This window comes from Methylomonas subterranea, from assembly GCF_024505185.1.
GTDB classification, from domain to species: Bacteria; Pseudomonadota; Gammaproteobacteria; order Methylococcales; family Methylomonadaceae; genus Methylomonas; species Methylomonas subterranea.
Window position 1 is genome coordinate 57,672 of the sequence record NZ_JANIBJ010000003.1, and the last position, 57,671, is coordinate 115,342.

At 56.3% G+C, this 57,671-nt stretch carries 45 protein-coding genes (2 of these 45 cut by a window edge); 11 read left to right on the forward strand and 34 right to left on the reverse strand.

Going from position 1 to position 57,671, the window contains the following annotated elements:
* On the reverse strand, positions 1 to 393 hold the start of the coding sequence (locus tag NP590_RS02330; protein ID WP_256600569.1) for an ATP-binding protein. 1,200 nt of this gene lie to the left of the window's left edge; 393 of the gene's 1,593 nt are visible here — the first part of the coding sequence; the start codon lies at positions 391 to 393; its stop codon lies off the left edge, out of view.
* A gap of 82 nt (positions 394 to 475) precedes the next feature.
* Positions 476 to 1,291, reverse strand: a complete 816-nt coding sequence (locus NP590_RS02335) for a PhnD/SsuA/transferrin family substrate-binding protein (protein WP_256600570.1) — start codon at positions 1,289 to 1,291, stop codon at positions 476 to 478.
* A 348-nt stretch (positions 1,292 to 1,639) separates the two neighbouring features.
* Here NP590_RS02335 and NP590_RS02340 point away from each other — a divergent pair, with 348 nt between their 5' ends.
* The gene (locus NP590_RS02340; RefSeq protein ID WP_256600571.1) at positions 1,640 to 2,332 is read left to right on the forward strand and encodes an SPOR domain-containing protein; all 693 of its coding nucleotides are present in this window, start codon (positions 1,640 to 1,642) and stop codon (positions 2,330 to 2,332) included.
* A 5-nt stretch (positions 2,333 to 2,337) separates the two neighbouring features.
* On the opposite strand, the gene dnaE is transcribed toward NP590_RS02340, so the two are convergent.
* The 20 genes from dnaE to NP590_RS02440 form a co-directional block, all read right to left on the reverse strand.
* Positions 2,338 to 5,832 carry a DNA polymerase III subunit alpha gene (gene dnaE / locus NP590_RS02345; protein WP_256600572.1) on the reverse strand — a complete coding sequence of 1,165 codons (3,495 nt, stop codon included), beginning with the start codon at positions 5,830 to 5,832 and terminating at the stop codon, positions 2,338 to 2,340.
* Positions 5,829 to 6,428, reverse strand: a complete 600-nt coding sequence (gene rnhB / locus NP590_RS02350) for a ribonuclease HII (protein ID WP_256600573.1) — start codon at positions 6,426 to 6,428, stop codon at positions 5,829 to 5,831. The genes dnaE and rnhB overlap by 4 nt, the downstream gene beginning before the upstream one ends.
* Entirely contained in the window at positions 6,403 to 7,173 is a 771-nt protein-coding gene (gene lpxA / locus NP590_RS02355; protein WP_256600574.1) for an acyl-ACP--UDP-N-acetylglucosamine O-acyltransferase, read from the reverse strand. Before lpxA ends, rnhB begins: the two co-directional genes overlap by 26 nt.
* A 1-nt stretch (position 7,174) precedes the next feature.
* Positions 7,175 to 7,618, reverse strand: coding sequence for a 3-hydroxyacyl-ACP dehydratase FabZ (gene fabZ, locus NP590_RS02360; RefSeq protein WP_256600575.1), 444 nt, complete (start codon positions 7,616 to 7,618; stop codon positions 7,175 to 7,177).
* Between the two features lie 142 nt (positions 7,619 to 7,760).
* The gene (locus NP590_RS02365; protein WP_256600576.1) at positions 7,761 to 8,261 is read right to left on the reverse strand and encodes an OmpH/Skp family outer membrane protein; all 501 of its coding nucleotides are present in this window, start codon (positions 8,259 to 8,261) and stop codon (positions 7,761 to 7,763) included.
* 89 nt (positions 8,262 to 8,350) lie between these two features.
* Positions 8,351 to 10,645, reverse strand: a complete 2,295-nt coding sequence (gene bamA / locus NP590_RS02370) for an outer membrane protein assembly factor BamA (protein WP_256600577.1) — start codon at positions 10,643 to 10,645, stop codon at positions 8,351 to 8,353.
* Positions 10,646 to 10,849: 204 nt separating this feature from the next.
* Positions 10,850 to 12,145 (reverse strand): NAD(P)/FAD-dependent oxidoreductase, encoded by a 1,296-nt coding sequence (locus NP590_RS02375; protein WP_256600578.1) that lies wholly within the window; start codon positions 12,143 to 12,145, stop codon positions 10,850 to 10,852.
* 3 nt (positions 12,146 to 12,148) lie between these two features.
* A complete protein-coding gene (locus tag NP590_RS02380; RefSeq protein ID WP_256600579.1) occupies positions 12,149 to 12,433 on the reverse strand; it encodes a c-type cytochrome in 285 nt (94 codons plus the stop codon).
* Positions 12,434 to 12,438: 5 nt separating this feature from the next.
* The gene (rlmB, locus tag NP590_RS02385; RefSeq protein ID WP_256600580.1) at positions 12,439 to 13,182 is read right to left on the reverse strand and encodes a 23S rRNA (guanosine(2251)-2'-O)-methyltransferase RlmB; all 744 of its coding nucleotides are present in this window, start codon (positions 13,180 to 13,182) and stop codon (positions 12,439 to 12,441) included.
* Positions 13,179 to 15,482 carry a ribonuclease R gene (gene rnr / locus NP590_RS02390; RefSeq protein ID WP_256600581.1) on the reverse strand — a complete coding sequence of 768 codons (2,304 nt, stop codon included), beginning with the start codon at positions 15,480 to 15,482 and terminating at the stop codon, positions 13,179 to 13,181. The genes rlmB and rnr overlap by 4 nt, the downstream gene beginning before the upstream one ends.
* A 67-nt stretch (positions 15,483 to 15,549) precedes the next feature.
* Positions 15,550 to 17,139 (reverse strand): cyclic-di-GMP receptor FimW-related protein, encoded by a 1,590-nt coding sequence (locus tag NP590_RS02395; RefSeq protein WP_256600582.1) that lies wholly within the window; start codon positions 17,137 to 17,139, stop codon positions 15,550 to 15,552.
* A 270-nt stretch (positions 17,140 to 17,409) separates the two neighbouring features.
* A complete protein-coding gene (locus NP590_RS02400) occupies positions 17,410 to 17,862 on the reverse strand; it encodes a hypothetical protein (protein ID WP_256600583.1) in 453 nt (150 codons plus the stop codon).
* A gap of 86 nt (positions 17,863 to 17,948) precedes the next feature.
* A complete protein-coding gene (locus NP590_RS02405) occupies positions 17,949 to 20,879 on the reverse strand; it encodes a DUF748 domain-containing protein (RefSeq protein ID WP_256600584.1) in 2,931 nt (976 codons plus the stop codon).
* A gap of 13 nt (positions 20,880 to 20,892) precedes the next feature.
* A complete protein-coding gene (locus NP590_RS02410; protein ID WP_256600585.1) occupies positions 20,893 to 22,671 on the reverse strand; it encodes a hypothetical protein in 1,779 nt (592 codons plus the stop codon).
* Positions 22,672 to 22,794: 123 nt separating this feature from the next.
* Complete coding sequence (locus tag NP590_RS02415) at positions 22,795 to 23,193, reverse strand: RNA-binding S4 domain-containing protein (protein ID WP_256600586.1); 399 nt, start codon at positions 23,191 to 23,193, stop codon at positions 22,795 to 22,797.
* Positions 23,186 to 23,545, reverse strand: a complete 360-nt coding sequence (locus tag NP590_RS02420) for a rhodanese-like domain-containing protein (RefSeq protein WP_256600587.1) — start codon at positions 23,543 to 23,545, stop codon at positions 23,186 to 23,188. The genes NP590_RS02415 and NP590_RS02420 overlap by 8 nt, the downstream gene beginning before the upstream one ends.
* Positions 23,546 to 23,583: 38 nt before the next feature.
* Positions 23,584 to 24,540, reverse strand: a complete 957-nt coding sequence (gene ispH, locus NP590_RS02425; RefSeq protein ID WP_256600588.1) for a 4-hydroxy-3-methylbut-2-enyl diphosphate reductase — start codon at positions 24,538 to 24,540, stop codon at positions 23,584 to 23,586.
* A 38-nt stretch (positions 24,541 to 24,578) separates the two neighbouring features.
* The gene (gene rraA, locus NP590_RS02430; protein ID WP_256600589.1) at positions 24,579 to 25,064 is read right to left on the reverse strand and encodes a ribonuclease E activity regulator RraA; all 486 of its coding nucleotides are present in this window, start codon (positions 25,062 to 25,064) and stop codon (positions 24,579 to 24,581) included.
* Between the two features lie 18 nt (positions 25,065 to 25,082).
* Positions 25,083 to 26,438 (reverse strand): prephenate-dependent tRNA uridine(34) hydroxylase TrhP, encoded by a 1,356-nt coding sequence (gene trhP / locus NP590_RS02435; protein WP_256600590.1) that lies wholly within the window; start codon positions 26,436 to 26,438, stop codon positions 25,083 to 25,085.
* A 351-nt stretch (positions 26,439 to 26,789) separates the two neighbouring features.
* A complete protein-coding gene (locus tag NP590_RS02440; protein WP_256600592.1) occupies positions 26,790 to 27,284 on the reverse strand; it encodes a hypothetical protein in 495 nt (164 codons plus the stop codon).
* 307 nt (positions 27,285 to 27,591) lie between these two features.
* Between NP590_RS02440 and NP590_RS02445 the strand changes: the two genes are divergently transcribed.
* Complete coding sequence (locus tag NP590_RS02445; RefSeq protein WP_256600593.1) at positions 27,592 to 28,071, forward strand: DoxX family protein; 480 nt, start codon at positions 27,592 to 27,594, stop codon at positions 28,069 to 28,071.
* Positions 28,072 to 28,207: 136 nt separating this feature from the next.
* On the opposite strand, the gene NP590_RS02450 is transcribed toward NP590_RS02445, so the two are convergent.
* The 10 genes from NP590_RS02450 to NP590_RS02495 all read right to left on the reverse strand — a co-directional run bounded on the left by NP590_RS02450 (position 28,208) and on the right by NP590_RS02495 (position 44,191).
* Positions 28,208 to 28,699 carry a VOC family protein gene (locus NP590_RS02450; RefSeq protein WP_256600594.1) on the reverse strand — a complete coding sequence of 164 codons (492 nt, stop codon included), beginning with the start codon at positions 28,697 to 28,699 and terminating at the stop codon, positions 28,208 to 28,210.
* Positions 28,700 to 28,957: 258 nt separating this feature from the next.
* Positions 28,958 to 29,656, reverse strand: coding sequence for a response regulator (locus NP590_RS02455; RefSeq protein ID WP_256600595.1), 699 nt, complete (start codon positions 29,654 to 29,656; stop codon positions 28,958 to 28,960).
* A 24-nt stretch (positions 29,657 to 29,680) separates the two neighbouring features.
* The gene (locus NP590_RS02460; RefSeq protein ID WP_256600596.1) at positions 29,681 to 32,419 is read right to left on the reverse strand and encodes a DUF4118 domain-containing protein; all 2,739 of its coding nucleotides are present in this window, start codon (positions 32,417 to 32,419) and stop codon (positions 29,681 to 29,683) included.
* A gap of 32 nt (positions 32,420 to 32,451) precedes the next feature.
* Complete coding sequence (gene kdpC, locus NP590_RS02465) at positions 32,452 to 33,027, reverse strand: potassium-transporting ATPase subunit KdpC (protein ID WP_256600598.1); 576 nt, start codon at positions 33,025 to 33,027, stop codon at positions 32,452 to 32,454.
* 9 nt (positions 33,028 to 33,036) lie between these two features.
* On the reverse strand, positions 33,037 to 35,106 hold the full coding sequence (kdpB, locus tag NP590_RS02470) for a potassium-transporting ATPase subunit KdpB (protein ID WP_371927224.1): 2,070 nt from the start codon (positions 35,104 to 35,106) through the stop codon (positions 33,037 to 33,039).
* A gap of 155 nt (positions 35,107 to 35,261) precedes the next feature.
* On the reverse strand, positions 35,262 to 37,073 hold the full coding sequence (kdpA, locus tag NP590_RS02475; protein WP_256600600.1) for a potassium-transporting ATPase subunit KdpA: 1,812 nt from the start codon (positions 37,071 to 37,073) through the stop codon (positions 35,262 to 35,264).
* On the reverse strand, positions 37,073 to 37,162 hold the full coding sequence (kdpF, locus tag NP590_RS02480) for a K(+)-transporting ATPase subunit F (RefSeq protein WP_256600601.1): 90 nt from the start codon (positions 37,160 to 37,162) through the stop codon (positions 37,073 to 37,075). Before kdpF ends, kdpA begins: the two co-directional genes overlap by 1 nt.
* Positions 37,163 to 37,430: 268 nt before the next feature.
* Positions 37,431 to 39,305 carry a putative bifunctional diguanylate cyclase/phosphodiesterase gene (locus NP590_RS02485; RefSeq protein WP_256600602.1) on the reverse strand — a complete coding sequence of 625 codons (1,875 nt, stop codon included), beginning with the start codon at positions 39,303 to 39,305 and terminating at the stop codon, positions 37,431 to 37,433.
* Positions 39,302 to 40,456 carry an FIST signal transduction protein gene (locus NP590_RS02490; RefSeq protein ID WP_256600603.1) on the reverse strand — a complete coding sequence of 385 codons (1,155 nt, stop codon included), beginning with the start codon at positions 40,454 to 40,456 and terminating at the stop codon, positions 39,302 to 39,304. Before NP590_RS02490 ends, NP590_RS02485 begins: the two co-directional genes overlap by 4 nt.
* A 144-nt stretch (positions 40,457 to 40,600) precedes the next feature.
* Positions 40,601 to 44,191, reverse strand: a complete 3,591-nt coding sequence (locus tag NP590_RS02495) for a hydantoinase B/oxoprolinase family protein (RefSeq protein WP_256600604.1) — start codon at positions 44,189 to 44,191, stop codon at positions 40,601 to 40,603.
* A gap of 566 nt (positions 44,192 to 44,757) precedes the next feature.
* On the opposite strand from NP590_RS02495, the gene NP590_RS02500 reads away from it, so the two are divergent.
* From NP590_RS02500 to NP590_RS02520, 5 genes are all read left to right on the forward strand, one after another.
* Entirely contained in the window at positions 44,758 to 46,734 is a 1,977-nt protein-coding gene (locus NP590_RS02500) for a C13 family peptidase (RefSeq protein ID WP_256600605.1), read from the forward strand.
* Positions 46,735 to 46,830: 96 nt separating this feature from the next.
* Positions 46,831 to 47,184, forward strand: coding sequence for a hypothetical protein (locus tag NP590_RS02505; RefSeq protein WP_256600606.1), 354 nt, complete (start codon positions 46,831 to 46,833; stop codon positions 47,182 to 47,184).
* A 57-nt stretch (positions 47,185 to 47,241) separates the two neighbouring features.
* Complete coding sequence (locus NP590_RS02510) at positions 47,242 to 48,234, forward strand: DUF3592 domain-containing protein (RefSeq protein WP_256600607.1); 993 nt, start codon at positions 47,242 to 47,244, stop codon at positions 48,232 to 48,234.
* Between the two features lie 477 nt (positions 48,235 to 48,711).
* Positions 48,712 to 49,464 (forward strand): hypothetical protein, encoded by a 753-nt coding sequence (locus NP590_RS02515; protein ID WP_256600608.1) that lies wholly within the window; start codon positions 48,712 to 48,714, stop codon positions 49,462 to 49,464.
* Between the two features lie 280 nt (positions 49,465 to 49,744).
* Positions 49,745 to 50,704 carry a hypothetical protein gene (locus NP590_RS02520; protein WP_256600609.1) on the forward strand — a complete coding sequence of 320 codons (960 nt, stop codon included), beginning with the start codon at positions 49,745 to 49,747 and terminating at the stop codon, positions 50,702 to 50,704.
* A gap of 48 nt (positions 50,705 to 50,752) precedes the next feature.
* Here NP590_RS02520 and NP590_RS02525 read toward each other — a convergent pair whose 3' ends face one another.
* Both NP590_RS02525 and gspE read right to left on the reverse strand, forming a co-directional pair.
* On the reverse strand, positions 50,753 to 52,312 hold the full coding sequence (locus NP590_RS02525; protein WP_256600610.1) for a DUF3592 domain-containing protein: 1,560 nt from the start codon (positions 52,310 to 52,312) through the stop codon (positions 50,753 to 50,755).
* A gap of 15 nt (positions 52,313 to 52,327) precedes the next feature.
* Positions 52,328 to 54,034: a type II secretion system ATPase GspE gene (gene gspE / locus NP590_RS02530; protein ID WP_256600612.1), complete on the reverse strand. Its 1,707-nt coding sequence runs from the start codon at positions 54,032 to 54,034 to the stop codon at positions 52,328 to 52,330.
* 296 nt (positions 54,035 to 54,330) lie between these two features.
* Here gspE and NP590_RS02535 point away from each other — a divergent pair, with 296 nt between their 5' ends.
* The 4 genes from NP590_RS02535 to NP590_RS02550 form a co-directional block, all read left to right on the forward strand.
* A complete protein-coding gene (locus NP590_RS02535) occupies positions 54,331 to 55,224 on the forward strand; it encodes a DUF2167 domain-containing protein (protein WP_256600613.1) in 894 nt (297 codons plus the stop codon).
* Positions 55,225 to 55,417: 193 nt separating this feature from the next.
* Positions 55,418 to 56,056 carry a hypothetical protein gene (locus NP590_RS02540; protein ID WP_256600614.1) on the forward strand — a complete coding sequence of 213 codons (639 nt, stop codon included), beginning with the start codon at positions 55,418 to 55,420 and terminating at the stop codon, positions 56,054 to 56,056.
* Between the two features lie 282 nt (positions 56,057 to 56,338).
* Positions 56,339 to 57,157: a class I SAM-dependent methyltransferase gene (locus NP590_RS02545; protein ID WP_256600615.1), complete on the forward strand. Its 819-nt coding sequence runs from the start codon at positions 56,339 to 56,341 to the stop codon at positions 57,155 to 57,157.
* Between the two features lie 365 nt (positions 57,158 to 57,522).
* Positions 57,523 to 57,671, forward strand: the start of a protein-coding gene (locus tag NP590_RS02550) for a M35 family metalloendopeptidase (RefSeq protein ID WP_256600617.1). Its footprint extends 868 nt past the window's final position; only the first 149 of its 1,017 coding nucleotides appear in the window; the start codon lies at positions 57,523 to 57,525; its stop codon lies off the right edge, out of view.

The following is a 57,671-nucleotide window of genomic DNA, read 5'->3' on the forward strand; positions in this document are numbered from 1 at the left end:
CCTATCCGTTATAACAAAGGAAATTTTTTCGCCTTGCAATGCGGCCGTATTACTATCCAATTCAGCCAGCAGATGCCAGTTTTTCTGGTTGACGAATATTTTATCGCCCTGTTTTGGCGAGACAATCAGATAATAAATACCGGCGTTATTTTTTAAAACCTCGACATTATGCTCCACGATAAAGCCATAATCCTTGCTGATGATGGCGTCGGACGTGGCCTGCACGATGGATTTGGATACCGTTTCCGCCTGCGCATACATAATCTGCCGCAATGCGGTTTTCTGCATGGGAATAACCATAAAGGCAAAGAACAAGGTAATGGCCAATACCAAAAAGGCAAAAACCCAAAAAACACGTAGAAATATGGTGCGCTTCGGTTTAATGACAGTCATATGCCAGGCCGGATATAGTACAAGAACTCATTTCGCCACTTTTAACAACCGAAACCAAGCGCCGTATCGGGATATTCGCATCTTATTTGATTGCATGCATCAATAAGCGGGCATGCTCCCTATCCAGACTATCCACTAAATCCAATTCCTCGACCTTAAGAAAATCCAGTTCCGGAGTTTTGTAAATATCCAGTATTTGCTTGCCCCTGGGGCTTTTATAAAAAGACAGCGCAATTCGCCTGATTTCATCCGCCAGCGGGTAAGATTTATTGATATAACTGTAGTTTTTACTTCTAACTTCGAAACTGTCCAATATTTTTATTTTATTTTTAACATCGGGATTTAATTCCGTCATGACCTGATACGAATTAAAGTACACCAAGCCGACGTCGGCTTTGTCAAAATACAAATCCAATACGATGCGAGTCGCCTTGGCCTGTTGCTGTATCGATGGGTTCAATTTTTTATAGCTTTTATTAAAGCTTCTTAAAAAGAGCGTATCCAAATAAATATCGGATAGTTCATCGCCCTCCAGCATGGCGATACGCTTGCCGCGCAGATCCTCGATAGCGTTTATATTTTTATCCGACCGGACGACAAGCAGCAGATTATCCGGTTGCCTGCCTTCCAGCATCCCGGAAAAACCATCCGTTATTTCATCCCGTTTAAAGTATCTGGAAATCAATAAGGGCGGCGCGACTATTATATCCAACTTGCCTTTATCGTAATCGTCGCGCATTTCCCGCATGCTTTCATACAGGAAAGCGCCGGTGCTGGAAATATAAAGCCCGGCCTTCTCCGCTTCCACGGCCAGAGCATCCTTTACCCAGAAATTCAGCGAAATTTCAATATCGCTGATACTGGCCTGCTCGGTAATGGATTTAATATAAAATCCCATGTTTACCCGACTATTATTATCCGCAACCACATCCGCTTGCGCGAAACCAAGCTGACACATAAATAATATGCCGCATGCCAGCAAGGAATGTTTTTTGGTAAAATTCATGGCCTTCCTAAGTCTAAAACCCGCACGCATTTAGCAATATATCGATAAAATCATTAACCTTTGAAAGAAAATCCTCAACACACAGACACCGAAAAAATATAGCTACTCCGGACACTCACTAGCGTTTGTTTAAGTTTACTCTTAACCCGCTTACGGGCTATAGTCGAAACTCCAGCCACATAAACGGCCCGCCGCGTGCTGGGCCGACCGCGTAAAAGCCCGAACCCATGGGAGGCGATTATGAATATCCATCTAAGCGACCGGCAGCGGTTTTTATTCGCCGGACTGGGCGGCATTATGCCGACCCTGCTGAATTTGATCGTGATCGATCTGGAAACCTTGCTGTTAAACGTTACCGCTCTGTCGCTATTGTCTTACCTGATCCGGGTGTTGGCCCTGTTTGCCATCGGCGGCGTGGTCGGCTGGTTGAATCGTAGCGAATGCGACCCGGTCAAGCTGTTCCAGCTAGGCATTGCCGCGCCGGCCATGATTACCGCCGCCATGAACGGCGGCCGGGTCGCGCTGCCGGACGCACCGGCCGCCGCAAGCCCTCGGGTTTCCTGGCACATAATATCCCCAGCTTATGCACAGACCGACCCGGCCGACAGCACGCTGAAGCGCTTCACGATGCCGGCGGAAACCTCCGCTCAACAAATTTACCGTGGCTTGTTCGGCGCGCTGCCCAAGAATGTCTGGTTCGTGATTGTCGGTTCGCATCTAAGCCGGGAGGACGCCGAAAAACAAGCCAAGCGGCTGCGGGACAATTACCGCAATTTCACCGCCGAAGTCTACGAACCCTACGGCGATAACCCCTATTACGCGGTAGTCATCGGTGCCCAGTTGACACTGGCGGAAGCGAGAAGACTGCAACAACAAGCCATTGCCGCCGGTTTCCCCAAGGACAGCTATTTATGGACTTTTCCGCAGCGCTGAGCCGGTCAATTCCGGTATTTCACCGTGACCGCCTCTAGCGACAGCAGCCTGCGTAAACGAATCAATAACTCGTCGCCGGGCCTAACCCGCCAGTCGTCTCCCAGTTGCAGCGAGGCCCTGGCGCTGTCGGCGGCATATTCTATGGCGACGGGGCAATCGCCGCCGCGAAACGGCAGCAGGATTTGCTTGAGCCGGTCGACAAACGCGGAGGGTTCCGGAAATTGCGCCGCATCCCAGTTCAACACGATGCCGCGGGCGAACATTTCCCTGGCCTCCTCCATGCTGTAGAGTTTTTCCGCCGTCATGCGCAGGCTGTTGCTGAAATCGTCCATGGCCAAGGAACCTTCCGCCACCAACACGCTGTCCTTGCACAGCAAATCCCGGTATTTGTCGAAAATACCGCTGAAGGCGGCGACTTCCAGCCGGCCGGTACGGTCGTCCAGCGTGGCGAAGCCCATCATCTTGCCTTGCTTGGTTTGCCGGGTGCGGATATCCACAACCAAGCCGGCCACCCTGGCTTCCATTTTGCCCTTGATGCGTCCGGCATCGGCTTCCAGACTGCCCAAGGTGCCGTGGGTGAATTGCTTTAATTCCGGCAGGTACTCGGCAATCGGATGACCGGTCAGAAACAAACCCAAGGTTTGCTTTTCGGCTTCCAACTTCTCCTTTTCCGTCCAGGCTTCCACCGCGGTCGCGTAGGCGTCCGCCTCGTTGTCGCTTTCCTCCACCTCGACACCCAGACCGAACAGGTCGTTCTGGCCGGCCAGCGCCATCCTGCCGTGCTGTTCGGCCACTCGCAGAGCGGTGGTCAATTCGGCCAAGTGCGCGGCGCGGTTGGGATCGATGGCATCCAGCGCCCCTGCCCTGATCAACGCCTCCAGCACCCGCCGGTTGACCTTGCGCAAATCGACCCGTTTGCACAGGTCGTAAAGGCCGGCATAGGGCCCGTTGGCGTTGCGCTCCCTGAGCAAGTCCTCGATGGCATTTTCGCCGACGCCCTTGATGGCGCCGATACCGTAGACGATCCACCCCTTATCGTTGACGGTAAAATGGTAGTTGGAAACATTGATGTCCGGCGGGCAAATAACCAGCTTCATTTCCCGGCATTCGTCGATCAACACCACCACCTTGTCGGTGTTGTCCATGTCCGACGACATTACCGCCGCCATGAAGGCGGCCGGATAATGGGCTTTCAACCAGGCGGTCTGATACGCCACCAAGGCGTAGGCGGCCGAATGCGATTTGTTGAAACCGTAGCCGGCGAATTTTTCCATCAAGTCGAACACGTAGGTGGCAATGCCGGCATCTATGCCGTTCGCCACCGAACCCGCCATGAACTTTTCCCTTTCCTTGGCCATTTCCTCCGGTTTTTTCTTACCCATGGCCCGCCGCAGCATGTCGGCGCCGCCCAGCGTGTAATTTGCCAGTTCGCGGGCGATCTGCATCACCTGTTCCTGATACAGGATAACCCCGTTGGTAGGTTTGAGAATGGGTTCCAGCAAGGGATGGGCGTATTCAGCCTTGGCGCCGTGCTTGACGTTGATGTAATCGTCCACCATGCCCGACTCCAGCGGGCCGGGCCTAAACAGCGCCACCAGCGCGATGATGTCGTCGAAGCAGTCGGGTTTGAGTTTTTTGATCAGCGCCTTCATACCGCTGGACTCGAGCTGGAACACCGCCGTGGTCTGGGCGTTTTTCAACAACTCGTAACTGGCCGGGTCGTCGCGCGGAATCTGGCTGATGTCGACTGGCGGCTCACCCCGTTGCGTACGCTGGCGGTTGATGGTCTGCAAGGCCCAGTCGATGATGGTTAGCGTGCGCAGACCCAAAAAGTCGAACTTGACCAAGCCGACCGCTTCGACGTCGTCCTTATCGAACTGGGTCACCAGATTGCCACCGCCCTGCTCGCAATACAGCGGCGCAAAGTCGGTCAGTTTGGTCGGCGAAATCACCACCCCGCCGGCGTGCTTGCCGGCGTTACGGGAAATGCCTTCCAGCGAACGCGCCATGTCGATCAGGGCTTTGACTTCCTCTTCACTGTCGTACAAGGCCTTGAGTTCGGCGCTTTCCTTCAGAGCCTTTTCCAGGGTCATGCCGATCTCGAACGGAATCAGCTTGGCCAGTCTGTCAACGAAGCCGTAGGCATGCCCCATTACCCGGCCGACGTCGCGTATTACCGCCTTGGCGGCCATCGAACCGTAAGTGATGATTTGCGAGACGTGGTCGCGGCCGTAATGGCGAGCCACGTAATCGATCACCTCGTCGCGACGCTCCATGCAAAAGTCGATATCGAAGTCGGGCATGGACACCCGTTCCGGATTCAAAAAGCGCTCGAACAGCAAATCGAATTCGATAGGGTCCAGGTCGGTAATCTTCAGCGCATACGCCACCAGCGAACCGGCTCCGGATCCCCGCCCCGGCCCGACCGGAATATCGTTATTCTTGGCCCATTGGATGAAGTCGGCCACGATCATGAAATAGCCAGGAAAACCCATCTGCACGATCACGTCCAGTTCGATTTCCAAGCGTTCGTCGTAGACCTTGCGGTTTTCCTCGAAACTGCCCTTGCCTACCGGCGCGTGTTGCGCCAGACGTTGTTCCAGGCCTTGGCGGGAGGCATGGCGGAAATGATCGTCCAGCGTCATGCCTGCCGGCACCGGAAAATCCGGCAGATAGTTTTCGCCCAGGGTCAGTTCGACGTTACAGCGCTGGGCGATGACAACCGTGTTTTCCAGGGCTTCCGGAATGTCGGCAAACAACTCCGCCATTTCCTCGGCCGTGCGCAAATATTGTTGGTTGGTGTAATTTTTCGGCCGGCGGCTATCGTCCAACACCCGGCCCTGATGGATGCATACCCGCACTTCGTGGGCATCGAAATCGGCCTTGCCGATAAAGCGCACATCGTTGGTCGCCACCACCGGCAGTTCCAACGCCGTGGCCAAATCGACCGCCAACCGGATATAGCGCTCCTCGTCCGCCTTGCCCACTCGTTGCAGTTCCAGATAAAAGCAGTCGGGAAACAAATCCCGCCAATATTCGGCGCAACGCTTGGCCAGCTGGGCATTTTCCGCCAATAAGGCTTGACCGATATCGCCTTCCATGGCGCCGGACAACACGATCAGCCCCTGACGATTGTGTTCCAGCCAATCCTTTTGCAGCATCGGTATGCCTTGATGCTGGCCTTGTTGGTAGCCTTGGGATATCAACTCGGTCAAGGCCACGTAGCCGGGCTTGTTGCGGGCCAGCAGCGTCAGCCGATGCGGAGCGGCCGGCTCGTCGTCGTTGTAAATCCATACATCGGCGCCGGCGATCGGCTTAATGCCGGCGCCTTGCGCGGCCTTATAGAACTTGACCAACGAAAACAGGTTGCTTTGCTCTGTTATCGCCGCAGCCGGGATGGCGTAATCCGCCAGTTTCTTGACCAGGGGCTTGATTCTGACGATACCGTCGACCAGCGAAAATTCGCTATGTATCCTGAGATGTACAAAACCGGGGGTCATATCGAACCGAGCAATATTTTTCGAACCGGCGCAAAACTGCGTCGGTGCTGGGGCGTAACCCCGTGTTGTTGCAAGGCCGCTAAATGCTGCTGGGTCGGATAGCCTTTATGCACGGCGAAATGATAACCCGGGTAAAGCCTGTCCAGCGTCAGCATTTCTTCATCTCTCGCCACCTTGGCCAGGATGGATGCGGCTGAAATCTCGGCGACCAGCAAATCGCCCTGTACGATGGCTTGCGCAGGACAAGGCAGAATTGGCAGACGGTTGCCGTCGACTTTGGCAAACGTGGGAGCCGGCTCCAGCATGGAAAATGCGCGTTGCATGGCGACCAGAGTGGCTTGAAGGATATTGATGGTGTCGATTTCGCTGACCTCCGCCCGTCCCACAGCCCAGCAAACGGCGGAGGTTTTGATTTTTTCGGCCAAGTCGCGGCGTTTGTTTTCGCTGAGTTTTTTGGAATCCGTCAGGCCCGCAATGGGTTTATCCGGATGCAGAATCACGGCGGCGGCGATGACGGGCCCGACTATGCAGCCGCGACCCACCTCATCAAGACCGGCAATCAGAATGGAATTATCTAAGGATGCCGCGAGTGACATTGCGCAGAAAACTGACCATATTGGAAAGCTCGTTGCTTTCGCCGGCCATGCCTTCCATTTCTTCGATGGCGTCTTCCAGACGCAGATTGTTTTTATACAAAATTTTATAGGCCTGACGGATTTGCCGGATCACTTCGGGCGATTTGCCGTTGCGCTCCATGCCTACCGAATTGATGCCGTGCGGACGGGTCGGCCGGCCGCCCACCATCACAAAGGGTGGAATGTCCTGGGTAATGGCGCTGCCCATGGCGGAAAAGCTGTATTCGCCGATTTGGGTAAACTGGTGCACCAGGGTAAAACCGCCCAGAATGGCATGGTCGCCCACATGCACGTGGCCGGCTATCGAAGCGCCGTTGGCCATGATGACGTGGTCGCCGATCACGCAATCGTGAGCGACGTGGGTGTAAGCCATGAACAGGTTATCGTCGCCGACCTTGGTCAAACCCTGGTCCTGCAATGTTCCGCGGTGCATGGTGCAGAATTCGCGGATCACGTTGCGGTCGCCGACTTCCAGGCGCGTGACTTCATCGGCGTATTTTTTATCCTGCGGGTCTTCGCCGATAGAGGCGAATTGATAAATCTGGTTGTCCTTGCCGATCGAGGTCGGTCCCTTGATGACCACATGCGGGCCGATTTCGGTGCCGGCATCGATTTGCACATCCGGGCCGATGATGGAAAAAGGCCCAACCGTGACGTCTTCGGCCAGTTCGGCTTTTGGGTTGATGACCGCGCGCGAATCGATCATATTAAGCAGCCGATGCGGCGCACATGATTTGCGCGCTGGCGGCCAGTTCGCCTTCGACCTCCGCCCGGCATTCGAACGACCAGATGTTGCGCCGATGTTTCAGATAGCGGATATCCAGCAGCAATTGATCGCCCGGTACCACCTTGCGCTTGAAGCGGGCATTGTCGATACCGGCCAGATAATAAATGGTGCCTTCGGCAATCGATTCGTCGGATTGCGAGGTCAGCAACGCGGTGGCTTGCGCCAGCGCCTCCATGATCAATACACCGGGGAATATCGGCAAGTTCGGAAAATGGCCTTGAAAAAACGGCTCGTTGAACGTGACGTTTTTGACCCCCAACAAGCGCTCCATCGGCACACATTCGATCACTTTATCGACCAAGAGAAACGGGTAACGATGCGGGAGTAAGGCCTGGATTTGTTGGATATCGAGTTTGGAGGTCATTTAGGCTGGCGGGAATTGGAACTATATTTAAGACTATTCGGTTAGCTTGGGTTGGCGCGAGAAGCTAACCCAAGCCATGAAATCGATCCGTATCGGCGGATATTCGCCGAATAATTAGCTTGATTGTAGCGTAGCGTGCCGATTATTGGGACAAGGTTTCCAGTTTTTGCTGCACGCGGGCCGTAACGTCGATTTCGTCGTTGGCGTAAATCACGCCGTCGGTCAACAATAAATCGAAGGATTCTTCCTTGGCCAAGGCTCTAACCGCTTCGACGATGCGCTTTTGCAGATTGCCCAGTTCCTCGTTTCTGCGCATGTTGAAGTCTTCGCTGAATTCCTGTTGCGCGCGCATGGCGTCGCGTTTTTTATCGACGATGTCTTTTTCCAGTCTGCGACGCTCTTCTTCCCCCATGACCGCGGCATCGCGGGTCAAACGGTCTTCCAGGGTTTTGATTTCCTTTTGTTGCGACACCAGGGCGGTATCGCGGGGTTTGAATTCTGTTTCCAACCGGGATTTGGCCTTGGCGGCTTGCGGCGCTTTTTCTAATACTTTTGCAACGTTGACGAAACCGATTTTGAGTTCCGCTTGGCTCGCGCCGGCAACCAACATCAGCATTAAAAATAACGAAATTCTATTTTTCATGAGTACAACCATCTCCGGGTCAGATTTTTTGAGGGATTTTAAAGCAAAATGCTGTGCCAGATTATAAGGCATAAACGGGACGGCCCAAACTAAAATCCTGAGCCGAAGGTAAACTGAAAATTTTGCACATTGTCGGTATCGCTGGCATTGAAGGGCTGGGCGACGCTGACCGCAATGGCGCCGAACGGCGACAACCATTCGCCGGACAAACCGGCCGAATAACGCATATTACTGATCTCGAAGCCCTTGCTGACGGTACCCGCATCCATGAAAGTGCCGATGCGAACCGACTTGACGTCGCTCAGGAAGGGCACGGGGAAAAACAGTTCCGCCTTGCCCAATATTTTACTGGAACCGCCGAACGGCCGCGGAGTCTGGCCGCTTAAGGGTCGAGGCGTATCCCTGGGGCCCAGGGTGTTGTCCCTGAAACCGCGCACCGACTGCGCGCCGCCGCCGAAATAGTTTTCGAAGAAAGGCAAATCGTTGGTGTTGCCATAGCCATCGCCGTAAGCCACTTCACCCAATATCCGAAAGGTAAAGTCGCTGGACAAGGGAAAATAGTGCTGTTGTTTATAACCGATTTTGTAATATTCCAGATCGCTGCCGGGCACCGTGGCCAAGGCGGAAAAGCGTTGCTGACCGCCGCTGGTGGCAAATACGGCCCTATTCATGGTGTCGTGGGTCCAGCCCAGTCCGGTGGACAAGGTCAAAAAGCTGTCGCCGTAGTCCCTGATAAAATCGACGACTTCCTGCGGCGAAAATTGGGTATCGGCAATTTCGGTTTGCTTGAGGTCGACATCAAAACCCAGGTTATCGAATTCGTTGAGCGGAATGCCGAAATTGAAACCGGCGTTGGCCACGTTAGTGTTGTAGCGGGAGATATTGGCCTGATAACCCTTGCGCGCCGAGTAACCCACATCCCAACCCATGCTGACCCCGTCCAGGGTAAAATACGGGTCGCGGTAGCCCAGGTTGTAACGCGTCATGATGCTGCTGTTATTGAAGGCGAAATTGACCCGTTTGCCGGTACCGAAAATATTGTCCTGCGATACGTTGGCATTAAAGATCACGCCCTGCACCTGTGAGTAACCGATACCGGCCTGCAGGTTGCCGGAAGCCTTTTCCTTGATCGAATAATTGACATCGATTTGGTCGGCGGCACCCACCACCGGCGGAGTTTCCACCCCGACTTCCTCGAAATAACCCAGACGGTCCAGCCGGGTTTTGGAGCGTTCGATCTTGCTGCTGGCCGCCCAACTGGATTCCATTTGCCGCATTTCCCGCCGCAGCACTTCATCGCGGGTCTTGGTGTTGCCTTTAAAATTGACCCGCCGCACGTACACCCGCTTGCCGGGATCGACGAAAAACGTCATCACCACGGATTTATTCGACTCGTTGATTTCCGGCACCATGTTGACGTTGGCAAAGGTGTAACCTTCGTCGCCCAGCCGGTCTGAAATGGCCTTGGAGGTTTCGGTGGCGTTTTTGCGGGAAAAAGTTTCGCCCGGCCCGACTTTCACCAATTTGACCAGTTCCTCCGGTTCAACCACCAGTTCGCCGGAAAGTTTGACTTTTTCCAGCGTGTAAACATCGCCTTCCTTGACGTTGATGGTGATATAAATTTCCTTCTTATCGGCGGTAATATCCACCTGGGTGGATTCGATGGAAAAATTGATATAGCCCCGGTCCAGGTAATAGGAGCGCAGTTTCTCCAGATCGGCCGACAGCTTCTGTTTGGAGTATTGATCGTCCTTGGAATAAAAAGACAGGAAATTGGTGGTGCTGAGTTCGAAATCCTTTTTCAGGGCATCGTTGGTAAAAGCCCGGCTGCCGACGATATTGATTTGCTTGATTTTGGCGACCTTGCCTTCGGCAATGTCGATATGGATACCTACCCGGTTGCGGGTCAGTTCGGTGACTTCGGTTTTGATTTTCAGCCCGTATTTGCCATGGCTGAAATACTGCCGCCGCAACTCCTGTTCCACCTTGTCGAGGATTTGCTTGTTATAGACCTTGCCTTCCGCCAAACCGATCTTTTTCAAGGCCTCCGCCAAATCTTCCTTTTTGATGTCTTTGTTGCCCTCGATGACGATCTTGGCTACCGAGGGTCGTTCCACCACATTGACAATCAGGGTGTCGCCTTCCCGTTCCAGGATGATGTCCTTGAAAAATCCGGTGTTGAATAAGGCCCTGATAGCCGAGCCCTGCTTTTCCTCGGAGAAGGTTTCACCGACGGCAACCGGCAAATAGTTAAACACCGTTCCCGCCGAAATCCTTTGCAGTCCCCTGACCTTGATATCCTCAACTACAAAACTGCCGGCATGCGCGGCTTCGCCGGCCAACAGGCCCAGCAAAAGTATTTGAAATAGTGGATTTTTCTTCACTCAATCAACCGGGAAAAATGAACAGCCGAGATTGTAACATGGGCTTTCCGGATTCCAGCCCCCTGAATCCGCAAATGATCGTGAAATTTGCATGAAAATTGCTTTTCTTTTTTAGTTTCAAATGTAAACGGACATTATCAAAAACATCGAAAAAGAAAATCCTCCAAGCCATTGAAAGTAAATATTAATCCCGCCGGCAAAACCTCAGCCGAAGCTATCCTTGAGCAGATTACGATACACGGAGCGCGCATACCCCGCCTCAAGTTCCGCGGAACCCGATATCGCCGGACTGCTCAGTCCGCCCGCTCCCGCTACCGCTACCAGGCTTTGCGCGGCATCCAGCGCGTAGACCCCGGCGACGGATATGCCGTGCTCCGGGGTAATCAGGCTATAACACACATTCAACCAACTTGGCGTCGGCACCTCCACTTCCCGTAACAAGCCAATTACAGCCATGGCGCAGGCCTTGGCTTCCGAATTTGCCGCAAATGCCGATTTGGGCATGGGCGAGAAATGCGCCGCGTCGCCGATCACATGGATAAACTCGTCAAACAGCGACCGGCTGGTCTTAGGCTCTACCGGACACCAGCCGCCGGCATCGGTCAAACCGGCCGCCACGGCCAATGTCGCCGCGGTTTGGGCGGGAATAATATTGATGACGTCGCCGCTGAAGCGATCGCCAAAATCGCTGATGACCGTGCGACCTTGCGCATCCAGTTGGGTAATCGGGTTATCGGCCAGGGAATGCCATTCGATCAGGCCGTCGGCCTCGCCATAGCGGTAATGCCGCCGCCAACCGGCCTCGAACAAGGCCTGTTTGGAAAAGCCGCGCTTGGGATCGAGAATGATGATTTTGCCGCGCGGATTGTGCCTGCTCAGCCAGCAGGCCATCATGCTGGCCCGTTCGTAGGGGCCGGGAGGACAGCGGTAAGGATCGGGCGGCGCCACAATCAAGACCACCCCACCCCGGCGCATGGCATGCAACTGCCTCGCCAACAGAACGGTTTGCGGCCCGGCTTGCCAGGCATGCGGAAACAGTTCCGCCACCTCCGGCGTATAACCGGCTATCGAATCCCAATTAAATGCAATGCCGGGAGACAGGATCAAGCGGTCATAAGCCAGCATCCGGCCGCTGGTCAGGCGCAACTGGCGCCGCTCGCGCTCGATGGACTCGACGCTGTCGGTGACCAGATCGATACCGTAATACTCGGTCAAGGTCCGGTAATCGACACTCAGCCGCAGCAAATCGGTCAAGCCGGCAAACAGCCAGTTACTGCCGGGACAGGTGATGTAGCGGGCCTTGGGCTCCACCAGGGTGATATTCAGCCCGGCATCCAGGCTTCCGAGGGTTTTGGCGGCCGTGGCGCCGCCGAATCCGCCTCCCACCACCACGACCCGCCCGCCGGTTTTTTTGCGCGGCAAGCCGGCGCAAGCAGCCAAGCTGCCCGCGCCGCCGACGGCCAAAGCCTGTAAAAAACGCCTTCTGGACAGCTCGCACATGTTTCAGCGTTGCGCCAGATAATCGGCCACGGCCCGCAACTCTTCATCGCTAAAGCCCTTGGCTATCCGGCTCATCAAGGTCGCCGGCTTTCGAAGATATTTGAAATCAAGCAGGTCTTGCCGTATTTGCGAGGCGGACAAGCCGGCCAAGGCGGGAACGTCAGCGGCCGGAGCAGACGCTTCCCGGTGACAACTCAAGCAATTCAGCGCCAGTAGCGCCGGATCGACTTCCGCATCGGCGCGGAAGCCGCAGCCAAGGCAAAGCAGCGCCAACAATAACCTCGGCATCGGGTTTATCCGGCATGTTTTTGCCGGAATACCTCGTACATCATCACCCCGGCGGCTACCGACACATTCAGGCTCTCCACCTGGCCGACCATCGGAATTTTTACCAGGAAATCGCAATGTTGGCGGGTCAAGTGCCGCATGCCGCAGCCTTCCGCGCCCATCACCATGGCCAGCGGCATGTCCAGCCGCATCTGGTAAAGCGTTTGCTCGGCTTCGCCGGCTGCGCCCATGATCCAGATATTCTGTTCTTTCAGCCAACGCAGCACCCTGGCCAAATTGGTTACCTGATACACCGGCACCGTCTCCGCCGCGCCGCTGGCCACCTTGCAAACCGTGGGGGTAATCCCGGCGGCGTTGTCCTTGGTGACGATGATACCGTGCGCGCCCACGGCATCCGCCGTGCGCAAACAGGCTCCCAAATTATGCGGGTCCTGCACCTGATCCAACACCAGATAAAACGCATTTTCCGTTAAGGCCGCCACGGCCTGTTTCAATTGATCTTCGCCGCGCATGGCCGGCAGTTCCACCGCCACCACGATGCCTTGGTGGTTTTTACCGTCCGCCATGCGCTCGAGCTTTTTGCGTTCGGTTTTCTCCGGTTGGATACCCAAGGCCGAAAGATCGCCCACCAGCTGTTTGAGGCGCGCATCCTGCCGCTGTTGATCCACCCAGGCGCGGGTGATTTTTTGCGGCGAATAGTCCAGCGCCGCCTGCACGGCATGAATGCCGAATAATTGGGTCGAGCTCATGATTTACGGCGTCTTTTGGATCTGCTTTTGGTTTCTTTTTGCGGCTCGCTTTTTTTGCCGCTTTTTTTGCCCGCGGAAGATTTGGCGGTTTTTTTTGCGCTTTTTCCGCTCTGCAACAGTTCGAAATCGATTTTTTTATCGTCCAGGTTGACGCGAACCACCCGAACCTTGACCGCATCGCCCAAGCGGTAGCGCACGCCGCTGCGCTCGCCGTACAACTGGTGCCGGCCGGCATCGAAAGCGAAATAATCGTTTTGCAATGAAGCGATATGTACCAGGCCTTCGACATAAATGGCCTGCAATTCCACGAAGAAACCGAAACCGGTCACGGCACTGATGACACCGTCGAACTCTTCGCCGATCTTGTCCATCATGTATTCGCATTTCAGCCAGCTGACCACATCGCGGGTGGCTTCGTCGGCGCGGCGTTCATTCGCCGAACAATGTTCGCCCAGCACCGCCATATCCGATTCGGAATAATGAAATTCGCCGGGCCTTTTGCCGGCCAGACAATGCCGGATTGCCCTATGCACCAACAAATCGGGATAGCGGCGGATCGGCGAGGTAAAGTGGGCATAGGCCTCCAACGCCAGACCGAAATGGCCCTTGGTATCCGGGCTGTAGACCGCTTGCGACATCGAACGCAACAACAAGGTCTGGATCAGATGAGCATCCACTCTGTCTTTCACGGAGTCCAGCAAATGCATGTAATCCAGCGGCGTTGGCTGAGCGCCTCCGCCCAGATGCAGACCCAATTCGCCCAGAAACGTTTTTAACGCCAACAGTTTTTCAGCGCCCGGGCCGTCGTGGATACGCAGCAAGCGCGGCATTTTCTTGCGGTTTAAAAACTTCGCCGCCGCGGTATTGGCGGTAATCATGAATTCTTCGATCAATTTGTGGGCGTCGTTGCGAACCACCGGCACGATTTGGTCGATTTTCCGTTCGGCGCCAAAGACGATACGGGTTTCCTGGGTATCGAAATCCATGGCGCCGCGCAACTCGCGTTGATGCCGCATGGTTTTATACAAGGCATACAAACTCTGTAAATGCGGCATCAAATCGGCATGTTTCTGCATCAGCTCTTGATCGCCGTCCACCAGCATTTTGGCAACCTGAGTATAGGTGAGACGGGCGTGCGAACGCATCACGGCTTCGTAGAAGCGGGAGCGCAATACCATGCCGTCGTCGTTGACGATCATTTCGCAAACCATGCACAGACGATCGACCTTGGGATTGAGCGAGCATAAACCGTTGGACAAAATCTCCGGCAACATTGGGATGACTTTTTCCGGGAAATACACCGAGGTACCGCGGTTTTTGGCTTCCGCGTCCAGCGCCGTATTGACGCGCACATAGTGGGAAACGTCGGCGATGGCCACCAACAGCTTCCAGCCCTTGGCGGTTTTTTGCGCATAAACCGCGTCGTCGAAATCGCGCGCATCCTCGCCGTCGATAGTCACCAACGGAACATGACGAATGTCTTCCCTGCCCTGTTTGGCTTGTTCCGGCACTTCCGGTGTCAAGGATTTGATCTCCTCCAGCAGCGCTTGCGGCCATTGGTTGGGCAAATCGTAAGAGCGTATCGCCATTTCGATTTCCATGCCCGGCGCCATGTGCAAACCCAATATTTCCGTCACCCGGCCGATGGGCTGGCAATGCGCGGTGGGTTGCTGCAGAATTTCCGCCACCACGATCTGACCGTTCTTGGCCTTGCCGGTATCTTCCTTGGCGATCAGCACCTCATGAGCGATTTTTTTGTTGTCCGGCACCACAATGGCCACCCGGCCCTCGACGAAAAAGCGCCCGACTATCTGATGGGTATTGCGCTCGGTGATTTCTATGACTGCCGCTTCCCGGCGGCCCTTGCGATCGAGACCCGAAACCCGCGCCACCACCCTGTCGTTTGGAAACAGCGGCTTCATTTCCCGAGGCGATAGAAACAGGTCGTCGCTGCCGTCGTCGGGCTTGAGAAAGCCGAAACCGTCCGGATGTCCCAAAACCCGACCGCTGATGGTGTTGTGGCCGTCCCCCAGGCTGTATTTTTGCCTACTGTTGAACACCAACTGCCCATCGCGCTCCATGGCGCGCAGGCGGCGGCGCAGCGCTTCAAGCGCATCCGCGCTTTCCAAACCGAATTGTTGGGCAATTTGCTGGCGCCGCAAGGGCTTTTTCGCCTGCGAAATCAGTTGCAGGATCAACTCGCGGCTGGGGATGGGGTTTTCGTATTTCTCGGCCTCGCGCAGTGCGTGAGGGTCTTCGAGCGTTTTGAAATCAGTTTCCTGATCGTGAATTTCTGTCATTTATTTTTCATCAAACGAAACATGCGCCGAAACCGGCATGAGACTGTCGGTTCGACAGCCGCGAAAATCAGATAAAGTCATAGCCCTTTTTGCCTACCGTTTGCTGGACGGGCTGCTCCATGATACGCCGGCATTCGAACTGCCAATAGCCCAAGCCTATATTTTTACGGCCGTTAAGAATAATCGGAAAATTTTCCTGGCCCATAAACATTTTTAATATGTCGCCGTCTTTTATCATGAAGGATTCCATGATGATATAACTTCTTTCGTCGGTATCGGTCTTTACCCCATACAGCAAGGCTTTTCTCGGCTCCGAATTCGGCCCGGCATCGGGTTCTTGATAGGTCACCGAATAAGACTGCGCGGCGATGATGGTCACTTCGAAAATCAATTTGTTATCTTGCTTGGGCAGCAATATTTTACACACCACGCCCAGGCAGCGTTGATGCGGCAAGGCGTCGGTTTTTCTAAAACTGACCAGACTGCCTATCGACAACTGGCCTTCCCGCTTGAAATGGCAATAAAGCGCCCGATCGGAATCGGTTTCCGCCAGGACTTCCATATCGGCGGCCGGCGGATGGTTCGGGGTTTGCAATTCGTGGGTCACATCCAGGCCTATCGCCAGATACCGGCTCAATCGGTCGGTGAAATAGGCGGTACCTTGCGGCTCCCTGCCTTGCCAGCGCTGCATCAGATACTCGAACAATTCAAGGGATAATTTTTGGTCGTCCGTCTTATGCGCATCCAGGGAACTGAAACGGGCTTCGTCCTTGCTGCAATACTTGTCGGCCTGTTTGGCTATTTTATGCAAGCGACCCAGATTCAAGTACATTTTTGCCGAATCGGAACGCTTGTCCCGCCCCTCGCCGGCCGAGGTAAAACTGGGAGGCAAATCCTCATCCATCAATATCTGGCATTGGGTAGTCTGGTCCGCCAGCGGTTTTTTTTCGATCAGCACCAAATCGCAGATTTTTTCAATGAAATCGTAAACCAGTTGAAACTCTTTCTGCATCAAACCGGAAGGATAAGCCAGACTCAGCAACAATATTTGTTTATAGCTTTCTTCAATGCTGGCCGACTTGCTGAACAGTCCGGCCTGATCGCCGACCTTGGCGGATTCCTTGCCCAATTTGACCGCCAACTTGTACAGCGAATGCAAATCGAACCATATCCAGTCCGGTACCGGATATTTCATGATGTAGTGGGTAATCACTATGCTGCTTAAACCCTTGACGGTGCGCTGTATTGCCAAAGCGGTATTTTTGCCTTGCAGCCAACCGACCTCGCGCCGCGTCAGGTCGCGGGTCACGCTCCAATAGCCGATGGTGAACTGCTTTTCGATCAGCACTACCAGGGAAAAAATTTTTTTTTCGATTTCGCCCTTGGGAAAACCCGACTTGATCAACCTGGAGCGCAGATACTCCTCTATCATCAAAAACTGCGGACGCAATACTTCCAGCGCATTCAGCCGATTGGCCGTGGTCATTTCCAGGCAAATCAGGTCGCTGGTCAGGTCCTGAAACAGGCGGGTAGCCAGCCCCGGGTTAGCAGTGGGCAGTTCCGAAACCCATTGCCGCAAAGCCGGTTCCGCGAATGTCGCCACCAATTGCGGATCATTTTTTCGCTCGGGAATGACCAGAAAAAAAGAGTTTTTCACACGCTGTCCAGTTTATGGATTAGCCACCCGGTATTCAATCGGCTTAGCTCGGGGAACGAATGCGAGATATCGAGAATGCTCAAGCCAAAGGTAATATAAAAACGGATTGATTGAAAAGGCATCGATAGATGCATTCAGGCTTTAATCACCAAAAACGCTTGGTTTAAGGGGCGGCGGTTCGAGATTGGGCTTGGAGGCGCCGGGCTTGCAAGCGGATACATAAATTCCACATTCGAAAATGTCGCTCTCGGCACGCTTATCATCCACGAGTTAGCGGGGCGAAACGGTCAACGCGCCCAAGGTGACGCCGATATCGATACCACGGCCCTTGCCGGTCAGGGCCAGGGAGATTTCCCCCGACGTCAGGACCTGGGCATCCACCGATTTGGTAACGCCCGCGTGTCCCGTCAGCGCGGCATAGTGCCCGTAAATTTCATTCAGATTGCGAACCTCGGAAAACACCCCGGTACCTTCTATTTCCGATTTGCCTATGGTGAAACCAATGCTTTTCGATGACAGGCCGACTTGTGCACGCTGTCCATTGCTGCAACTGATATGCCCCACGCCGTCGTATTGTTTATAAACAAACGACCAACCGCTTAGTTTATACGTCATGGTACAGGAGGTCATGGCGGCGGGAGCGGCCACGGCCGGCAGCGAGATCAAACCCGCCGTTGCGGCGGCGAGTCCCAGGACTAAAATTTGGAAAAATCGGGTTTTCATTGCATCTCCACATATTCCGCTAATTGTTAAAACACGGAATTTCAGTTTCATAGACCGGTGATTATAGTACAAGCGACCGCCAGCGGTCACGACGCCACATTCAATGACAGCAAGGCATGAATACCGCCTTCCGCATCCTGGTTGTTCAATTCGGTCGCCAGAATGTAAATCCGGCTTCTGTCCACGCCCGCCCGTTCAATCAAATATTTGGCAATATGATTGGCCCGCCCCACCGCCAGATCGTTCAATCGCTCCGGCTCCGGCGGCATGATGGCCTCCAATTCCTGTCTGGCCTGAATATAAAAATCGGCATCCGGATTATCTTTTATGCGCGGAGCACCCAACAAACTCCGCTCGAATTTTTGTGGAAAAACCTCGGCATAAAATTTTGCCAATAAGCGTTCATATTCCGCCGCCGACAATTCGATATATTCGGAGCGAATCTTTTCCCCTTTATCGCTCAATTCGCCCGACTTCATTTTTTTCAAAATATCCTTCAAGGCATCGAAGCGCATCACCGGCCAATCCTGAATTTGGTAGGCAACGCCCTTGATCTCCAGCACCAACTCGGGCTTGGCCGCCAAGGCCTGGGCAATCCGATCCAACTTGACGGCCTCGTCAGGGGTCAAATCCCGGCTGCCGGCGGCGAAGCTGATGCTACTGTAATCGTTATCGGCATCGAACAGCGACGCCAAGGCCTTGAACGGCGAGGTAACCGCCTTGGTGATCAAATTGACCAGCACGTCGGCCACCAGTGAACCCACGCTGAATTGGGGATCCTCCAGGCTGCCGGTGATGGGAAAATCCAGGTTGATTTTGCCGTCGCCATCCTTCAACAGGGCCACGCCCAATTCCAACGGCAAGGAAACCGCCTTGGGATTTTCCACCTTTTCGCCCAACACCAATTGATCGATGAAAACTTTGTTTTGCGCCGACAATTGGCCTTTTTTAATGCTGTAGGTCAAGTTGAGCGCCATTTGACCTTTTTCGATTCTATAACCGGCAAATTCCGCCATATAGGGCGTTACCAGGGGCAGGGGCATATGACTGAAATCCAGCGCGATATCCGAATCGCCGCTTTGCAGGCGATAGTTGCCCTTGATCTTGACGGTGGCCAGATCGTGCACTTTTCCCAACAATTTCAATTTGACGTCTTGATCGGTATTGGATGCAAAACCATCCACCTCGCCATTCAAGGCGTTCATTTTGACCACAAACGGCAGAATCAACGAATAATCGGCAAAATCCGATTGCCCGCCGGTCATTTCGATTTTGCCGATTTTAACCACCGGCTCGGGACTTTCGACCCGCTGTGCGGAGGTTTTGCTCGCGGCATCCCGGCCGGGCTTTACCGGAGTTTGCTCAACCAGTATATCGGCGACGTTATTAGTACCGTCTTTTTTGATCATGAAACGGATATAGGGCCGATCGAAGCTTACCTTGCCCAAGGCATAATCCTGCTTGCCGACGTCCAGCAGCATTTGCTGCACATCCAGTTTGGTCCATTTGACAAAATCCTTGTTATTGGCCTTATCCCGGGTAATCAGTTGATCGATATTGGCATTGCCCCGATAAGTCAGTTGCAAAGGTTCCGTGGCGGCCACATGCAATTGACCGCTGGTATCCAGATCGCCATCCACCAATTCGAGCTTGACAAACGGTTCCAGATAACTTTGAAAGGTTTTTAACTTGATATCGCGCAGTTCCAATTGCAAATTGGTCGAAAATGGCGCCAGCACCAGGTCGCCTGCAAGTTTCAGGCTGCCGGTATTGTTGAAACGGCTGCTGACTTGCAAGGGCAAACCGACGCCGTCCTGATTGCGGAAGTCCTTTATGCTTACAGTCAGTTCGCTTAACTGCAATGGGAGCGGCTTGGGCTGGGTAAAATCGGTAAAGTCGATTTGATAATCAACCAGCGACAATTCCCCGAGCCGGATTTGCCAGGGTTCGGCGGTTTTATCTTGCGTGGGAGCCGGGTCGGCGGCGGCTTGGTCGGCGAACAGACTTTGGTAGTTGAGTTGACCGTCCGCTTGCAGCCATGATTTGATCAGCGCATTGCCGCTGCTTACGCCGGCGATATCCAACTGCTGTTTTTGCAAGTCCAGCCTGATGCCGTTGACAGCCAATGAGGCCAAATCTATCAACTTGTCCGATTTACCCGCCTCGACCAAACTGAGTTGCTTGACGTCCAAACCGCCGTTGCTCAATAACAGCTGAGTGCCGGCCTCCGTGACGGAAAAATCGTAATCGGTTTGCAAGGCCAAACGGCCGTCGACGATCTCCAGCGGCAGTCGACCGTTTAAAAACAACCGCCACGCTTTGGTTAACGCCAAGCTTTCCAGCTTGAGCCGACCCTTGGAACCGAAGGCGGTCAAATCCAGGTCGCCCCGCCATGTCAAACCGCCGCCGGAACCCAGCTTGGCAGCCAGGTCGATTGCCGCCCGGCCGCCTTGGTTGCCGAGTTCCGTCACGCTGAGCTTAAGCGAACTCAGACTTTCGCCGGCAGCGGGCCCGACCTGCAAATCCAGCCAACCGATTTGACCTTCTTCCAAAACGAAGCGGCGCACCAAGATCGGTGTAGGCTCCGATTCCGCCGTTGGCGCGGCTTGCTCGTCCGCCGAAGCGGGCGCGGACAGCTTTTCCAATACATCGGAAAAGTTGAAGCGACCATCGGCACGCCGCTGCAGATCAACCACCGGCCTGCTCAATGTCACGGCGGCAATCGTCAAACCGCGCTGCCTGATGGACTCAAGCAGATCGATATCGACGGCCAGTTGCTCGAAGCCGAGCAACTGGCCGCCTTGCGGCAAGCCGGCGCTGAAACCGCTTAATTCCGCATTCAACTCGAAGGGATTGAAATGCACGGCTTGCAATTTGACGCTTAGCCCGGTTTTTTCAGCCAACAAGGCCGGCAATTTTTCCTCGGCCAATTTCGGCAAAACATAAAAACCGGCCCCGGCATAGGCGGCAAGCAATAGCGCAATGAAAGCGCAGAATATCAGTGCTTTCTTTAGCATTGAAACACCCGCTCTAATGCAGTCGCTTTAAAAACTCGGCTTCGATTCGGCAGCCCCCCAGGTCGGGATAATCGGCGATAGTCTGCTCGAAATCCCGATAAGAGGAATGTTGGAAGGCCAATCGGGTGATTTTGCCTTGCACCGTTTCAAACTCCAGCGCGCCGCCTTGCTCGCGAGGACTGCCCGGCTTGCCGACAAACAAGGTAATCCCGATGTTCGCCAAGGGCTGGCCCTGATTCAGGGCCGGCCGGACGCAGCTGAAACTGTCGACATTCAATCCGGCAATGACCGTTGCGAATTGGGCGGCGCTGATGACCAAGCCTTCGTCGGGAATCGCGGGGAGCTGCAACAAGGTTTCCAGGCCGAAATTCCCCAGATGATTTTGCAGCAATACGCTGCCATTGCCGCCGTTTTCCGCTGTCAGCAGCGGATACAATTGCCGGGCGACTTCGTCCTTGTCCGGATGACTCAGGGCCGTCAGCAATTGCCGGCCCACGGATTGCACGGAACTGATCACGCCTTCCTTTTTCTGCCGGTTGCTGCTCAAATCGTCCCAGTCCGCGGCCGTATTGACCGGCAGCCGCATGCTTTGCATGGCAACGTAATCGTCATCGGCCAGGCAGCCTGCAAAATCCTTGCCGCGATATTGTTCCAATACCCGCGGCCGAATGGCGTCGGCCATGGCTTTTTGCGGGGTGATGTTAAAGTTTTTCCAATCGGCCGATTTGGCAAGAAAATAATACAGCACGGCGTTGCGATCATATTTATTGAAGCCCAGGCCCTTCAACACCAGTTTCAAGCGACGACATTGATTCTCCACTTCATCGTATTGCCGCCAATCCGGGTTCAAATTGGGTTTTTCCGCCTGATCGACTTGGTCTATCAACTGCCGCAAGGGTATTTCGCCCGCCGCTGTTTGAATGGGCAGGCGCAATAGCTCATCCAACGATAAATCATGCGCATCGGGCACCCCGTCGACGACGGATTTGAGTAACAAAGAAGGCGACAACTCCGGATAAACCCGCATTTCACCCAACAATCTGGTTTCGTCGGCCCAGGCCTTCATACCGCCGTCCACCACTTCGTAGACCGCCAAACGGCTTTGATTCAAGTGGCCGCCCCGCGCGCCCAACGCGACGCTAGCCGGAAGATTGTGGGTTTCCGAACTGTATTTGGCGGAAGCGGGCGGCTTGGCGACTGCCGGACGGGCCGCGCTGGCTTCAACCCAGCTGCCAGCCAACTTGCCCATCACGGCAATCCCGGTACCCACGCCGGTCAAGGCCATCAAGCCGCTGGCGGCGTTGATGTCGCCCACCAATTGGGAAAGATTGGCTTCGCGGCTGTTGCTGGTTAAAAAACTGTATTCGACCTGCGTGTCCTTGGCCGAATCCAGTCTTAGCCAGGGCGTTAAATTTACTTTTTTGGTTTCCAGCTTGAAATTGCATTTCCCGGTGGTCGCCTGATACAAAAAACCGCTGGTTTCGCGCTTGAGTTTCAGCGCTTCGTTGGAAATGTTAAACAACAGCGCGGCGGACAAGTCCCCCGATTCGTAGGAAGCACCGATGTCGCTACAGCCGCCTTTCAGGGCATTGTCGCCCTTGAACTCAAACTCGGAGACGATTTGCACATAATAATCGTCGGGCGTTACGGCCGTTTGTCCCTTGATCGGGGTTAAGGGCGAGGTTTCGGTTTTTGGATAATCGACGGCAATTTGCCGACTGGTGGCGCAGGCGGACAGCAAGCCGCCGGAAAGCAGAGCGACATGAATCAATAATGCGGGGCGTATCGACATTGAGTATCCTGTTTTAGTGACGCAAGCCCCGCGCCCATCAAATGCAATACTAGCCGCGAAGCAATCCTGAGATGATAAATTGTAGAGGCGGTTGTGGCTATGTTTTTATGGCTTGCGGCGCAATTAGCCCGCGTCCTGCTTGAAGCGGTGTATCTGCCGGCGCTGTTTTTTGTTGGGTTTGCGTTCCCGTTCCGAGGGATGCAAAAAAGCTTGCTGTTGCTTGTGCAATTCCATTTGCCGCTGGCGCTTGGCGGCGCTGGCTTCATCTTCCCGATAAAGTGTTGCGGCTTCCTGGGCGGGCCGCCGCTGCTTGTTTAGATCGGTAACCTGAATTTCCCAAGTATATTGATCCTTGCTGACGGTAATGATATCGCCGGGTTTGACATCTCTGCCCGGTTTGCAGCGTTGGCCGTTGACATGCACCTTGCCGCCTTTGACGGCATCGGCGGCCAGAGCGCGGGTTTTGAAAAACCGCGCGGCCCATAGCCACTTGTCGATGCGGATTTCCGACAGTTCAGCCAAGCGGCAAACCGGCTTCCGACCACGCCTTAAAGCCGCCGGCCATGCTGACCGCTCCGGCATAACCCAGTTGATTCAATGCCAGGGCGGCCAATGCGGAGCGTCCGCCGGTTTGGCAATAGACCACGATAGGCGCTTGCTGCTTGCCTTGAAACTCGGGGGTGGCGTCGATTTTAAACTCCAACAACCCGCGCGGAATATTGATGGCGCCCGGCAAATGCCCGCCGGCATATTCGGCCGGCTCCCGAACATCGAGAATCAGGCTGGTTTGCAACTGGCCGTTGGCGGTTACGGTGTCTATTTCCGTGATCTGTTGCTTGGCGTTGGCAACCATTTCCATTGCGGTTAAAGCCATTGGTCCTCCTTACGGACAGTGATAAAAAGACTGAAAGGCTAGGCCTCCATAAGCTTTTTCAATTCCTTGGGTATGGAAAATACCACTTTTTCCTCGATACCGGTGTTTTCCCGCACCGAAGTGTTTTCTCCGCCCCAGGCCTTCAATTGATTGATCACTTCCTGCACCAGCACTTCGGGGGCGGAAGCACCGGCGGTAACGCCAACCACCTCGATGCCGTCCAGCCATTCCCGCCGCAAATCCTTGTAGGTATCGATCAAATAGGCCGGCTTGCCGAGCTGTTCGGCGATTTCGCGTAAACGGTTGGAATTGGAGCTGTTGGGCGAACCCACCACCAGAATCAGATCGGAGATTTTAGACAAATCGTGCACGGCGTCCTGGCGATTTTGGGTGGCGTAACAAATGTCGTCCTTTTTCTGCTCCTTGATGGAGGAAAACCGTTCCCGCAAGGCATCGACCATGACCTTGGTATCTGTCATGGACAGCGTGGTCTGGGTGACGTAGGCCAGATTGTCGGGATTGTTGACCCGCAGATTTTTCACATCTTCCGGGGTTTCAACCAGATATATGTCGCCATGCTCGGTGCATTTATCGTACTGCCCCATGGTGCCTTCCACTTCCGGATGGCCGGCATGGCCGATCAGTATCACTTCCCTGTCCTGCTTGGCGTGTTTGGCGACCTGCATATGCACCTTGGTGACCAAGGGACAGGTGGCATCGAACACGGTTAACTGCCTTTCCTCGGCTTCCTTCTGCACTTCCTTGGATACGCCGTGGGCGCTGAAAATCAGATACGAGCCCACCGGCACATCGCTCAAATCCTCAATGAAAATCGCGCCTTTTTCCTTCAAACCATCCACCACGGTACGGTTATGCACCACTTCATGGCGCACGTAAATCGGCGCGCCGAAGGTATCGATGGCTTGGTCGACAATTTCAATGGCCCGGTCGACGCCGGCACAGAATCCACGAGGGTTTGCGAGTACGATTTGCATAATTCTTGAGTATTTTACTTGGTTAAGACAGAGGGATTTTAATCCAATTTCGTATCGGAGACGATAATTCCGTCGTTATCGGCATAGATGTAATGATCTTTCTTAAAATTGACGCCGACAAACGTAATCATCTTGTCCCTATCGCCGTGCCCATGTTTATTGCCGCGCAACGGATGCGTATTCAAGGCCATGATACCGATCGGCAGTTTGCCGAGCGAATCCGCCCCGCGCACGCAACCGTAGACCACGATACCCTCCCAGGCATTTTTTACCGCCAACGCGGCCAAGGTATCACCCAACAAGGCGCAACGCCGGGAGCCGCCGCCGTCAACCACCAATACCCTGCCCCGGCCGTTTTCTTCCAGCGTGTCGCGCACCAACGAATTATCCTCAAACACCTTGAGCGTGGTGATGAGGCCGGAAAACCCGGACTTGCCGCCAAAGTGCCTCAGCATGGGTTCGGCAATCTGAAAGTTTTCCTGCTCGGAAAAACGGTCGCAAAGATCGGCGGTGGCTATCAACATGGCAATTCTCCCGGATAGCTAAAAATAACGCGCCAACAACCCATGCCGGCAATCCGCTTCGGGTAGCGGAATGCGCACCTCATAACCGCCGCCGGCCGCTTCCTGCATCGGGTTGCCGTATTTGTCGAACATGCGGTCGACAGTGATATCGCTGTTACCTTGCGGCAAAATCAGTTCCAGCTTGTCTCCGACAGCGAACTTGTTTTTCACGCTGATATCGGCCAGCCCGGTGGCAGCGTCGTAGCCGGCAATTTCGCCGCAAAACTGCTGTTGGTGGCTTTTGGAATAGCCGGATATATAGTTTTGATGTTCGTGCGTATGGTGCCGCTGGTAGAAGCCGTCGGTATAGCCTCGATTGGCCAGATTATCCAGCACGCCTATCAATTGTGGCTGGAACGGTCTGCCCGCCAGGGCATCGTCTATCGCCTGCCGATAGGTCTGAGCCGTGCGCGCCACGTAATAATGGGATTTGGTGCGGCCTTCGATTTTCAAACTGTCCACGCCGATTTCCACCAGCCGCTGCACATGTTCTATGGCGCGTAAATCCTTGGAATTCATAATATAGGTACCGTTCTCGTCCTCCATTACCGGCAACAATTCGCCCTTGCGGCCTTCTTCTTCCAGAAAATAGATGTTGTCCGCTAGCGGATGCCGCTCGGCGCCGCCGCAACTGGCGCTGCCGAGGGTTTCGCCGAGGTCGTCCAGCGACAGCACCGCGCTCTCATCCAGTTCATAGTCGCCCTCGGCATTTTCCCGGGCCGGCTTGGTATCGTATTTCCAGCGGCAGGAGTTGGTACAGGTGCCCTGATTAGGGTCGCGATGGTTAAAATAACCGGACAGCAAACAGCGGCCGGAATAGGCGATACACAGCGCCCCATGCACGAACACTTCCAATTCCATATCAGGGCATTCCTGGCGAATTTCGGCAATTTCGTCCAGCGACAATTCCCGCGACAGAATCACCCGTTCCACGCCCATACTCTTCCAGAAACGCACGCTGGCATAATTGACCGTGTTGGCCTGCACCGACAAATGAATCGGCATTTCGGGCCATTGCTCGCGGGTCATCATGATCAAGCCGGGGTCGGCCATGATCAAGGCATCAGGCTGCATGGCGATGATGGGCGCCATGTCCTTGACAAAGGTTTTGATCTTGGCGTTATGCGGAATCACATTGGCGGCCAGAAAAAACTTTTTTCCCAATTGGTGCGCTTCGGCGATCCCCTTGGCCAGATTGTCCGACATAAAATCGTTATTGCGCACCCGCAAACTGTAACGCGGCTGCCCCGCATAGACGGCATCCGCGCCGAATGCGAATGCATAGCGCATGTTACGAATAGTGCCGGCCGGGGAAAGAAGTTCGATGTGCTTCATAAAATGCTTGTAGTTTGCTCAGGTTGGTCATTCTAACAAATTCGGCCGCTTCCGGTCCGTCCGGAAACCTAGTTCTACTTTGTCACATTGAAAAAACCGCCGTCATGCCCGCCTGGAAGCGGGCATCCAGCGCCATGGATGGCAGGCTTCGGTCCATCCATGGCGCCTGGATTCCGGCAATCCCTGCCGGAATGACGAATTCCTTTTAGAATCTGACAAAGTAGAGCTAGGCCGTTGAAATATAACCGGCAACCCGCCGAATCCAGCTAAAAGCCGCTTCGCGCGGCGCGGGAAAGGCTTTTCCGACGCGTACAGGGCGCACAATTCGCCCATGCCACCCTATCGACGTCATCAATCCGGTTTGGCAAGCTCGAACAAGGCCTGCCTGTTCATGAAGGGAACCGATTCGGCAACGTGACAGGCCATGCAGGCATTTTTGGCTTTCTCGAACCCGGCCCAGGCTTGCTGCGCATTGTTAGCGCCGAAAGCCTCGTTAACCTCTCCCCAGGTGCTGTTCAACAAAATGGCATCCGAATTCGCCTGTCTGGCCGGGCGCTTCATGTATCCATTCTTGATGGTGACCCTGATCTTTTCCCAGTGGTAGGCCGCCAGCTCGAAATTGTTTCGACTCAGCGCGTCGTGAATGATCCGAAACCGCTCGCCGACTTCCCACATCGGCTGATCGAATCCGCGCAGATAAGTCTGCAGAGACTCGAAGCGCTCGGCATCGCTTTTGGCACCCAACAGCCAGTCGTTCGGCTTTTTTTCCAATGAATCGGCATCGGTGACGGCGCAGACCGAAAGCATCGCCAAAACCAAAACCAAAACCAAACTATTGCTTTTCATGGATTTATCCTTTCTGAAACCATCATGACCATATTGCCCGCCTCTGTAGCCGGCGCCGGACAGCGATGCCGTATGGGAAAATTGCGTAACCGCCGGCATATCGTATATGGTATCCGGCCGCCTCCGCTTAACATACCGCAGCCATGTCGAGAAGGCGAATTTCGCTTCCATCGTCAATGGCAAAGACGATACATTGTTGTCCTGTCCGCCGCGAGCATGATCGGACCCGGATGAACAGCATTCCGGCCGGCGGGGTTTGTTTTTCGCGGCAAATCGCCTTAAAACAACTTTTTTGCTTGGGTACATCATGCAGCTTTTTATCGATAAAACTCGGGAATCGACTTCCGACGCCTGGATCATATTGATTCGTTTGTCGGTCGGTTTGGTCTTCTTTCCCGAAGGCATGCAAAAACTTATGTTTCCCGATGCCTTGGGCGCCGGCCGCTTCGCCAAGATCGGCATCCCCTACCCCGACATTATGGGACCCTGCGTAGGCTGGGTCGAACTGATCTGCGGCTTGATGATACTGCTCGGATTTGCCACCCGCCGGGCGGCGCTCCCGCTGATTGTCGTCATGATAGTAGCCATTATTTCAACCAAAATCCCCATTTTGCTGGGGCATGACTGGTGGATATTTCATGTCCGGGAACTGAAAAGTTACGGATTTTGGAGCATGTTGCACGAGTCGCGCACCGACTGGGCCATGCTGATGGGCTGCCTGTTCCTGCTGCTGGCTGGAGGCGGTCGCTGGTCGCTGGATAGGCTGCCGCCGCGCACCAAAACATGAATGGTCCGAATCAAGCCCGATGCGCGCGATTCGACCGACAAACCGCGCCGCCTCGGCCCCAAGGTCTTACAAGTTGTTAGCGCAAAAGTTAAAAACATTGGGGTTCGACGCGGACCACGCTACCGACCGGCCAGCCTCAATGATCGCCGCCGCGCGCCGCGTTGGCCGCGAAAAAGGCTTCCATCCGGTCTTGAAATTCAGCGGGATCGACGTCCTCCACATGACTGGCAAGCAGCCAATGGTGACCGAAAGGATCGACCAGCGCCCCCATGCGGTCGCCCCAAAACTGATCGGCCACCGGCATGGTGGCCGTGGCCCCGGCCGCCAACGCCAGGGCAAAGCTGGCATCGACGTCTTCGACGTACAAATGCAACTTCACGGTACTGCCGCCCAGGGTTTCCGGAGCCACGACCGGGCCGTTGGGATATTCGTCGGAAATCATGAAATGCGAATCGCCTATGGTGAACTCGGCGTGGGCGATGCCGCCCTCCGGCATATTCAGCCGCATGACTTCGTCGGCGGCAAAGGCTTGCCGATAAAAGGCCAGCGCGGCGGCGGCATCCTTGACGGCCAGATAGGGGGTCAATGTATGGTAGCCGGCGGGAATGGGATTGACGGATGGGGACATAAGGTACTCCTGGTGCTGTAAAAGAAGTTGCTTCAGGCTATTGAAGCCGGCCCCGAATGACAGATTTTTCCGGGTGTCATTAAACAAGTCCGGCTAACGGATTCTATCAGCTTGATCACAACTCCACACCACCATCTACGGGCGTTGGTTTCGATATTGCCGTCTCGGGCCATCTTTGCCGCGCGGACCGGACTGAATACCATAAGTCCCATCCCGCCAGGCGCCGCCTAAAACGGGTCTTGCTTTGATTGACACCTTTCACCACGCTTTCAAGCGGTAACCAACGCCGGATTCGGTCAACAATAATTTGGGCTGAGTCGGGTCGGCTTCCAGTTTTTGCCTTAGCTGACTCATATAGATACGCAAGTAATGGGCGTTTTCCCGAAACGACGGCCCCCATACTTCGTTGAGAATTTGCTGGTGGGTGAGCACTTTGCCGGCATGCTTCACCAATACCGCCAGCAGCCGGTATTGGATGGGTGTCAAATGAACCTCCCTGTCATCGACGCTGACTACACGGTTGTCAAGGTCCACTTTCAGATTGGCGGTCATGAATACATTATCCTGGCCAGATTCGGCGGGTCTTGCGGCATGCCGCAGGGCAACCCTTATGCGGGCCAATAATTCGCCGAAGCCGAAGGGTTTGGTCAAATAATCGTCGGCGCCGGCGTCCAGGGCTTCTATCTTTTGCTGCTCGCCGCTGCGCGCCGACAATATGACGATGGGTACGACCGACCAGGCCCTGATGGCCCGGATAACGTCGACACCGTCCATATCCGGCAAACCCAGATCGAGTATCAGCAAATCGGGCTTGCGCACGCCCAGTTCGACCAGGCCTTGTTTACCGGTACCGGCCTCGAAGACGTTGAACCCGTATGTGCTCAGGCTGGTGCGCAGAAAACGCCGGATCGACGGGTCGTCTTCCATGACAATAATCACCGGATCGGTCTTAGCCATGGCGTAACATCCTGGGAAAGGACATCATTCTTCCGCCTCCATGCAGGGGGCAGGCTGATCCAGCGGCAAGGTAAACACGAATGCCGCCCCGCCTTCGTCCCGGTTTTTGGCCTGAATGCGGCCGCCGTGTACTTCGACGATGGCCCGGCAAATCGCCAAGCCCAAACCGACGCCGCTTTGCGCCATCTCGTGACGGCTTTGATAAAACTTTTCGAACAGGCGCTCTTCCTGCCCCCTGGGGATGCCGGGGCCGTGATCGGCCACGGTTATTTCCACGGCGGCGTCGTTAATTTCGGCCTCAATCTCCAGCCCGCTGCCGGGCGGCGTATAGCGCGCGGCATTCTCCAACAGGTTGATCAGCACTTGTTCTATCATCACCGAATCCGCCAATATCATCGGTATGCCTTCCGGCAATTTGACCTTGACCGGCCTGCCGGCCAGTTGATTGTGCAACAGCGTCAATACCGTGCCGATGATTTCCTCCAGCGGATACCATTGCTTATTCAATTCCAAGGCCCCGGCCTCGAGCTTGGCCATGTCCAGAATATTGTTGACCAGATTGGACATGCGTCCGGCCTCGTCGACAATGCCTTGCATAAGTTCCAATCTATCCCGGGGGTTCAATTTTCCCTCGTCGTGCAGGATAGTGCTGGCCGAACCGATAATGGTCGCCAATGGCGTGCGCAAATCGTGCGAAATTGCGCTGAGCAAAGAGTTGCGCAAGCGCTCCGCCTCCATCTGCATTTGGGTCGAGCGGGCCTGTTCAGAGAAACGGATCCTGGATATGGCTTGGCCTATCTGGCGCAGGAAGGTTTCCAGCAGTTTCTGCTGCTCCGGCAAAAACACCCGCCGCAGATTGACCGGCAACAAGGCCAAAACACCCAGTACCTTGTCTTCGTTATGGATGGGAAAATAAACCGCCCTGGCACCCGGCAGCGTATTGGTGCCATGCCCGGCAATTTCGTTATGGTCGAACACCCATTGCGCCACGCTCGGATCGGCCCCGGGCAGGGATTCGGCTATTGCCGGTTTGCGCGGAAACTCCATGCGGCCGCTGGCGTCGGGAAACAGAATCGTGTTGGGGCTGCTGAATTCCGAATACAAATGCTTCACCGCGATAACGACGACCTGCTCTTCCGACTGGCTGCTAGCGAGTTCCTTGCTCATCGAATACAGCGCCGCCGCCCGCCTTTCCCGATGCGCGGCCACCTTGGCCTGGGCCCGCACATTGACCATCAAATTGCTGATGACGATGCCGACCACCAGCATCGCCAACAAGGTAATCAAATACTGACTGTCGGCTACCGAAAAGCTGTGGTAAGGCTGCACGAACAGAAAATCGAAACAGCCCACGCCCAGCACTGAAGCCAAAACGGACGGCCCGCGGCCGAAACGGGTGGCGACAAAAACCACCCCCAACAGATACACCATCACCAGGTTGGCCAGTTCCAGGCGGCCGAACATCAAGTAGCCCACGGTAGTACTGAACAAGGTCACCGCAATCGCCCAGACATAGCCGCCGTAACGCCGCTTGGTCTTGGCCGGAATGCGTTGTCTCAGGCCGGGCAAGGGACTTTTCCTGAACAGGTTCAATTCCGATGGCTCTTCCACCCACCCCCGCCCCCGCGGACTGCCGAGTAAATAAATATTGATATTGTGGGCATGGCTGATCAGCACATCGACCACCGACCCCAACAGCCAGCGCCGCCAACCGCGCCGGCTGGGTTTACCGATTACGATTTTGTTGATGTTGCGTTCGCGGGAAAAGCGAATCAAGGCCGCGCTCATTTCCGGCGCGCTGAGTGTCACGGTTTCGGCGCCGAGTTGCTCGGCGAGGCGCAAAATGCGCAACACGCCGTCGCGCTTTGCAGCGGGCATCCGCTGCAATTGCGGGGTTTCCACATAAGCGACTATCCATTCAGCGCGCAGGCTGTTGGCCAGGCGCTTGCCGGCCCGCACCAAGCGTTCGGCCAATTCGTTGGGGCCTATACACACCAAAATTCTATCACTGACCTGCCAGACATCGCGGATGGCGTTGTCCTCGCGGTAATCCAGCATCTGCGCATCCACGCGATTGGCCGTTTGCCGCAACGACAACTCCCGCAAGGCAATCAAATTGCCCTTGCGAAAAAAATGCTGGACAGCCTCCTGGGCTTGTTGCGGCAGATACACCTTGCCTTCCTTCAGGCGCAGCAACAATTCGTCCGGCGGCAAATCCACCAGTTCCACTTCGTCGGCATCTTCGAAAAACGTGTCCGGCACGGTTTCCCACACCCGGATGCCGGCAATCTGGCCGATATCGTCGTTCAGACTCTCCAGATGCTGCACGTTCAAAGCGGTAAACACATCGATGCCGGCTTCCAACAATTCGCGAATATCCTGCCAGCGCTTGGGATGGCGGGAACCCGGCGCATTGGAATGCGCCAGCTCGTCGACCAGAATAATGCCCGGCCGCCGTTTCAGCGCGGCGTCGATATCGAACTCGTGAAGCACGGTGCCTTTGTATTCGATTTGACGCAAAGGCAAGACTTCCAGTCCGTCCAGCAGGGCTTGGGTTTCCTTGCGGCCGTGGGTATCCACCACCCCGACCAGCACGTCCAGATTTTCGGCCCGCCGTTCCCTGGCCGCCAACAACATCGCAAAGGTTTTACCGACGCCCGCCGCTGCGCCGAAGAATATCTTCAAGCGGCCGCGCCTGGCCTTGGCTTGATCGCGCTCGACGCGGGCGAGGAGTTGATCGGGGTCGGGACGTTCGTTGTTCATGACTGTCTTTGCCGGCTCGAACAATGGTGTTTTCAATCCAGGTTCCGCAACGCCAGATTCAATTGCAAGACATTGACTCGCTGCTCGCCCAGCACCCCCCATTGCCGGCCCTCGCCATGGGCTGCGATTAATTCCCGTAGTTTGCTCTCATCGATTTTTCGCAGCTTGGCAATGCGTTGGACTTGGTATTGCGCCGCCGCCGGACTGATATGCGGATCCAGGCCGCTGGCGGAAGCGGTGACCAGATCGACCGGGATCGGTAAGTGATTACCGGGATCGGCGTCCTTCAATGCCCGAATCCTGGCGGCAACCGCTTCGCTCAAGGCCGGATTGGTCGGCCCCAGGTTGGAACCGCCGGAGGCAGCGGCGTTGTATGGATAGTTTGCGGTGGCCGACGGCCGGCTCCAAAAGTATCGCGGATCGCTGAAGCTTTGCCCGATCAGGCTTGAGCCGACCGCATCGCCTTGGGAATTTTTGATCAGACTGCCGTTGGCTTGCTCGGCAAATACGGTTTGGGCGACCAGGGTCACCAAGGCCGGATAAACAACGCCGGTGGCCAGGGTCAATAACAGCAGCATCAGCGCCGCGGGTCGTAAATAATTGAACATGTTCGCTCCTTACACCCAATTCATAGCAACCAAAAATAAATCGATTGCCTTGATGCCGATGAACGGCACGATCAAGCCGCCGACGCCGTAGACCAGCAAGTTGTTGTGCAGCAGTTGCTCGGCGCCGACCGGGCGGTATTTGATGCCTTTCAAGGCCAGCGGTATCAGGGCGATGATGATCAAGGCATTGAATATCACCGCCGACAATATGGCACTGGCCGGCGTGGCCAGGTGCATCACGTTCAACACGTTCAATACCGGATAGGTGGTCGCGAACGCGGCCGGAATGATGGCGAAATATTTGGCGACGTCGTTGGCGATGCTGAAGGTGGTCAGCGCGCCGCGGGTCATCAGCATCTGCTTGCCGGTTTCGACGATTTCGATCAGCTTGGTCGGATTGGAATCCAGATCGACCATGTTGCCGGCCTCCTTGGCGGCCTGAGTGCCGCTGTTCATCGCCACCGCCACGTCGGCTTGCGCCAGCGCCGGGGCGTCGTTGGTGCCGTCGCCGGTCATCGCCACCAGGCGGCCGTCGGCCTGGTGCTGGCGGATCAGCGCCAACTTGGCCTCGGGGGTGGCTTCAGCCAGAAAATCGTCGACGCCGGCTTCGGCGGCAATCGCCGCGGCGGTCAGCCGGTTGTCGCCGGTTATCATGATGGTCTTGATGCCCATTTGCCGCAATTCGATGAAGCGCTCCTTGATGCCGCCCTTGACGATGTCTTTCAGCTCGATCACGCCCAGAGCCTTGTCGCCTTCCGCCACCACCAACGGCGTGCTGCCGCGCCGAGCCACGTCGTCGACCAGGGTTTTCAGTTCGGCCGGCCATTTGCCGCCTTGGGTTTCGATGTGCTGGCGGATGGAATCGGCCGCGCCCTTGCGGATATGTCGGCACGGCTCGCCCGGTTTGTTGGGGTCGCCCGGCAAATTCACGCCGCTCATCCGGGTTTGGGCGCTGAAATGGACGAAGGTGGCGCCCAGAGAATGGATGTCGCGTTCGCGCAAACCGTACTTTTGCTTGGCCAGTATCACCACGCTGCGGCCCTCCGGGGTTTCGTCGGCCAGCGAGGCCAGTTGCGCGGCATCGGCCAAAACCGCCTCCTTGACGCCCTTGACCGGAAAGAAGCCGGAAGCTTGGCGGTTGCCCAGCGTGATGGTGCCGGTTTTATCGAGCAGCAATACATCGACGTCGCCGGCGGCTTCGACCGCGCGGCCGGAAGTAGCGATGACGTTTTTTTGCATCATCCGGCCGATACCGGCCACGCCGATGGCCGACAACAGGCCGCCGATGGTGGTCGGGATCAGGCAGACCAGCAATGCCACCAACACCGTGACGCTGATCGGGCGGCCGCTGCCGGCGGTTTCCACGCTGTAAATGGAAAACGGCAGCAAGCTGACGACCGCCATTAAAAACACCAGCGTCAAGGCCACCAACAAAATGGTCAGGGCGATTTCGTTCGGGGTTTTTTGGCGCTTGGCGCTTTCCACCATGCCGATCATCCGGTCCAAAAAGCTTTCGCCGGGGTTGGTGGAAATGCGCACCACCAGCCAGTCGGACAGCACCCGGGTGCCGCCGGTCACCGAGCTGAAGTCGCCACCGGACTCGCGGATCACCGGGGCCGATTCGCCGGTAATCGCACTTTCGTCGACCGAGGCCACGCCTTCGATGACGTCGCCGTCACCGGGTACGAAGTCGCCGGCTTCGATCAGCACCACATCGCCCCTGCGCAAACTGGAGCCGGCGACTTTGCTGTAGTTGCTGCCGTATTTCGCTTCATCCAGCTTTTTGGCGGCAATGTCGCGCTTGGCGCTACGTAAAAACGCGGCTTGGGCTTTGCTGCGGCCTTCGGCGACCGCTTCGGCGAAATTGGCGAACAGCACGGTGAACCACAGCCATAGCGTAATCGCCAGACTGAAGCCGGCCGGTTCCTCGCCGCCGCCGTTGCAGGCTTGCAGCCACAATACGCTGGTCAGGATGCTGCCGAGATAAACCACGAACATCACCGGATTTTGCCATTGCCGGCGTGGCGTCAGTTTGGCAAAAGCACCGATAATCGCTTGTTGCAGCAGATGCGGGTCCATCAAGGACGTTGAAACGGGTTTGCTGGTCATAGTGTTACCTATATTAATGCACTGTAGGCCGGAATAAAGCGGTTTGAGCGCTAGCGAAAACCGCTGTTTCCGGCGGATGGAGTTGCCGGAAACGCTTACATTTATTCCGGCCTACGATTCTGAAATTAATGATGCCCCAGCATTTGCAAGTGCTCGACGATAGGGCCCAAAGCCAGTGCCGGCACGAAGGTCAAGGCGCCGACCATCAGCACGGTGATTATCAGCAGTACCGCGAACAAGGGCGTATGCGTCGGCAACGTGCCGGGGCCGACCGGTACCGTCTTTTTGGCCGCCAAGGAACCGGCAATCGCCAGCACCGGAATCATCAGCCAATAGCGGGAGAACAACATCGCCAGACCCAGCCAGACGTTATAAAACGGCACGTTGGCCGACAAGCCGCCGAAGGCGCTGCCGTTGTTGTTGCCGGCCGATGACCAGGCGTACAGCACTTCGCTGAAACCGTGAGCGCCAGGGTTGAAGATCGAGGCCTTGCCGGCGTCCAGCATCAGGCTCAACGCGGTACCGCCCAACACCAGCAAGGGCGGGATCAAGATGACGATGGCGGCCATTTTCATCTCGTAGGCTTCGATCTTTTTGCCCAGGTACTCCGGGGTGCGGCCTATCATCAGGCCGGCGATGAACACGGCGACGATGGCAAACACGATCATGCCGTATAGGCCGGAGCCGACGCCGCCGAAAATCACCTCGCCTAGTTGCATCAGCCACATCGGCGCCAAACCGCCGAGCGGCGTGTAGGAATCGTGCATCGAGTTGACCGAGCCGTTCGAAGCAGCCGTCGTCGCTACCGCCCACAATCCGGAATTGACGATGCCGAAGCGGGTTTCCTTGCCTTCCATATTGCCGCCGGCTTGTTGCGCGCTGATGCTTTGATCGATGCCCAACGCCGTCAGGGCCGGATTGCCGCGTTGTTCGGCCGGCACCGTGACGCACACCAAGGCGACGAACACCAAAGTCATCGCCGCCAAAATCGCCCAGCCCTGGCGGGTGTCGCCGACCATGAGCCCGAAGCTGTAACACAGCGCCGCCGGGATCAACAGAATCGCCAGCATTTCCAGGAAATTGGACAGCGGTGTCGGGTTTTCATACGGATGGGCGGAGTTGACGCTAAAGAAACCGCCACCGTTAGTGCCCAATTGCTTGATGGCGATTTGCGAGGCGGCAGGACCCAAGGCCAGGGTTTGTTTAGTCGGTTTGCCAGTTTGATTCTCCTCACCCCTACCCTCTCCAGCAGGAGAGGGAGCTAAACCCATAGACTTCGCATCAACCGTATTGTTCGAGGTTTCCAACAAGCTTACAGTCTGATACGGGTTGAAGGTTTGCACCACGCCCTGGCCGACCAGCGCCAGGGCCAACACGAACGACAACGGCAGCAGGATATACAAGGTGCCGCGGGTCATATCGACCCAAAAGTTGCCGATACCCTGGGCATTGCGGCGAGTGAAGCCGCGAATCAACGCGACCAATACCGCCATGCCGCTGGCCGCCGACAAAAAATTTTGCACACCCAACCCCAACATTTGCGTCAGATAGCTCATCGTGCTTTCCCCGCCGTAGCCTTGCCAGTTGGTATTGCTGGCAAAGCTGACCGCGGTATTGAAGGCCGAATCCGGCGTCACTGCCGGCAAGGCTTGCGGATTCAACGGCAGCACGTCTTGAAAGCGTTGCAACAAATAAACGGCCAGCAAGCCGAACAGATTGAAGACCAAGGCCGCCCAGGCATACTGCCGCCAGCGCATGTCTTGCTCGGGATCGACCCCGCTCAGACGGTAACACAGCCGCTCGACCCCGGCGAACCAGCGGTTCAATCCCACCGACTCGTCCTGGTAAACCCGCGCCATATAACTGCCCAGCGGTTTGGCCAGTGCAATCAACGCGATCAGATAAATAGCGATTTGCAAAAAACCCGGTCCGTTCATCAAAATTTCTCCGGGTAAAACAACGCCGCCAGCAAATAGACGAACACGGCCAGCGCCAGCCCGCCGCTCAACCAATAAATCCAGCTCATGCTTGCCCCCTCAATACTTCGCAAACGCTTATCAGTAACGCGGTCGCCGCAAAAAAACCGTCGTCAACAGTAAATACACGACATCCATCGATATGCCCTCTTGGTGAATAAAAAACATGGCTCGCCTGGGCTCTTACTTTACGGATCGGCCGATAAAAATGCCGTAAAAATACCGGCCCGAAAGATAAAGAAATTATAAAAACACCGGCCGGTTTATGCATTAAACAACCATTGCGGGAGAGGCAAGCCGACAGGTTTTACCAATGGCTTAAATCGGCGCCTGTTTGAGCGCCAGGGACAGGTCGCCTTGTTCGAGCAAGGCTTCGAATTGATCTATCGGCAGCGGCTTGCCCAGCAAGTAACCCTGGTAATGATGACAGCCGTACTGCTTGAGCAGCACCAGCTGCTCCTGGGTTTCCAGGCCCTCGGCAATCACTTCGAGGCCCAGATTTTGCGCCATGCCTATGATGGTCTGAATAATCACCGCCGCGCTGGGATCGCTGGCTATATCGCGCACGAAGCTTTGGTCGATTTTGAGCTGATCGAGCGGCAGGCGTTTCAGATAGGCCAGCGAGGAGTAGCCGGTGCCGAAATCGTCCATGGAAAAGCGGATACCCAGATTTTTCAGCAACTGGATCTTCCGTATCACCTGTTCCGCGCTGTCCAGCATGACGCTCTCGGTCAATTCCAATTTCAGCAGGCCCGCTACCCCGCTGTAGCGCGCCATCAACCCGCTAACTTTGTCGGTAAAATCCGGGCGGTGAAACTGCACCGCGCTAACATTGACCGCCAGCCGCAGATGACAAAATTTCGGCTGGTCTTGCCAGACTTGCAATTGCCGGCAGGCCATTTCCAGCACCCAATCGCCAATTGCCACGATGGCGCCGGTTTCCTCGGCCAGGGGTATGAATACCGCCGGAGATACCAAACCGCGCTTGGGATGTAGCCAACGTATCAATACCTCGGCCCCGGTAACGCAAGCTTGATCGTTGGCCTGCAGCTGAAAATAAAGCCGAAATTCGTTTAACGCCATGGCGCGTTCCAGATCGGCCTCCAAAGCCAAGCGGGCCATGATAACGGTCTGGATCTCCGGGTCGAAAAAACGAATGGTATTGCGCCCGGCGGCTTTGGCTTGATACACCGAGGTTTCGGCGTTTCTCAACAGAGTTTCCAGCGTGTCCAGATGGGCGCGGAACAAACTGATGCCGATGCTGCAGGACACCGACAACTCACGCCCGTTCAAGCGATAGGGCAAGGCCAGCGCCTGCCGCGCCTGCTGGGCTATCTGTTCGGCCTGAATGGCCGCGTCCTTTTGCGTGGCGGGCAACGGCCAGAGCAGCAGCATGAACTCGTCGCCGCCAAAGCGGGCCACGGTGTCGCCTTCCCGAATGCATCGTTCCAGGCGGCGCGCCGTCTCGATCAGCACCTGATCGCAGGCCTGATAGCCGTATAAGTCGTTCAGTTGCTTGAAATGGTCCACGTTCAAGGTCATCAGCGCGCCGTATTGGCCGTTACGGCTGCCCATGGCCATGGCCTGATGAATCCGGTCCAACAGCAAGCCCCGGTTTGGCAGCCCGGTCAGGGCATCGTGCAGGGCCAGAAATTCCGCCCGGGTATCGGCTTGCTGCCGGTCCGCGATCAACTGCGACATGTACTCGTCGTGATGGCGGCACAGCATGATGGCCTTTTCCAGATGCGCCATGATGGGTTCGAACATCAAGGTCAGCGGCAGCGTGGTTTCCGGCATGCGCGGCGCCATCAAGATGATCGCGCCCAGCCGGCCGATCGGCAGGCGTAAAAAAGCTTGATACACGTTATGCAATACCGGCAGGGCCGACAGCAAGGCCGCTTGTCCGTCCAGCCGGACCGCCGGTCCCAACAACAACTGTTTCGGCAACTGCAAGACATTGCCGATGTGCTGGATCAGTTTGTAATCGCCAACCGCCGCATCCAGCCTGACGGGTAAAAACCCGCCGTCGCTGTCGGAAGGCGCCGGCAGATCCAAACAAATGAATCCGGCCGGAAACGAGGTGAAATACAACAAACGTTGCAGGGTACGGCTCAACAGCGGACTCAAACTGACCTCGCCGCCTATGGTCAAAGCCATTTCGTAGAGTATGGGGATGACGTCGTCGCGACTCATTGGCCGCTGCCCCAGTCCGCCGTCACCAAGGTGGCATTCTGGAACAAGGGATAACCCCACAAAGTCGATTCGCCGATTTCTCCCAACGCCAGCGCGCCTGCCACCCCGCTGGCCCCGGTCAACTGGCCGAAAGCGCGCAATTCCTCCGTGGCGGCCTCCGCTCCCATATGCTGCTTGCGTCCGGCGCAATAAAACAGCAACAGCCCGGCCGCCGCCGGCTTGCCGCGCAACTGGGACAACCCCAGCCGCAGGGTTTCCAGCGTGGCGGACGAATCGACCCGTGGCGCCTCCAACAGGGTCAGCATGGAGTGAGCCGGTACTTCGCCTATGCAAAACAGCGCATTATCCTCATCCAGCATTACCGGAATCCGCACCAGCGTGCTGTGATTGGCCCTGACGATGCCGAAGGGAAAATGCACGGCATAACGGTAGAAATTGTCGCGGTTTATCTCCACCCCGAATTGGCGTAGCACCAATTCGCGATAGACTTCGAATGCCGGCCGCCAATCGATATGAATGATCCGGTTACCCTCGGTCGAAGTGGCCGGCAAGCTATGTTCCCCGCTTTGATAACCATGCTCCAACACTGCCCCCGGATGGGGTTTCAACAACAGCGCCAGCACCCCGTTGCCGGCTTGGCGTTGACTGTCGAACAGACAGGGCATGGCCTGGAAAGTCTCGCTGCCGGCATTGACGCCGGCATAATGTACCCGGTTGGCCAGCGACAAATAGAGTTCGTCGAGCAAACTGCCAATGTTGGGTAGCATGGCGTCCAACAGTAAAAACAGCGTTGCCGGTATATCGTCATCCAGCCGTGGGCCGACGCCGTCGGCGATGATGCGCGCCGCCTCGGCGGCATCCCCGGGCAAGTCATCGTGCAGGGCCACGTAGGGCATGCTGTCGAAGCGCAACAGGCAAAGACCGGTTCGGCGGAATTCGCTGCCGTAAATCAGCTGCGGAAAAATGGCGCCGCAGAGCGGAATTTTCCGCTGGCGAAAATGTATTTGTAGCCCGGCAACTTGAGTTTTTTCGGCTTCCGGCACCAAGGCCAGAACCCCCATGGCGGGACACTCCGACCGCCAGTCCGATAGCAGGCCGGCAATTTTCTCCATATCGAACGAGGAAAAATACACCATGCCGCCGCTGCTCATCCTTCACTCCGCAAAATCGTTAATTTGCAAAGCATATCCAGCAAATACCCAAATGTAAAATACAGGTTTTTTGCGGGGGTATTACCGGAATAAAACTGGTTTGGTACTCGTGCAACATCCGCGAAAACAGCTGATTGTCGCCCGTCAGCCCTCGCCGTACCCCCCGCCGCCCGGTGTTTCGATCACAATACTGTCGCCGGCTGCGACCTGAATTTCCGCGCAGGCCGGCAATAAGGTCTCGCCGCCACCCCGGCGCAGCCAGCGGTTTACCCCCAGCGCGCCGGCCTTGCCTCCCTTTAGCCCGAAAGGCGCTAGCCGCCGATGGCTGGAGACGATGACGGCGCGCATGGGTTGGCGAAATTCGATACGCCGGATGACGCCGTCGCCGCCCCGGTAACGCCCGCCACCCCCGCTGCCGGGCCGAATGGAAAACTCCCGCAACAGCACCGGGAAGCGGGCTTCCAGAATTTCCGGATCGGTGATGCGCGAGTTGGTCATATGGGTATGCACGGCATCGGCGCCGTTGAAGCCGTCCCCGGCTCCCGCGCCGCCGCAAATGGTTTCGTAATATTGCAGCCGCGCGTTGCCGAAGCTGAAATTGTTCATGCTGCCTTGGGAAGCGGCCAGCACGCCCAAGGCGCCGTAAAGGGCGTCGACGATGTATTGCGAGGTTTCCACGTTGCCGGCCGCCACGGCGGCCGGATAGGTCGGATTCAGCAGACATCCAGGCGGAATGACGATTTCCAGCGGCTGCAAACACCCGGCATTCAACGGAATATCGTCTTGCAGCAGACTGCGGAATACATACAGCACCGCCGCCCTGCAGACCGCCGCCGGCGCGTTGAAGTTACCCGGCAATTGCGCCGAACTGCCGCTGAAGTCGATACGGGCGGCTTGACGCTGGCGGTCGACTTCTATTGCCACCACGATTTTGGCGCCCTGATCCATTTCGTATTCGAAACGCCCGGCCGTCAACCCGGTCAACAGGGTCCGCACGCAGGCTTCGGCATGCTCTCGCACATGCCGCATATAAGCCATCACCACCGGCAACGAATATGCCGCCACCATGGCCGATAACTCCAGCCGGCCCTTTTGATTGGCGGCGATTTGCGCTTGCAGATCGGCCAGATTCTGCTCCGGATTGCGGGCCGGATTCGGGTTGCTCGCCAGCCATTGCCGCACCGCCCTCTCCTGGAATTGACCTTGTTTCAGAATTTGCAGGCCGCCGCTTATGACGCCTTCATCGTCGATATGCCGGCTGTCGGCGGGCATGGAACCGGGCGAAATACCGCCGATATCGGCATGGTGGCCGCGCGAGGCGACGAAAAACAGCAACGGCCCGCCGTCCTCGGCAAACACCGGGGTCACCACGGTAATATCGGGTAAGTGGGTGCCGCCGGCGTAGGGCGAATTGGTCAAATAGGCGTCGCCGGGCTGAAAGTCTTCACCTTTTTGCTCTATCAGGGCCTTGACGCTTTCGCCCATGGAACCCAAATGCACCGGAATATGCGGCGCATTGGCGATCAGTTGCCCCCCGGCGTCGAACAGCGCGCAGGAAAAATCCAACCGCTCCTTGATATTGACCGAATGGGCGGTGTTTTGCAGTACGAAACCCATTTGTTCGGCCACCGACATAAAGCGCCGGTTAAAAATTTCCAGCAGCACCGGATCCCGTTGCGTGCTCACGATTTGCAAGCCGTTTGAGGTCTCAACGCGGGTCAGCAGCAAATCGCCATTGGCGCGCAAATGCGCTCGCCAACCCGGCTCTATGACGATGGTGGAGGTTTCCTCGACGACAATGGCCGGACCCGAAATGTCGGCGCGCGCAGCTAAATTGCCGCGCCGATAGACCGGCGTATCATGCCAGGCATTGCGGCTGAACATGCGGGTCACGCTTTCGGGCGTTGCGGAATTTTGCCCGGTGAATATGCCGGGCGCGGGCGCGGGCCGCGTTTCCCGGCCTATCGCTTCGACTTGCAGCGCCGCCAACAGCAACGGCCGCCGTTCGTAACAAAACCCGAATTGACGGCGATGCAGCGCTTCGAAACGGCCGCGAATCGACTCCGCGTCGGTAAAATCCAGTGTCAGCGCGCTATCGCTACCTTGATAACGCAATACCAAGCGCCACGGGCAGTCGATCTGTGCATCCTTCAAGCCCTGCGCCATCAGGGCCGCGCGCGCCCGCAACTCCAATTGCGCCAGTTGCCCCGTCAAGCCGCCGGTGTCGATGTCGTCCAAGCACCGTTCGACGGCTTGCTGCTCCAGCACCCGGAAATCCGCCAATCCCATGCCGTAGGCGGACAACACTCCCGCCAGGGGATGCAACAATACGCTGTCCATGCCCAAGCTTTCCGCCAATAGGCAGGCATGCTGACCGCCGGCCGCGCCGTAACAGCACAAGGCATATTCGGCCAGATGGTAGCCTTTTTGCACCGAGATTTTTTTGATCGCCTCGGCCATGTTTTCGATGGCGATGCTCAAGAAACCTTCCGCAACCTGCTCGATATCGCGACTGTCGCCGGTGGCTGCCTTGATCCGCATGGCTAGCTCGCGGAACAGTTGCCGTACCCGTTCCGCGTCGGGCGGCAAATCGGCATTGGCGCCGAAGACGGCCGGAAAATACGGCAATTTACCGAGCAGCAAATTGGCATCGGTCACCGTCAACGGTCCGCCGCGCCGGTAACAGGCCGGCCCCGGATTGGCGCCGGCCGATTCGGGGCCGACCCGATAGCGAAAGCCGTCGAAGTACAGTATCGAGCCACCACCCGCCGCCACGGTATGTATGTCCAGCACGGGCGCGCGAATCCTCGCCCCGGCCAGCTCGGTATCCAGCGTGCGCTCCAGTTCGCCGGCATAATGAGCCACATCGGTGGAAGTACCGCCCATATCGAAGGCGATGATTTTAGACAGCCCGGCTTGCTTGGCCACTTCCACCGCGCCTATCATGCCGCCGGCCGGACCGGACAGGATACTGTCCTTGCCCCGGAACTCGTCGGCCCGCACCAGTCCGCCGTTGGATTGCATGAACAGCAGGCGCGCGGACGGGTCCAAGCCGGCCAATCCATGCCCGATTTCATCGACGTAGCGGCGCAACAGCGGCGACAGGTAGGCGTCCAGCACGGCGGTATCGCCGCGACCGACGATTTTCGGCAACGGACTGACCCGATGAGAGAGGGAGATTTGCCGAAAACCGATTTCCCGGGCTATCTCCGCCAGCTCCAACTCATGTTGCGGATAGCGCCAGGCATGCATCATAACGATGGCGACGGCGCGCATGCCTTGCTCATAAATTGCCAGCAGTTGTTCGCGCGCTTGCGCGCGGTTCAGTGCCCGCAGCACTTCACCCTCGGCGTCGACCCGGGCATCGATTTCCAGTACTTTTTGATACAGCGGCTCCGGACGACGAATATGCAAGGCAAAAATATCCGGCCGGTTCTGGTAGGCTATCCGCAAGCAATCCTTGAATCCCCGGTTGATCAGCAGGGCCACCGCTTCGCCCTTGCGTTCCAGCAAGGCATTGGTGCCGACCGTGGTACCCATTTTCACGCTGTCTATCCGCGCGCTTGCGTCGGCGGCGGATTGCAGGATTTGCCGAATGCCGTACAGCGCCGCATCGCGGTAATGTTCGGGGCTGTCCGACAACAATTTCCGGCTAAGCAGGCCGCCGTCCGGCCCGCGCGCTACGATATCGGTAAAAGTGCCGCCCCTATCGATCCAAAATTGCCAAGCGGACATTGAATAAAACGCCTCGTAAGTAAAACCACGTGATCATGAGATGAGTCGGGCGTTTTCGAGCGCCTTGGGGGCATGTTAACAAACTCGACCGGTTTCGCGTTTAACCGATGTTTTGATTGCCGTCGTCGCCCAACGTCATACGACACCGGTTTTGACCCTGGATAAACATTTTCAACACCTTCCGGTTACGCATTTTTCCGTAGAGTAAACACATATGCCCATTGAGAAATCGGCTGACAAAAGATCCCACCAAATTTGAATCGAAGCTAATTCTACTTTGTTACATTTAAAAACCGCCGTCATGTCCGACTGGAAGCGGGCATCCAGCGCCATGGATGGCAGGCTTCGGTCCATCCATGGCGCCTGGATTCCGGCAATCCCTACCGGAATGACGAATTCCTTTAAGAATCTGACAAAGAACTAATAATCCCCTCTCGGATGAGCACTACGGCAATTGAGCTAGAATTGGCTCGGCGGCGAGCAAGCTTGGACTTGCCGCTGCTTCCGCGCGGGCGGATTTAACAGGCCCGTTCAATCCTGGTCGGGAACTATGCAACGGTGTTCACATGGAAATTCGCTATCGATTACAACACGCCGATTTGGAACAATTCGGCAAGCACCTACAGGCGCGCGGACGCTCCTCATCGACAGGGATGCCGCAACGGATAGGCGTATGGGCGTTGCTGGGATTCGCGGTCGCCGCCATCCTGCAAGACCAGGATCAGGCCGACGAACATTGGTATAAATTCTGGCCCTGGATATTGACGGCCGGCATTTTTCTCGCCAGTTCGATCTGGTTTCTCATCTGGCGCGGCAGCCGGCATGGGACGGCGTGGCTGAAGCGTTTCGAGGGAACATACACCTTGGCGGCCAGCTCGGCCGGAATTTCCCATGCGACACCGGATGGCCGCGTGGGCTTCCACGCCTGGCCGGAAATCATCGCATTCGAAACCACCGATGCTTACCTGTATCTCTACCTACGCCGGGACGTGGCTTTTTCCATCCCGAGATCCGGCTCGGAGGACGCGATCGCCCGCTTCGCCGCCACGGTTAATGAATTGTGGGCCTTGCATCCCGAGAATGCCGGCAAGCCCCTGCCCGCTACTCCCCAAGCGCAAAGCCCGCTGGCGGCAATTTTCGCCAACTTGCGGGCGGCGGCGCGCATTGTGTTTTTTCTGCCTTACGACAGCCGGGCTTTTGTAGTTTCCCTCGGCAGCCTGTTTCAACTGGTGTTGTTGGATCTGCTCGCTATCGGCTTGGTGGACTATATCGATGCGCTACCCGCGGCGGAATTCAATCGTTACGGACTGAGTCGATATTTTGCCACCACTTTACTGACCCTAACCGGCGTCGCCGTTATCAGCCAAATGATCTTGCAGCGGGCCAGCCTGTTGCGGCTGTTGGTGATGGTTTGCTCCGTGCAGTTCATCATCCATGTGCTTTACTTTTCCGCCTGGTTGAGCGTGGAACGGTTTTGGCCGGATGCCGGCGGGATGATGTGGGCCATGTTCCTGGCGGCGGTGGCGTGGCTAATGACTGCGCTGTTCGGAATTCTGCGCCGAATGTACAGGCAACCGGCGCCTTCGGCGTTGTTTCTGCTGAGCATTTACGCGCTTTTTAGCTTTGCACTGTCCGGCCTGCTGCCCTATCAACGCCTGTATTACCAAGCCGAGACGGCCGACGAAGCCGCCGCATCCCAGACCGCCGATAACATGGATGTGGAAGAAGTGTATTATCGCCAGCCCGCCTTGGTCGGCAATGCGCTGGCCGAATTGGCGCCGCGCAGCCCGGCACGGACCGATCTGTATTTTGTCGGCTTTGCCGGGCAGGCCGAGGAACAGGTGTTTACCAACGAGGTCAGTTTCGCCAGGGATTTGCTGGATCGCCGCTTTCAAACCGCCGGCCGCTCGCTGCTGCTATTGAATAATGCCGCCAGCGTGGCCGACACGCCGCTGGCCAATCGCCACAATCTGGAAGCCGTGCTGCAAGGCATGGCCGAGCGCATGGATAGGCAGCGCGATGTGCTGTTTCTGTTTCTCAGCTCGCATGGCGCGCAGGATCAAAGCTTGTCGGTCTCGTTCTGGCCCCTGGGACTGACCGATCTGAAGGCCGAACAAGTCAAGGCCATGCTGGACAAGGCCGGCATCCGCAACCGGATTATCGTGGTCTCGGCCTGTTACTCGGGCGGTTTCCTGGATGTGCTGCGAGACGACGACACGCTGATCCTAACCGCCTCCAGCCGCGACCATGTATCCTACGGTTGCGGCGATTTTACCGAATACACTTATTTCGGCGAATCCTATTTCGTCAAGGCATTGGCCAACGGCGATTCCTTTATCGCCGCCTTCGAGCAGGCCCGCCGCATGATAGAGGAACGCGAGCAAAGCGAGGGTAAGGAAGCCTCCGGGCCGCAAATCCACGTGGGACGGAATATTGTGAAAATATTGCAAAATCTGCAAGCAAGCGCCCGACCGGCCGGCGATAATGGCGGCGGACAAGGCCCGGGGCTGAATTCGTCCGCGGATAATCCGCCGATGCTTTGAGCGACGGCGGCTTGCCGGCCCGGGAAAGCCGCGGGGCATTCGCCGGACCCATTTCGCGGGATTCTTACAACCTTGCAAAAACAGAACGACGATTGCATGAAAAGTCTATCTATCAATGGAAAAAAGCTGCAGGAAGTCAGGATGCTGATGAAGCCTTTTTATCCAGGTTCGATAAGTTATTTGTCATATCCGAAAAATCAAATCCATTTTGAATTTCGGGAAGATGAATTAATTTTACGGATACCGCCCATGCTGGCCTTGGAGCTCTATCGAAGCGGCACCATTCCGCAAGAACAGGACAAGGCTGTCGCCGTCGGCTTGAGCGGAAAAAATCAAGGTTATTATTGTGTCGTCGATGTCAGATTTCCCAATTCGTTTGCCGGGCAATTGATCGAATTTACGCTAAAAAAATTCATGCCGCAAAACAATTCGCGGCCCGGTAGCGTGTAGCTGCGGCCGGGACGAAAAAAAGTCCGACCACTTGGTTTCCAGCATCCGGGAGACGCGATGGAAGTCGTTTATATCACCGGCGCGCTGATGATAGGCCTGATCGTCTTCGCTACCGCTTACAAGTTCTATCAGGTTCACAGAGCCGCCCATTGGCCGCAAACCAGCGGCAAGGTAATCAGTGCCAAGGCGGTGTCGCGGCGGGTGCGAACCGCGCAGACTCGCTTCGGCGCGGAACAGGGCGGCGACGAGCAGCTTCGCAACTTTGCCGACATCCGTTACGAATACCGGGTGAACGGCAAGCGTTACAGCGGCACGCGCGTCGGCATCGGCGAGGATCTCGGCGATCATGACGTGGCCGGCACGCTGGAACGCTACCCGCTAGGGGCCAGCGTCACCGTGTATTACAACCCGGACAAACCGGCCGAAGCCGTGCTGGAGCGGGACGCGCCGGAAGGCGTCTGGAGCGCGATAACCATCTTCCTCGTGGTTTCGATCTTTTTGCTGGTGGGCGGCGGCATGGGCTTCGACGAACTGGTCGCCGGACTGCGGGCCAATCTGAGCGATCCGGCGCGCGCGGTGCCGGTTGCCGCCTGCCTGGGTCTGGCGGCATTTCTGCTGCTGCTGGGCATCGCCCTGCGCCGCCAGGAGCGAGACGCGCGGGGCTGGCCTGCCACCGAGGGGCGCATCGAAAGCGCGGCCGTGGACAGCTTTATGTCGTTGGAACCCAGCTCCCCACACGCCGCCTCCGACGGCGGCATGGCCATGCGCTGGCAGCGCCTGTTCCGCCCGGATGTGGTGTATTGCTATAAGGTCGCCAAGGTCGAGTATCGCGGCAGCCGGATAGCGCTCGGCGGCCGAGTCTATGCGACCTTCGACGCCTTCGCGCGCCGGCGCATCCGTCCTTACCGGCCGGGCGACAAAGTCACCGTTCATTACGACCCGGCCAATCCGGCGCAAGCGCTGCTGGAAACGCGCGCTTACGGCGGCTGGGTGCCTTGGCTACTGGCAATATTATTCGTGCTTGCGGCCGGCATGATGGCCTTGCGCTGAACCGCCCGATCGCTACACTGTGTATCTGAAGAAAACCCGCTGAGTGTTTTGTATCGGGGAGTTTTACTTGGCGTGCCGGCGTGAAACTATCCCTTTTCCCAGCGGGAGAAGGCTAGGATGAAAGGAATAAAACAATGGAAACTATTCAGCGATTGTAAAGTAGGGTGGATAAGCAAAGCGCACCCACCCTAATTGCCGGATGCGCTTCACTTATCCGGCCTACTTTTGTTTTACGCTAATTGGACTGAATAATTACAAACAATGTTTTTTGCCTTTTTGCCAAATCTCAGCATCATCGCGACTGCGCGTCGCTCCCACGAGACTGTCTTTCAGTTGGCGGGGCGATACACCAGTTTCATGATCGTTACTTGCCCTTTACGGTGGTTTAGATGAATGAAGCACACATAAGCAAGGCTTGGAATACCATGCCTACCGCGCTTTCGGCGCTTGCAAACCTGACTGATTGGTCTCGGCATCATGCAGCCCTTGCCCTTTGAAATCGGCGACGATAGGCATAGCCGCATCGCCGCGGACTGGGAGGGCATCGCGGTATTGGTTGTAGCGATAGCGCTGCCAGTCGGCTTGCTTTGGTGGAACGGCTACGAATTCCAGCAGATTTTGGCGCTTCTGGCGGAAGAATCCTATCTCAACCCGTTCAGCCTGATGCTGGGCTTGGCGCTGCTGGCAATACTCTGGCGGCTGACGCGCGCCTTCTTCACCGCTTTCAGCCTGCGGCGCGGCGGCGGCGCCACGCTCGAGGTGAAAACCGGCAGCCGCCTGCGCCAGGGCGGCCGTCTGGTGGGCGCAATACGCCTTGGCCCCATGGCACTGGCGCGTCTGGACGGACACATCCCAAGAGTCGAACTGGTTTGCGAGGATGTCTACGCCATCGAACATACGGGGGAAATGCAGCGCGAGCCCAGGCTGATCGCTATCGAATCCGCCCGGGTTGGCAGTAGCGATCCGGCAAGAATCGACTCGGGGGCTTTCGAGTTCACGCTTGCCCTGCCCAGCGGACTCAAACCGTTGGCGACGTTTATCGAACGCACCGACGGACCGCATCTTGGCGGCGCGACCTTCGTCACGCTTCCGTTCATGAAACCCCGGTTGATCGGCGGCGAAAACCGCAAACCCCGCTCGCGCCGCTGGCGCGTGCGGGTGCTGGGTGGCGGCACGCTGGCATCGTTCGATTTATCTGCATATGTCGAAGGCAACTCCAAACTTCCATGAGCCCTCGTCCCGTACGGTTGGGTCAAATTAAAAACGCCGCGCGGCTCGGCCGCGCCCGTTGTGCTGTAAAACTCCGGAATGCGCACAAAATTATGTCTACAAGTAGGACGCATTTTGGCATCTCGGTGACTCGCTTGACAGGACGCCGTGAATACATCCATGTAGGCTTGACGGCGGCTATCCCCGCCGCCGACGCCTATCAACCGAGCCACCGAGCCTCCTTTTCAATTTGTCAAAGTTATTTCACGCTCGTCCCTAAACCATTCGGAGTAAAGCAAAGATGAAGGGTTGCCTGATGTTGCTGGCGGTGTTTTTTGCGGCGTTTGGCTTGGAAAGTCTGGCCGTCGAAGCGCTGAATCTGCCCCATGCCTGGATTCCGGCGCTGATGCTGGCGACGGGCTTGACCCTGCTGATCGGCAGCTTTCAGGGCGTGCAGGAAGCTTGGCGAACCCGCGCCGCGCCCGAGACCAATCCCTTGCTCTGGCGGGACGGGCAGACGGTGCGGATAGGTGGCGTTCTGCGTGCCATGGGTCCGCTGGCGCGGGCGCCGTTCAGCGGGCGAGAGGTTTTACTGCTCGGCTACAAGGCCACGGCACAACACTGGCGGGAAATGAACAGGCAATCCAGGCCTTCGTTTTGGGGCATGGCTTTGGCGCCGTGCAGTTTGCAGACCGCATCCGGAAACATCGCCTTGACCGGCCTGCCCCGGTTTGCCGACCTCCCCGAAATGCAGTTTTCCGACGAGGAACAGCTAGAGCGAGCGGCGAACCACTTGGCAAACACGGCATGGGCCGCCGCGCCGGACATTCTGTCTTTTGACTTCGATACCGCCCATACCTCCCTCTCCGGCGATACGGGCCAGTCGTCTACGCACCTGATAAATCGTCTGGCCCGACAAGCGCTTGGCATGGACGAGGGACCGGCAAGCGTCGAGCAGTATCGGCAGCGTATGAAGCAGCAAGGATGGCTGTTACGCGAGCGGGTGCTGGCGGCCGATACCGAGGTCACCGTGCTGGCCACCTACCGCGCCAATCCCCCACGGCTGGATGTGGCTTACGGCCCCGCCACGGCCCGGCACGCCATTACGCCCGGCTCGGCGGCGCGGACGGCGGCCAGGGACTTCGGCCAAACGCTGATATTCGTACTGATCCTGGCGCTGCTGACGGCGGCGGGACACTATCTGGTATTCCATTCCGGCGGAGCGCTGTATCGCGAGCTGTTGCTGATGGCGCCCGGCTGAACCTGCCTCGCCCGAAGTTTCGCGAATCCGGGCCGGCAAAGCTGGCTGCTATAAGCGGAGCATCGGCGCCGTCAAGCTTCGGCCGATCAGCACGGCGGTCAACAGAACCAGCGCGGTCAGACTGCCCATCAAAATCGCTCCCAACCATAGCTCCAGGAACAAGTCGAGTCTGGCGTCTTCCGGGTCGGCGGCGTCGTAATAGACGGTTATGGTGTCGCCCACCTTGAAGTCGCCGTATGCCTCGGTACCGTCGCTTTCGATTTGCAACGCGCCGCCCGCCGCCGGCCGGTATTCGACCACCAGCGAGGGCAAACCGTCGCGCTTGACTTCCACCACCCGGCCTTGCGCGCGTTCGGCGACGCAGATGAACCATAGGCTTTTGTAGCACAAAAGAGCCGTGATCAACACAAAGGGCGCCAGCATCAAAATTAAGCCGAACAAGGTGCCCCGATGAGAGGGATGAAACAGGCTTTTGCGCGGTTCGCTACTCGAACCCGTCATGCGGATCCATTCCGCCTCGAAATCATCCTGGCTCACGTCACGTAGCGGCAAGTCGTCCATCTCCCGACTTTCCCGCTCGGCGCGTCCCCGCAAGCGCGCCAGCAAGGCATGAAAGGCGCGCGGCGGCGCCATGGTTTCGCTTAGACTGAGAATTTCGCGCCCCTGTTTATCGGTGACCTTGTAAACATTCAGGGTTTGCGGACGGCTTTCCTTGAGCGAATGCGAGCGGTCGTAACGTTGTTGCGCTTCCCGATTCAGATTGACCAGATCGACGGCGGCGACCGAGGACCACGCCACCCGCTTGATGCCGAAAAAACTGCTGTCCACCAAACCGGTTCTATCCTGCTGTATGACCCGACTGAAGGTGCCGACGGCGGTAAATAGCGCCAGCAGCAAGATACCCAAGCCGCCGGCCAGTATCAGCGTGGCCAGCAGCGGATCGGTCGCCATTTGGGCGATGGCGGCCGGTACCGTGGGCAGCGCAATCAATACAAACAACACGCACCAAAAGGTCACGCCCTTGCGGCTGCCGCCAGATTCGGTGACGGGTTTGGCATCCGTGTCGCTAAACCCTATGCGCTGCGGCGCGGAATGCGTCGCCACCCAGGCGCCATTGAACCAGGTTCTGTCTTCGCCCCAGCCCGAGCGATAAGCCAACCAGCGCCAAGTCGCGCCCAGCAGCAATACGAACAAAAAATGCCCGCAAACCGGCAACCAAAGTCCGCTCAAACTGAGAATGTCCAATTGCGCCGGCTGAGCCGGGTTTTGCAACAATTCGACCTCGTCGAATACCGATAACCAGGCGTAGGGATTGGCCGGCAGCAACAGGCAGGTATTGCCGGGCTGATGGGCGTAACAATCTTCCGGGCTTGTTTTGGCCGGCAAGGCCTCGGCAAACTCGATGGTCACCTCGATTTCGACTGTCGTTTCGTCGGCCAGACTGAAAATTTGCGCCGGTTGACGCGACCATACCGTCAGTTTCTCGACATTGAGCAGCGTTCCCGTGACCGCCAGATAGAGATTCAACAACGCCAGGGCCGCCAGGGCAATCGACAACACTGTTTTGATGCGTTGTATGGGTTTCAGACTGCGACATTCGATCATCATCACAATAGCTCCGCATCAGGCTTCGGTGGTTACCCGCAGCACTTCCTCCAAAGTGGTAATACCTTGCAGGGCCTTGCCAATGCCGTCTTCGTACATGGTCTGCATGCCTTCGCGGATGGCCTGCTGTTGTATCACATAGGCCTCGTCGTGCTTCATGATCTGTTTGCGTATGCTGTCGCTCATGGTCAAAAACTCGATGATCGCCAAGCGGCCCTTGTAGCCTATGCCGTTGCAGAGCGGGCAACCGACCGGTTTATGCAACATAATCCGCCCTTCGGCTTGCCAGCGGCGCAGTTGCATTTCCTCTATCAGCGTATCCGACGCCGGCTGAGCCTGCTTGCAGGCCGGGCAGAGTTTTCTGACCAAGCGCTGAGCCAGGATGCCGTTGATGGTGGAACTGAGCAAGTACTCCTCCAGCCCCATGTCCTGCAGACGGGTAATACCGGCGGCGGCATCGTTGGTATGCAGGGTGGATAACACCAAATGTCCGGTCAGGGCCGATTGCACGGCGATTTTGGCGGTCTCCAGGTCGCGCATTTCCCCTATCATGACCACGTCGGGATCTTGCCGGACGATGGAGCGCAAGGCCGACGCGAAAGTCAGGCCGATTTGCGGTTTGGCCTGAATCTGGTTGATGCCATCCAGCTGATACTCGACCGGGTCTTCCACGGTGATGATCTTGCGTTCCGAGGTGTTCAGGGTCTTCAAGGCCGCATACAGACTGGTGGACTTGCCGCTACCGGTGGGGCCGGTAATCAAGATGATGCCGTGCGGTTGCGCCAAGACTTCCATGAAGTTTTCCGCTTGCCGGCCGACGAAACCCAGCGCGGCAAAATCCAGCACCGCGTTTTCCTTGTCCAGCAAACGAATCACCACGCTTTCGCCGTACAAGGTCGGCACGGTGGAGACCCGCAAATCCAGCTCCTTGCCTATCATTTGCAATTTGATGCGGCCGTCCTGCGGCAGCCGGCGTTCGGCGATATTCAATTTGGCCATGATTTTGATGCGCGACAGCACCGCGGCGGTCGACGCCACCGGCGGCGAATCGATGTCCTGCAACACGCCGTCGATGCGCAGACGGACTTTCAGACTTTGTTCGAATGGCTCGATATGTACGTCGGACGCCCGACTTTCGACGGCTTTTTGCAGAATGAAGTTCACCATGCGGATAATCGGCGCTTCGCTGGCCAGATCCTTTAAATGCTCCAGGTCCTCGTTCCCCTGCTCCTCGACGTTCAGGCCGTCCATCAGCTTGTCCATTTGCGACCTGCCCTCGCCGTACTGGATTTCCAGCGCCGCGTCGATATCGGACAACTGGCCGACATGCAGGCGAATCGGCTTGCCGGTCGCCAATCTCAGGGCATGCGGCAGATAGTCGTCTTCTGGATCCATAACCGCCACGTCGATACCGTCGTCGTCGCTTCGCAAGCCCACCGCGTGATGGTATTTCAAAAATCTCAGCGACACCTGGTCTTGCAGCGGCGATTGCGGCGGGAAGTTTTCCGGCCGCAGGCGCTGCAAGCCTCGGGTTTTGGCGAAGGTTTCCGCCACATCCGCATCCGAACACAAGCCCAATTTGATCAGCATTTGCGGCAACGAATCGTCTTGCGCCGACTTTTGCATGCGGCGAGCCTTGGCTAAATCGCTATCCGAAAGTTTGCCGTTGCGCTTTAAAACACTCAAAAACTCGGCGTATCTTTCGGGGCTGTTGACGGTGTCCATACAGTTATCTCGCTAATGAATTCTGAACCTGGCCGACGCCATGCGCGCGACCAAAAGAGGCAAGTCGATACCGGGCACCGATTATAGCCTTAGCGGAACGGCTGGACTTAAAATCCGTTCACGGCGGTCGGCCCCACTTGGAAAACGGGACAATTCGTCAAAACATGCGTGCCTGGCCGTGCCCCGGGAAGGCTGACGGCCAAGCTCTTTTTTACCGCAAACATCGGAGCGGACTTGCAATTTATCGCTTGCCGGTTAATATGCCTTGACCGTCAATCAATCCGTTAGGGATCTCCATGTTCATTAAACGCCTCTGTATCGTCAGCCTGTTTCTATTGCTGCATTTTCCCCCTCCCAGCCTTGCCCAGGACGCCAGCGGCCAAATTACCGTCGAGGAGTTTCTGGCCTCGCTGAACTTCCAGGAGGGCAAGATAGAGCTACCCGGGGGAATTGCCGCGTTGAATCTACCGGAAACGTTCCGTTATCTGGCGCCGGACGATACGGAACGCATGCTGAGCCAAGGCTGGGGCAACCCAGGCGGCTACCAGACCCTGGGCATGATACTGCCGGCGGCCGTCAATCCCTTGGGCATGGACGGTTGGGGGGTGATCATCACTTACGAGGAGGACGGTCACGTCAACGACGATGACGCGGAAACCATAGACTACGACGCCTTGTTGTCCGATATGCGGGAAGCCATGAACGAGGCCAACCGGGAGCGTCAAGATCAGGGTTACGATGCCTTGACCCTGGTCGGCTGGGCGGAAAAACCCACCTACGATAAGGTAAGTCACAAACTCTATTGGGCCAAGGAGCTTGCCTCCGACCGCGCCAGTCAAAACACACTCAATTACAACATCCGCCTGCTGGGCCGCAAGGGCGTCCTAGTACTGAACGCGGTAGCCGGCATGGAACAAATCGATACCATAAAGGCGGAAATGCAAAATGTGGTGGCATTCAGTAACTTCACGCCCGGTAACGGCTATACCGATTTCAACGCCGCCACGGATCAAACCGCCGCATACGGTATCGCCGCGCTGGTAGCCGGCGGCGCGGCGGCCAAAATGGGCCTGTTCGCCAAGTTGTTTGCCTTGCTGATTGCCTTTAAAAAATTGATTGTGCTGGGCGTGATCGGTATCGGCGTCTTGCTGAAAAAACTCTTCGGTCGTAAACAAGAGACACAACCATAAGCGGCCATTTAACTAAGCCCGGCAATCCACACCGATGCCGGGTTGCTCCCGCTTGCGGGGCTGGGGCGGAGCGGGACCATGCGATCCAAGTGGGCAAATGGCTTGTGGCGAACCCACTTCAAGGATATAGTGCTTGCGCATAAACCTGGAAACCAGTCTGGATTTTGAGCTAATTCAAATTAAGGGAGTCATCATGATCGAGCAGTCATTTCGCCGAAAATATTTTAGGTTGGCCGCCGGCGTATTATCGTTGGCCGCCATGCTCTCGCCGTCCTGTTATGCCTCGGTGACACAGGAATCCCACGACGTGGGCGTTTGGCTAATAGACGATTTCGGGCAAAGTTTTATCGCCCGGGATGCCGCCATCCAGTCCATAGGCATAGTCATTTCCGACTGGAATCCGACCGAAGACAGTCCGTTTATCGTCGAAATCAGCCTGTTTGCCGGCGCGGACTTTACCGCCGCCCCCATCAGCAGCAAAAGCGTCCAGCTTGAAGATGGCTTTGGCGGAGTAAACGGCAACGGTGCCTGGTTCGATTTCGATTTTAGCGATGTCGTCTTGAATATCGGTGGCGCCTACGCCTTTAACCTGCATTCGCCCCATCAGCGTGGCGGAGTTTTTTATGCCGATACCGATCCCTATCCCGACGGCGTGATGTATCAGGACGGCGAGGTGTTTTCGGACACCAGCGACTTGGCGTTTCGCGTCATGGCAAAACCGGTTCCGTTACCGCTCTCCGCATGGTTTATGGCTTCCGGCCTGCTGGGCTTGAGCGCCTTTTCCCGCAAATCAAGCAACAGGCAAGCATCAATGGATTACGCAGCCTGCTAAGCAAAGCAGCAGCCGTCGTTGAGCGGATGGTAACGACGAGCTTTGCTTTCGAAGACAAATAACTCTGATACCACCCGATTGACTTGCCGCACCATTTCATTGGTTATAATTGGATATCAATTTAATCGGATTATCGCGTTCCAGCGGCAGATGGGTAAAACCTCGGCCGACAGGAAGCGGCGCGGGTGCTTGTAATACGTCGACTCACGCCTTCACTCTGGAAAAAATCTTATTACGATTCAATTAGTTGCACATCAATCCAACCACCGGGCAGAGCGGAGTATGTTAGAAAAATATCGAGACTATAAATTAAAAGACTTTAAAAAATTACTGGTCAGAAAGCTAAAGCTACCTTTGTATTTGGGCAGTCAGCATGATTGCCCGACTTGCGGGGCGCATTTAAAAAAATTCAAGCCCATGTGGAAATCCTTTCCAAGAAAACTGAAGGAGCATGGATTCGTTTATCCGCTTGAACAATTTGAAACATTGAATTGGGACGCTTTTTTGTGTCCATCCTGTGACTGCTCGGATCGTGAACGGTTGTATGCCTTATACATCAGGGATTGGCTCGCCAAGCCCGCAAAAAACCGCGTTATTATCGACTTTGCCCCATCGCTTGCAATTTCAAGCTGGTTAAGAACTGAAAAATCAATCAGTTATAAATCAGCCGATCTCTATAGGCCGAATGTCGATGACAAAGTCGACATCACGGATATGCCGAAGTATGAGGACAACTCGGTTGATGCCTTTATCTGTTCGCACGTTCTTGAACATATCACAAACGACCGTGCCGCCATGAAAGAGCTATACAGAATACTGAAACCCGACGGATTTGGCATAGTGATGGTTCCGCTGATTGTCGGCGTTGATGAAACCAATGAGGATAGTAGCGTTGATTCCGATGCACTGCGGTGGAAATATTTTGCTCAATGCGACCATGTCAGGCTTTACGGAAAGGCCGACTTCATAAACCGTTTGCGGGACGTCGGATTTAATGTCGAAATCCTGGACAAAAATTATTTTGGCGTCGATAAGTTTCACCGCTACGGAATTGGTGACAATGCCGTTCTGTATGTTGTCCGGAAAAGCGCGGCGCTTTAAAGCCGTCTCTGGTAAGCCGCTCACGCGCCGGGTTGTGATGACCCGAGCAACCCCATTCCAACTCACCGGCAACCACGGCAGCGGGTTTGATCTCTTGATATTCGGCTATTGCCGAAGAGTCGGCAAGTTAACTGTTCGTCGTGATTTTGGCTGGATCGATGGCTGAATATGCCGCGCATGGATCCGTATTGACTGCATTCCGGCCTTTTAGCCGACTTATCGTCGGCGACCCCGGCTCGCCCGTGGCCACCCGCCCTCGGCAATCTCTTTGACTTTAGCCGGCAATGCGTCTATGTTCATCCATACACCGCAACCGATAGCCGCGGTATTTTCAGCGCTATCCAAAGGATTGTGAGGGATTGGTCATGATAGAAACCTTTACCGACGCTTATCGTAAAACCCAGGATGTCATCAAGAAGGAAACCTTCGAAAAAGACTGGGACAGTTTTCTAAAGAGCAAAATCAAGCAACTGCTGGGCGACGACGGCTTGAACGACGCCGAGGCCGCCAGTCT

Coding starts and splice junctions, on each gene's coding strand:
- dnaE (WP_256600572.1), bottom strand. CDS start 5,832: ATGACCCCCGGTTTTGTACATCTCAGGATACATAGCGAATTTTCGCTG.
- NP590_RS02335 (WP_256600570.1), bottom strand. CDS start 1,291: ATGGGATTTTATATTAAATCCATTACCGAGCAGGCCAGTATCAGCGAT.
- rnr (WP_256600581.1), bottom strand. CDS start 15,482: ATGACAGAAATTCACGATCAGGAAACTGATTTCAAAACGCTCGAAGAC.
- rlmB (WP_256600580.1), bottom strand. CDS start 13,182: ATGAGCTCGACCCAATTATTCGGCATTCATGCCGTGCAGGCGGCGCTG.
- NP590_RS02380 (WP_256600579.1), bottom strand. CDS start 12,433: ATGCCGAGGTTATTGTTGGCGCTGCTTTGCCTTGGCTGCGGCTTCCGC.
- ispH (WP_256600588.1), bottom strand. CDS start 24,540: ATGCAAATCGTACTCGCAAACCCTCGTGGATTCTGTGCCGGCGTCGAC.
- NP590_RS02375 (WP_256600578.1), bottom strand. CDS start 12,145: ATGTGCGAGCTGTCCAGAAGGCGTTTTTTACAGGCTTTGGCCGTCGGC.
- fabZ (WP_256600575.1), bottom strand. CDS start 7,618: ATGACCTCCAAACTCGATATCCAACAAATCCAGGCCTTACTCCCGCAT.
- kdpF (WP_256600601.1), bottom strand. CDS start 37,162: ATGAGCTGGATTTATTGGTTGAGCGGCGGGCTGGCGCTGGCCGTGTTC.
- NP590_RS02365 (WP_256600576.1), bottom strand. CDS start 8,261: ATGAAAAATAGAATTTCGTTATTTTTAATGCTGATGTTGGTTGCCGGC.
- NP590_RS02515 (WP_256600608.1), top strand. CDS start 48,712: ATGCAGCCCTTGCCCTTTGAAATCGGCGACGATAGGCATAGCCGCATC.
- kdpB (WP_371927224.1), bottom strand. CDS start 35,106: ATGGACCCGCATCTGCTGCAACAAGCGATTATCGGTGCTTTTGCCAAA.
- NP590_RS02490 (WP_256600603.1), bottom strand. CDS start 40,456: ATGAGCAGCGGCGGCATGGTGTATTTTTCCTCGTTCGATATGGAGAAA.
- NP590_RS02505 (WP_256600606.1), top strand. CDS start 46,831: ATGAAAAGTCTATCTATCAATGGAAAAAAGCTGCAGGAAGTCAGGATG.
- NP590_RS02450 (WP_256600594.1), bottom strand. CDS start 28,699: ATGTCCCCATCCGTCAATCCCATTCCCGCCGGCTACCATACATTGACC.
- NP590_RS02510 (WP_256600607.1), top strand. CDS start 47,242: ATGGAAGTCGTTTATATCACCGGCGCGCTGATGATAGGCCTGATCGTC.
- NP590_RS02535 (WP_256600613.1), top strand. CDS start 54,331: ATGTTCATTAAACGCCTCTGTATCGTCAGCCTGTTTCTATTGCTGCAT.
- NP590_RS02545 (WP_256600615.1), top strand. CDS start 56,339: ATGTTAGAAAAATATCGAGACTATAAATTAAAAGACTTTAAAAAATTA.
- NP590_RS02445 (WP_256600593.1), top strand. CDS start 27,592: ATGCAGCTTTTTATCGATAAAACTCGGGAATCGACTTCCGACGCCTGG.
- NP590_RS02495 (WP_256600604.1), bottom strand. CDS start 44,191: ATGTCCGCTTGGCAATTTTGGATCGATAGGGGCGGCACTTTTACCGAT.
- rraA (WP_256600589.1), bottom strand. CDS start 25,064: ATGTTGATAGCCACCGCCGATCTTTGCGACCGTTTTTCCGAGCAGGAA.
- NP590_RS02460 (WP_256600596.1), bottom strand. CDS start 32,419: ATGAACAACGAACGTCCCGACCCCGATCAACTCCTCGCCCGCGTCGAG.
- kdpA (WP_256600600.1), bottom strand. CDS start 37,073: ATGAACGGACCGGGTTTTTTGCAAATCGCTATTTATCTGATCGCGTTG.
- NP590_RS02405 (WP_256600584.1), bottom strand. CDS start 20,879: ATGCTAAAGAAAGCACTGATATTCTGCGCTTTCATTGCGCTATTGCTT.
- NP590_RS02420 (WP_256600587.1), bottom strand. CDS start 23,545: ATGGCTTTAACCGCAATGGAAATGGTTGCCAACGCCAAGCAACAGATC.
- kdpC (WP_256600598.1), bottom strand. CDS start 33,027: ATGTTCAATTATTTACGACCCGCGGCGCTGATGCTGCTGTTATTGACC.
- NP590_RS02455 (WP_256600595.1), bottom strand. CDS start 29,656: ATGGCTAAGACCGATCCGGTGATTATTGTCATGGAAGACGACCCGTCG.
- NP590_RS02440 (WP_256600592.1), bottom strand. CDS start 27,284: ATGAAAAGCAATAGTTTGGTTTTGGTTTTGGTTTTGGCGATGCTTTCG.
- rnhB (WP_256600573.1), bottom strand. CDS start 6,428: ATGTCACTCGCGGCATCCTTAGATAATTCCATTCTGATTGCCGGTCTT.
- NP590_RS02525 (WP_256600610.1), bottom strand. CDS start 52,312: ATGATGATCGAATGTCGCAGTCTGAAACCCATACAACGCATCAAAACA.
- trhP (WP_256600590.1), bottom strand. CDS start 26,438: ATGAAGCACATCGAACTTCTTTCCCCGGCCGGCACTATTCGTAACATG.
- NP590_RS02400 (WP_256600583.1), bottom strand. CDS start 17,862: ATGAAAACCCGATTTTTCCAAATTTTAGTCCTGGGACTCGCCGCCGCA.
- NP590_RS02340 (WP_256600571.1), top strand. CDS start 1,640: ATGAATATCCATCTAAGCGACCGGCAGCGGTTTTTATTCGCCGGACTG.
- NP590_RS02500 (WP_256600605.1), top strand. CDS start 44,758: ATGGAAATTCGCTATCGATTACAACACGCCGATTTGGAACAATTCGGC.
- NP590_RS02410 (WP_256600585.1), bottom strand. CDS start 22,671: ATGTCGATACGCCCCGCATTATTGATTCATGTCGCTCTGCTTTCCGGC.
- NP590_RS02485 (WP_256600602.1), bottom strand. CDS start 39,305: ATGAGTCGCGACGACGTCATCCCCATACTCTACGAAATGGCTTTGACC.
- NP590_RS02520 (WP_256600609.1), top strand. CDS start 49,745: ATGAAGGGTTGCCTGATGTTGCTGGCGGTGTTTTTTGCGGCGTTTGGC.
- lpxA (WP_256600574.1), bottom strand. CDS start 7,173: ATGATCGATTCGCGCGCGGTCATCAACCCAAAAGCCGAACTGGCCGAA.
- NP590_RS02540 (WP_256600614.1), top strand. CDS start 55,418: ATGATCGAGCAGTCATTTCGCCGAAAATATTTTAGGTTGGCCGCCGGC.
- gspE (WP_256600612.1), bottom strand. CDS start 54,034: ATGGACACCGTCAACAGCCCCGAAAGATACGCCGAGTTTTTGAGTGTT.